Here is a 40,951-nt window from a genome sequence, read left to right on the forward strand (position 1 = left end):
ACCGTGGTGGCCGCTCCTTCGGTGGCGACCGCTCCTTCGGTGACCGTCCGGCCCGTTCCTTCGGTGGCGACCGTGACAACCGTGGCGGCAGCGCCGGCGGCGGCAGCAGCAGCCGTCCGTTCGCCCGCCGCGACGACCACCGCTCGGGTGGCCGTCCGCAGGGTGGCTCGTCCTTCGGTGGCGACCGTGACAACCGTGGCGGCCGTTCGTTCGGTGGCGACCGTGACAACCGTGGCGGCAGCTTCAACGGCGGCGACCGCAAGCCGCGTTGGAAGAACTGACACACCAGCTTGACCGCCCGGCGGGCCCGCTCCACTTCGGTGGGGCGGGCCCGCCGGCGTTTGCACGGCCGGTGCTTGGGCTGAGCGGGTCCGCCGGTAGGGGGCCCTCTCACTCGCTGGCGTGCGGGGCGGGTTCTCCGTACGGTCGGGCGAATGAGCAGCAGACTGCACCAAGTGGCCCGGGAGAACGAAGAGATCGCGGAGCGCGGCGGCTACCAGGGGCCGGGCGGTGCGAGGGTGACGATCGGCGGGCTGCTGGCGGCGGCGCGGGCCGGCACCCTCTCGTACGGCCCGGTGGGGCCTGCCGGGGGCGAGGGGGCGGTGCCCGGGCCCGGGCGGCCGGCGATCGAGGTCACCGCGGAGGGGAGCCTTGAGGCCGCCGCGCGACTGGTCGCGGCGGGCGGACCGCAGGCCCGGGTCGGGGTGCTCAACTTCGCCTCCGCGCGCAATCCGGGCGGCGGTTACCTGCGCGGCGCCAAGGCGCAGGAGGAGGACGTCTGCCGGACCGCGCTGCTCTACCAGTGCCTGCTGGCCGCGCCCGACTACTACGCCGCGCACCGCGCCAGTGACGACCTGCGCTACAGCCACCGGGTGATCTTCTCGCCCCAGGTGCCGGTGATCCGCGACCGGCACGGCGCGCTGCTCGCGCGGCCGTACCCGGTCTCCTTCCTGACCTCGGCGGCGCCCAACGCGGGGGAGCTGGCGGTCCGCGGGCAGGGGGACGACGTGGCCGAGGTGCTGGGGGAGCGGGCCGCCCGGGTGCTCGCGGTGGCGGCCCGGCACGAGGTGCGGCACCTGGTCCTGGGCGCCTGGGGGTGCGGGGTGTTCCGCAACGACCCGGTGCAGGTGGCCGAGGCGTTCGCGGTGGCGCTGGAGTCCTTCGGGGCGGCCTTCGAGCGGGTGGTGTTCGCGGTCTGGGACCGGGCGCGGGTGTCGGCCAACCGGGCGGCGTTCGAGGCGCGGTTCGGGGGCGCCTGACGGGGGGCTGGTGACGGGGGCCGGGGCCGGGGCCGGGCGCGGGGCGCCGGGCGTCAGCGGTGGCCGAGGTTGGCGCCGACCATGATGAGGACGCCGCAGCAGGCGAGGACCGTGACCAGGCCGAGCATCCGGGCCGCGGGGCCGCCGGTGGCGGGCTTGGGGCGCACCGTGGCGTCGAGGGCGAAGAGCAGCGGGTTCTCCGGCAGGTGGCGCACCGGGACCGGGGCGCCGTCCAGCGGGTAGCTCTGGCTGCTCATGCTGTGCAGGTCGGCTCCGATCACCTCCTCGCCGCCGGCCGAGGTGAAGGCCAGCACCGGGTGGTGATGGTGCGCGTTGTCCCCGCCGCCGTCCACCACCAGCGACCCGACGATCCGACCGTAGCTGACAACTCCCTTGTCCCGCAGGGCAGTAGACCGCTCGGAGCGGGTCGCGCGGTGGGTCAGCACGGTGGCCGCGCCGAGCGCCACGCCGGAGGCGCCGAGCACCGCGCTGGTGGCGATCGCGTCGGGGTCGGTCCACCGGGTCAGCACCAGGGCGACCGAGCCGAGCGTCATGACCAGCAGGCTGCTCAGCGCGGCGTCGAAGACGCTGGTCTGCGGTCCGGCCTGGAAGCGGTCCGGGGCGCCCGGCAGGTACCGGACGGTGATCGGCTGCCCCGGCCAGCCGGCCAGCGGCACCCGCCCGCAGGACGGCGAGCCGATCACCTCGCGCTCGGAGGCGGCATCGGTGAACCGCACCACCGGGACCAGCGCGCCGGACCCGTTGGGCCTGCGGAACAGCAGCACCTCGGAGACGGTGCCCTGGACCTCCATGCCGCGCCGCGCGAACCGGGTGAGCCCGAGCGTGATGGCCGGTACGCCCACCACGAGCAGGACCAGACCGGCCCACCAACAGCTCAGCAGCACCTCGTGGCCGTCCCGGCCCATCGTCGTCCCCCTGTCCCCCCGACGCCCGCCCCCGGCTTGCGGTCCGCGGCCGCCGCCTGCTCCACCGCGGTGGCCGGGCCCTCGGGTGACTCCGCGTGACCCGTGCGACCTCCTGGGTAGCCACTCTGATCCTGCCCCGTTCGGGCGCCGCTGTCACCAGGGCCGGGCGACCGCTTGCCGGGTGCCCGCGGTCAGCCCCGCCCGCGCTCCGCGAGGGCCGAGGCGGCGGCCACCACGCCGGTCACCGCGAGGACCGACGGCCAGGCGCCGATCTTCTTCGCCAGCGGGTGCGAACCGCCGAACGCGGCCACATACAGCCCGGTCAGCGCGGCGGCGGTGCCGGTGCCCGCCGTCCGCCGCCACCGGTAGGCCGCCCCGGCACCGGCCACCGCCAGCACGGCCCCGCCGAGTTCCCGCTTGCCGCTCCAACGCGCCGCGCCGTAGCCGCCGATGAGGCCGGTCGCCGCGATCAGGGTGGTCGCCGTCTTCGCCATGGTGCTCTCCTGTCGCTCGAACTCTGCTCGGATGTCTGCCTGATCTTCCTGGTGCCACGCGCGACGAGCCTAACCCGCCCGGTCCGGGCGCCCGGGCGGCTGCGGGGTAAACCGGGTGCGTAGGGCGCGGGGCGGAGGAGAGACTGGGCGGACTGTGGTGCGACCTTGGTGGAAGGGGGTGGCGGTGGTGCGGATACTGCTGTCCGCAGTGGTGGGGTCGACGGCCTACGGGCTGGCGCGGCCGGGCTCGGACCTGGACCGGCTCGGGGTGTTCGCGGTGGCGACGGAGGAGTTGCACGGCCTGCGCCGCCCGGCGGAGTCGGTGGTGAGCACGGCACCGGACCGGACCTGGCACGAGGCGGCGAAGTGGTGCCGGCTGGCGCTGGTGTGCAACCCGACGGCCGGTGAGCTGGTCTGGCTGCCCGAGGACTTGTACGAGGAGCGCACGCCGCTGGGCGCGGAGCTGATCGGGCTGCGGCGCTCGTTCCTGAGCGCCGGCGCGGTGCGCTCGGCCTATCTCGGTTACGCCGGACAGCAGTTGCGCAAACTGCGGACCCGCGACACCACCGTCGCCGAGACCCGCGCCCGGGCGGCCAAGCACGCGCGGCACCTGGTGCGGCTGGTCGAGCAGGCGGTCGGGCTGCACGAGACCGGCGAACTGCGGGTCCGGCTGGCCGACCCCGAGCGGGTGCGGGAGCTCGGCGAGCGGATCGCCGACCGGCCGCAGACCGCCGAACCGCTGCTCGCCGAGGCTGAGCACCGCCTGAACCGCCCGGGCGTGCTGCCCGCGGCTCCCGACGAGCGCCCGGTCGAGGACTGGCTCCGCCGGGTACGCCTGGCGAACCTGACGCCCCTGGCCGCGGCCTGAGCCCCCGACGGCCCGGCCACCGGCCGCTCCCCGGGCCGCGGCCGGTACCATCGCCGCGGCACGGCATGTCCGACCGCGCGCCGGTGGCGTCCTGAGCCCGCGGCAGCAGCCCCGTGGCGCCCTGGCGTCGAATCTTGCGGCGTGCCGCGGCGCGGTCTGGCATGATGTGCACGATGGAGGGGTGCTAGCTCAATGGGTAGAGCAGCGGACTTTTAATCCGTAGGTTCAGGGTTCGAGCCCCTGGCGCCCCACCGGATGCGCAAGCGCCCCACCAACTGCTTCGGCGGCTGGTGGGGCGCTTTTTCGTGTCCGAGGGCGCTGCGGGGGGAGCCCCGCGGGTCGGTGCGGCCTGGCGACTCGCCGCTTCACGCCGGTGGACGAGGGGAAGGACGAAGAGCCGGGGTTACCGGAGGCGGGGCTGGGCAGGCAGCGGGGATGGACCGTGTGGACGTGAACGGACGACAACGCCCGGGGAGCGCGCGTTGCCCGAGCTGATCGACGCCATCCGCGCCGCCGTCCGGTCCGGGGTGGCCCCCGGCCCGGACCTGCGGCTCGCCCTGGCGCGGACCGAGGACCTGGCCACCCTGCTCGACGCCGGCCGGGCGCTGCGGGAGCTGGGCGACACCGGCGACGAACTGACGCCCTGTCGGCTCGGCGTGCTGCCCACCTGCCCGCCCGGTGACCTCGAACCCCTGCTGCGTGCCTGCCTGGTGGGCGCCGGAGTGCGGCCCGGGCTGATCGTCGCGCCGTCCCGGGCCTTCGCCTCCACCCTGGCGGCCGGTGGCCGTCCGCTCGGCGCCGACCTGCTGCTCTGCCTGCTGGACGCGGAGTTCTTCCTGCCGCGCGAGCCCCGTGCCGAGCCCGCGCCCGGGCCCGGGTCCAGGCCCGCTCCCGGGCCGGATGCCGCGGCCGACCCCATCGACCCCATCGACCCCGCCGCGCCCTCCACGCTCTGGCCGCGCCTGGCCGAGCGGCTCGCGGTGCTGCGCACCCTGTTGGGCGCCGCGCTGCGCGCGGGCGGGGCGGTGGTGGTGCTGCACACCGTCCCGCTGCCGCGGGTGCTGCGCGATGCGGTCATCGGCGCCCGGGCGCGGGCCGCGCTCACCGCGCTCTGGCACCGGCTCAACGCGAGCCTGCTCGCCCTCGCCGACGAGTTCCCCCGGGTGCGGGTGATCGACCTGGTCGGCCTGCTGGCGGAGGCACCGGTGCCGGCCCGCGCCGAGCCGGTGCGCGGATCCGCCGATTCCCTCGGGCCGGCCGCTCCGGCGCACTACAGTCCGGGCGCCCTGCTTCTGCTCGCCCAGGAGGTGCGCCGGATCGTGCAGGCGGGCGCGGGTCTGTCCCGTCGGGCGCTGGCGATCGACCTGGCGAGCCCGCTCTGGACGGAGGCCGACGGCGAGCTGTGCCGGACCGTCGGCCGGCTGCGTGACCAGGGCGTTCGGCTGGTCCTGATGGGCGGCGACCCGGCGGGCCCGGTCCGCGAGCTGCCGTCGGCGCCGCTCGGCGCCGCCGAACGGTTGCGCCGGGCCGCCGCCGTGCTCGGCCTGCCGTTGGACGCCTTCGTCTACCTGGACGACACCGCCTTCGAACGCGGCGCGGTGGCCGCCGAGTTGCCCGAGGTCGTGGTGGTCGAGGCCGACGGTCCGGCCGACCGGCTGGCCCGCACCCTGCTCCAGCACGGCTGGTTCGACCAGCCATGAGCCGCCGGGCGGACCGGCCCCCTGCCGGCGGACCCTCCAGGAGTCACAGGTGAACGCTGGACGGCGCGCCGCGCCGAATCGACCCGGACTCGAGCCATCTGGTCCACACTGCAACCATGCTGGGGCTACCCGACCACATCCGTGCCTACCTCTTCGACCTCGACGGCGTGCTGACGCAGACCGCGAAGGTGCACGCCGCCGCCTGGAAGGCGATGTTCGACGACTTCCTGCGCGAGGAAGCCCGCCGCACGGGCGACGAGTTCGTGCCGTTCGACCCGGTCGAGGACTACGACCGCTACGTGGACGGCCGCCCGCGCCTGGACGGTACGCGCACCTTCCTCGCCTCCCGTTCTATCGAAATCCCCGAAGGTGACGAAGCCGACCCGCCGGGCACCCGCAGCGTGTACGGTCTGAGCACCACCAAGAACGACCTGGTGCTGCGCCTGATCCGCGAGCAGGGCGTGCAGCCGTACCCGGGCTCGGTGGAGTACCTGCACCGGCTGCGGGTGCTCGGCCTGCCCAGGGCGGTGGTCTCGTCCAGCGCCAACTGCCGGGACGTGCTCAAGGCGGCCGGCATCGACGGTCTGTTCGACGTCGTGATCGACGGTCAGACGGCCAAGTCCCAGGGCCTGCCCGGCAAACCGGCCCCCGACACCTACCTCGCCGCCGCCAAGGCCCTGGGCATCGGACCCGAGCACGCGGCGGTCTTCGAGGACGCGCTCGCGGGCGTGGCCTCGGGGCGTGCGGGGGGCTTCGGGACGGTGGTCGGGGTCAACCGGACCGGCCAGCGCGAGGCTCTGCTGGAGCACGGCGCGGACCTGGTGGTGGACGATCTCTCCGAACTCATCGAGGGGGCGGCGCAGTGACCGCACAGGAGGGCTTCGCGGTCGATCCGTGGAGCGTCACCGAACACCGTCTGGACCTGTCGGGCCTGGCCCGCAGCGAATCCGTCTTCGCACTCTCCAACGGCCACATCGGCCTGCGGGCCAACCTGGACGAGGGTGAGCCGCACGGCCTGCCCGGCACCTACCTCAACGGCGTCTTCGAGCTGCGCCCGCTGCCCTACCCGGAGGGCGGCTACGGCTACCCCGAGTCCGGCCAGAGCGTCATCAACGTCACCAACGGCAAGCTGATCCGGCTGCTGGTCGACGACGAGCCGTTCGACCTGCGCTACGGCGAACTGCGCGGCCACCGCCGCTCCCTGGACTTCCGCGAAGGGGTGCTGCGGCGCGAGGCCGAGTGGACCTCGCCGGCCGGACGGACCGTCAAGATCACCTCCGCGCGCCTGGTCTCGCTCACCCAGCGGGCGATCGCCGCGGTGGACTACGAGGTGGAGGCGGTCGACGGGCCGGTCCGGATCGTGGTCCAGTCCGAGCTGGTGGCCAACGAGCAGCTGCCGCAGGGCGGCGAGGGCGACCCGCGGGCGGCCGCGGTGCTGGAGGCGCCGCTGGTCGCCGAGGACCACCACGCGCACGGCACGAAGGCCTCGCTGGTGCACCGGACCCGCTACAGCGGGCTGCGGATCGCGGCCGGCATGGACCACGTGATCGAGGGCCCGGAGGGCGTCAGCGTCACCTCCGAGGCCCGCAGCGACCAGGCCAGGATCAGTGCCACCACCGTGCTCCAGCCGGGCCAGCGGCTGCGGCTGACCAAGTTCATCGGCTACGGCTGGTCGGCCACCCGCTCGCTGCCCGCCGTGCGCGACCAGGTCGAGGCCGCGATCACCGCGGCCCGGTACTCCGGCTGGGACGGCCTGGTGGCCGAACAGCGCGAGTACCTGCGCGACTTCTGGGACACCAGCGACATCGAGCTCGACGGCGACGTGGAACTCCAGCAGGCCGTCCGGTTCGCGCTCTTCCACGTCCTGCAGGCCTCCGCTCGCAGCGAGGAACGGGCCATCCCGGCCAAGGGGTTGACCGGTCCGGGCTATGACGGGCACAGCTTCTGGGACACCGAGACCTTCGTCCTGCCGGTGCTCACCTACGCCCTGCCCGGCGCGGTCGCCCAGGCGCTGCGCTGGCGGCACACCACGCTGCCGCTGGCCCGCGAGCGTGCGGCCCAACTCGGCCTGGCCGGAGCGGTGTTCCCGTGGCGCACGATCCGCGGCGAGGAGTGCTCGGGCTACTGGCCGGCCGGTACCGCCGCCTTCCACATCGGCGCGGACATCGCGGTCGCCGTGGTGCGCTACGTCCGGGCCACCGGGGACGTGGAGTTCGAGCGCACCTACGGGCTGGAGCTCCTGGTGGAGACCGCCCGGATGTGGCGCTCGCTGGGGCACCACGATCCCTCGGGCAAGTTCCGGATCGAGGGCGTCACCGGGCCGGACGAGTACAGCGCGATCGCGGACAACAACGTCTTCACCAACCTGATGGCGCAGAGCAATCTGCGCGCCGCCGCCGAGGCCGCCAACCGGCACCAGCTGGAGGCCGGCGCGCTGGGCGTCGACTCCGAGGAGACCGCCGCCTGGCGCGACGCGGCCAAGGCGATGTACATCCCGTACGACGAGAACCTCGGCGTGCACCCGCAGGCGGACGGTTTCACCCTGCACCAGGTCTGGGACTTCGAGAACACCCCGCAGGAGAAGTACCCGCTGCTGCTGCACTTCCCGTACTTCGACCTGTACCGCAAGCAGGTGGTCAAGCAGGCCGACCTGGTGCTCGCCATGCAGATCCGCGGCGACGCCTTCACCCCCGAGCAGAAGGCGCGCAACTTCGCCTACTACGAGCGCCTGACGGTGCGCGACTCCTCGCTCTCGGCCTGCACCCAGGCCGTGATGGCGGCCGAGGTGGGCCAGCTCGACCTGGCCTACGACTACACCGCCGAGGCCGCCCTGATGGACCTGCACGACCTGGGCGGCAACACCCGCGACGGGCTGCACATGGCCTCGCTGGCCGGTGCCTGCATCGCGCTGGTGGCCGGGTTCGGCGGGCTGCGCGACTACGGCGAGGTGGTCTGCTTCCGGCCGCGGCTGCCCGCGGGCCTGACCCGGCTGGCCTTCTCGATGCGGGTGCGCCACCACCTGCTGCGGGTGGAGATCACCCACGAGGAGACCACCTACATGCTGCGCGAGGGGGACAAGCTCCGCCTCCAGCACGACAGCGAGTCGCTCTGGGTCGAGGTCGGCGAGCCGGTGCGACGGCCCACCGCGAAGCCGGTCAGCGGCGAGCGGCCCAGTCAGCCGCCCGGGCGCGAGCCCGCCCGCCGCACCTCCCAGGCCGGCCCGCAGATCGGGGTCGCGCTGGCGAGCTCGGAGCACCTGGCCGCGGAGTAGCCGGGCCCGGCACAGCGGCGCCGCCGTCCCGACCTCGGTCGGGCGGCGGCGTTTCGGCGTTTTTTGCCTCTGAGGCACATTTCTTGCCTCTGCGGCACAGCGGGTGTGGACTGGTCCCATGACCACCGAACCGCCGGCCGAGCCGGCTCCGGACGCGGGCGAACTGCCCGGACTCGGTGCCCGCCTGCGCGAGCACCGGTTGGCCGGTCGCCTCACCCTGGAGGCCGCGGCCGCCCGGGCCGGGCTCTCCCCAGCCTATCTCTCCCGGTTGGAGACCGGTCGCCGCCAGCCCTCGCTGCCGGTGCTGCTCTCCCTGGCCCGGCTCTACGGAGCCACCGTGGCCGGTCTGTTGGGCGAGCAGACCGCCGCGGCCGACCCCGTGGTGCGCGGCGGTGAGATCGCCCCGGGCCGGGCCGGCGGCTGGGGCTACCGGCGGGCCGGCGTGGCCGGTCTGGCGATGCAGGCGCTGCGGGTGCAGATCCCGCCGGGCCTGCAGGACACGGTGGTCCGGGTGCACGCCGGCGAGGAGTGGTTGCACGTGATCCAGGGCCGGCTGCGGCTGACCCTCGGTCAGAGCAACTACCTCCTGGAGCCCGGCGACAGCGCCCAGTTCGACTCGCTCACCCCGCACCAGCTCGCCGCGGACGGTACCGAGGGCGTGGAACTGCTGTTCGTCCACACCCTGTTGCAGAGCCCGGCCGGCGAGCTGTGCCTGCCGACCGCCGCCCGCCCGCACTGAGGCGGCTCCCAACATCCCTGGCACGTTTCGGACAAGGAGTTCGACCGATGGCCATCCAGCAGCCCCGCCCCCACTACGCCCCGACCACCGACGGCGGCAAGCGCACCGACCGCCGGGTGCTGATCCGCGTCTGTATCTACCTGGCGGCCGCGCACGGCTTCGCGGCCTTCCTCTACCTGCTCTTCTGGCTCGGCGCGCACCGCGGCTGAGGGGTACCCGAAGCACCCGTGTCGCGGTTCTGTTCACCGTCCGGGAGTCCCTAGGGTGGTTGGCATGACTAGCGCGCTCCACCAGCAGACCGTTCCGGCTCCCGCCCCACGCCTGGCCTTCTCCCAGGCGGCCGCCGACGTCTACCAGGCCATGCTCCAGCTCACCGGGGCCTCCCAGCGCGGAATCGACCCCGCGCTGGCCGAACTGGTCAAGATCCGCGCCTCGTTGATCAACGGCTGCGCGTTCTGCATCGACATGCACACCACCGACGCCCGCAAGGCCGGCGAGGAGGAGCACCGCATCTACGCGCTGGCCGCCTGGCGGGAGACCCCGTACTACACCGCCCGCGAGCGGGCCGCGCTGGCGCTGACCGAGGCGATCACCCTGCTGACCGAGGGCCACGTGCCGGACGCGGTCTACCAGGAGGCCGCCGACCGGTTCGACGAGGCCGAGCTGGCCCAGCTGATCTCGGTCATCGCCACCATCAACGCGTGGAACCGGATCGCGGTCAGCACCCGGATGAGCCCGGCCCCCAAGGCCTGACCTCGGGCGTGTCCAGGGCGCGGTCCGGTCACCGACTGTTCTTCTCGGCGGCGGTGCGGGATCCCCCACCCGTACCGCCGCGCGCCGTAGAGTGCGGCCGTGGCCGCCACCCTGAGCACCCTGGAGTTCGTCACCCGGCTCGGCGTCGGCGTCGGCTGCGGCGCGCTGATCGGGGTGGAGCGCCAGTGGCGGGCCCGGATGGCGGGTCTGCGCACCAATGCGCTGGTGGCCGCGGGCGCCACCCTCTTCGTGCTGTACAGCGCCTCCGTGCTGGACCCGGGCTCCACCACCCGGGTCGCCTCCTACGTGGTCTCCGGCATCGGCTTCCTCGGCGGCGGGGTGATCCTGCGCGACGGCGCCAGCGTGCGCGGCCTGAACACCGCGGCCACGCTCTGGTGTTCGGCGGCGGTCGGGGTGCTGGCGGCCTCCGGACACCTGCTCTTCGCGCTGCTGGGCACCCTCGGTGTGCTGGCGGTCCATCTGACGCTGCGCCCGGCGGGCCGGCTGCTCGACCGGGTGCCGCAGGACGATCCGGACGTCGAGGGGGTGCGGGCCAGCATCCACCTGCTCTGCGACCGCAAGTCCGAGACCCAGCTGCGCGCCCTGCTGCTGCAGGCCATGACCAGTGCCGGGCTGACCCCCACCGGGCTGCGGGCCCGGCGCGAGGAGGAGCACACCACCAAGCTGCGCGCCACGGTCGCGGTCGCCGGGGACCCGGCCCGCGCGATGGAGCAGCTGATCACCCGCCTGTCGCTGGAGCCGGGTGTGCGCGATCTGTACTGGCACCTCATCGAGGAGCGTCAGGATCCCGAACCCGAGGCGCTCGCCTGAGGGGTGGGCGGGCCGGGCTGCTGCACGGCGGCCCGGGCTCCCGTGCGTACGACTGTGCGCCCGTCCGTACGACTGGGGCTACTGCCCGTCCGACTCCCCGTAGCCGGGCTGCGGCCGGGCCGGGACGGTGCCCATCGAGCGCACGCCCCGCACGATCGACAGGCTTCGGCGCATCGCGGCCCAGCCCGTCAGGGCGGCCGGCCTGACGGCTGCCGGGTGGCCGGCGCGCCGCGGCGGCACGGCGGCGGTGCGCTGGGCGGGCAGCGCCGCGGGGGAGGTCCCGAGGGCCGCACGGTGGGCGGTGGTCGGCTGCGTCATGGGCCCTCGTCCTTCGCGGGTGAGCCGCGAGCGGACTCGCGGGTGGTACGCCTCGGCTAGCTGCTACCCGGGTGGGCCTCAGTCTGACCTTCGTTCGGCGACGAATCGGTCTCGGTTCCTGTCCGAATGCGTACCGGCTGGGACTTTAGTCCCTTTTCCCTAGTGCTATCCGATCAGCCCATGGTCTGACCAGACGTTTGGCGACAGGGTTGACCAGAGTTTGACCAGCCGCTTGCCCGGGGTCTGCTCAGCTCCCCGTCCCGAGGCCGTCCGGCCAGGCCCGCAGTCCGCTGGTCAGCATCCCGATCAGCCGCTGCTGGGTCACCTCCAGGTCCTCACGCAGTTGGAAAGCGCCGCCGATGGTCAGCGAGGCGAAGCCGTGCGCGAGGGCGCGCACGGTGCGGGTCGCGTGCACCGCCTCCGAGTCCGCGATCCCGTAGTCCTCCAGCACCCGGAAGATCGCGCCGACCAGTGCGGTGGCCGCGTCGATCAGCTCCCCGTCGGCGCTGGACGGGCTCTGTGGCAGGGCGGCGTAGCGGTGCGGGTGCTCGATCGCGTACCCGTGGTACGCGCGCAGCAGGGCGTCGACCGCCGCGTCCCCGCGCAGCCCTTCGGTCGCCTGCTGGAGCCGGGCCGCCAGGTCGGTGGTGACCCTGATCGCGACCAGCCGGCGCAGCCCGCCCAGGCCGCCGGGCACGTGCTTGTAGAGCGAGGGCGCGGCGACCTTGGCCCGCAGCGCGACACCGGCCAGGGTCAGGGCGTCGGGGCCCTCGTCGTCGATCAGGCCGAGCGCGTGGTCGACGACGAGGTCGGGGGTCAGTCCGGCGCGGGGCATCAGGCAACCTCGGTGAAGAAGGGGAGCAGGGCGGCGGCGGTGGCCTCGGGGTGGTCCGTCATCGAGTAGTGCCCGGCGCCGTCGATCATCACCTTACGGGCCTTGAGCGCGGCCGCCTGGCGGTCCGCGACCAGCTCCGGGTCGGTGAAGTCGGGGTCCTTGGCGCCCATCACCACCAGCGCCGGGCAGCGCACGCCCTCGGTCCAGCCGACCGGCGCCGAGTTGCCCCGGGCGTAGCCGCGGGTGGCCTGCTTGCGGCCGGGCGTGCGCGCCGCCCGGACCTGGCGGGCGATGTACTCGGCGTGGTCGGCGGGCTTGGTGGTCGGGAACGCGATCCTGTTCAGGTAGAAGCCCCAGAACCTCGGGAAGGCGATCACCGCGCTGCCCATCACCTGGACCATCGCCCGCTTCAGCGCGCCGGCCTCGGGCTGCTCGACGAAGGCGTTCAGCAGGACGATGCCGGCCACCTTCTCGGGGGCGGTGGTGGCGGCCTTGAGCACGGTGGCGCCGGTGTAGGAGTGGCCGACCAGGACGGCCCGCCCGATGCCCAGGTGGTCGAGGAGCGCGATGACGTCCCCGGCGATCGCGGCGGGGGAGTAGTCGTCCCAGGCCAGGGAGGACTCGCCGAGGCCGCGCAGGTCCATGGTGATCACGCGGCGGCCGGCGGCGAGCAGCAGCGGGCGCAGGTAGCGGAAGCTGGCGCGCGGCTCCAGCATGCCGGGCAGCAGCACCACGGGGGTGACGTCCTCGCCGGGGGTACCGGCGCCGGATGCGTCGGCGCCGGACGTGTCGGCGCCGGACGTGTCGTCGAACGCGATGGTGCCGCCGGGGAGCTGGAGGTACTGGGTCTGCGGGGTGGTGGTGGCGTTCACGGCGGCCTCCTGGCCTGACGAACGGTGGGTGCCGGCGGCCTGCCGACACCCACAAAGCTATGGCTAATAGCCGTAGCCGTCAACCCCGCGCGAGACCTCTCTCCGTCAGCCCCCCGCGGCCCCCTACAGCCCTTCGGCCCGGAACGGATCATGCTCGGCGAGCAGCTTCTCCAGCCGGGCCTGGTCGACCCGGGTGACAATCTCGCCGGCCTCCTGCCGGTCCCGGATCACCTTGGCGAGCGTGAAGGCGGAAGTCAGTGCGTAGAGCAGGCCGACCGCGAGGAATGCCCGCATCCAGGAACTGACGGGCAGGTAGGCGATGCCCACGGCGAGGCCGCCGGTGGAGAGCGCGAAGGAGAGGATCGCCTGCAGGTAATAGGCGGACGTGGTCCGCGGTTGAACCGTGGAAGTCATGCCTGAAGGATGGCCAACTTCCGTGCCGCGCACCTGAGTACGACTACTCAGATCGGGCCCGGGCGGCGCTGTGCATGACGGGAACATGACGTCATGGGAATGTGCCCGTTCGATCGGAGCGGCTTGGAATCGCGCGCTCCTGGGATTAACGTTTGATAACGCAGCGCGGTCGGCAACGCCGTACCCGAAACGGCACCGTGCGCCGTCGCCTAATCCACGGACCAGCCTTCGGGTTGGGCCGGGAGCCGGGGAACCACGTTCCTTGGGGTGAATCGGATCGTCTTGGGCCGGATCGGTCCAGGTCGGACCGTAGGAGACCTTCCTGCTCCGAACCCGTCAGCTAACCCGGTAGGCGCGAGGGAAGGAAAGGAGCGCGCCCCCGTGGCGTTGTCGCACTCCCCGGAGAGCCACACCGAATCGGGCACCACCGGCCTGCTCGACCACCCCGGCGCGCCGGCGGACCCCGCCCGGCCGAAGGTGCCCCGGCAGGCCCGCGCCGGCGCTCCCTCCGCGAGCCTGCGGCTGGGCGGCGCCCCGACCATGGTCACCGCGATGGCCGCCGCGCTCGGCGCCACCGGTCTGTCGGCCACCGCCGCGGCCGCCGCCACCCCGGCCCCCGCGCCCGCCCCCGCGCTCACCGTCCCCGACCACGGGGCCCAGGCGCAGTCCGACGGCGCCGCGGACCCCGGCCTCGCGCTCGCCGCCCGGATCCAGCAGCAGGCCGACCAGCGCACCGCCGCCGAGGAGGCCGCCCGGCTGGAAGCCGCCAACGAGGCCGCCGCCAAGCGCGCGGCCCAGGCCGAGGCGGCCGCCCGGGCCGAGGCCGAGCACCTGGCCGGACAGCAGCGGGCCGGACAGCAGCGGGCCGAGCAGGAGCGGGCCGAACAGCAGCAGGCCGCCCGGGCCCAGGCCGCGGCAGCCGCCCAGGCCGAGCAGGAGCACGCGGCCGCGCAGGCCGCAGCCGAGCAGGCCAAGGCCGCGGCCGAGCCGATCGCCGCCCGCCTGCCGCTCGCCAAGTACACGGTGGCCGCGTCCGGTTCGCCGTGGGCCGCGCTGCAGACCGGCCTGGACTTCGTCGCCGCCGTCGGCACCCCGGTCGGCGCGGTCAGCGGCGGCACCGTCAGCTCGGCCGGCTGGTCCGGCGCCTACGGCTACCGGGTCGTCCAGACCCTGCCGGACGGCACCGAGCTCTGGTACTGCCATCTGGCCTCGATCGCCGTGACCGCCGGCCAGGTCGCCCCCGGCACGGTGCTCGGCACGGTCGGCGCGACCGGCGCCGCCCCGAGCCTTCGCCCGGGCGCTGCTCCCATCGGCCCGCACCTGCGCCTGGAGGTCCGCCCGGGCGGCGGCGCCCCGGTCGACCCGGCCGCCTGGCTGGCCGCCCACGGCGCCACCGTCCGAGCCGTCACCGTCTGAGCCGTCGCTGTCCGAGCCGTCACTGTCTGGGCCGTCACTGTCCGACTGGGCCAGGCGCAGTGCCCGGCCGGGTGGGCGCTACGCCTGCGCCTCGTCGTCCGTCCACAGTCCGAGGTCGGGCAGGTCCACCAGCCCGCGCCGCACGATGTAGCCGTCCACCTCCGCCGCGCCCGGCTCCGGCGCCAGGTCCTGGTACTCCGTCAGCAGCAGCTCCGGCAGTGCGGGCACGGTCCACTCGCCGAGCAGTCGCAGCGCCTCGGCCTGCACGGCCACCTCGAAGGCCGGGAAGTCGCCGGAGAGTTCGGCCGGCATCGGCAGGCCCAGCGCGTTGAGCCCGGCCAGGTTGCGGTAGCTGCGCTGCATCAGGCGGTTCTCCACCAGCAGCCGCGCCCCGTCGGTGGCCATCCCGATCGACAGCAGCACGCCCTCGGTCCAGCCCTCCTCGCCCTCGGGCTGCTCCAGCCCCGTGAGCGCCGCGAAGGCGGCGATCCGCTCCGGCTCCGCCAGCGTGCGGAACCCGTCCAGCCAGGCCCGCACCGCCGCCGGGTCGGCGGTGTCGACGCCGGCCTCGCGCAGCAGCAGGGTGTAGAGCCGGGGCCAGGTCAGCAGGTGCGGCTGGCGCAGCAGCCCGGCCAGCAGCTCGCCCTGCCACTCGGCCTCCTCGTGCAGCCGCTGCTGCCGCTTGGCGTTGAGCCGCTTCGCCGCGCGCTGGTGGTCGATCAGCAGCCGCACGGCGTCGCCGTAGGCGTGCTGCGGCTGCTCCGGCAGCGGCTGGACGTACAGGTGCAGCCGTTCGTACAGCAGTTCCTGGAGCAGCGGGGAGGTCAGCTCGGGGAAGCCGTCGTGCAGCTGGGCGTCGCCCAGTTCGAGCAGCGTCAGCACCGCCGCCACCGCCGCCTCGGGTGCCGGCGAGAGCCCCTGCTCCTCGGCCCATCGCAGCAGCTCAGCGGTGTGCGGTCGGGGTGCGAGCCGCAGGTCGTCCTGGTCCATGCGTTGATCTTCGCACTCGTCGGGCTGCCGGGGCCCGTCGTCAGCGCGAGGGTGGGGTTAACCCCACCGCGGGTTCGCCGGTCAGCCGCCTACCGGCCGGGGTGCGCGAGGCGGCACAGTAGTCGGCATGACAACGACCGCCACCCCGTTCGCCGCCTTCGACGCCGCACCCGGCCCGGAGGACGCCGCCGCGCGGGGGCGGGACGAGGGGTTCGAGGTGCCGTACTTCTGGCGCGGCCCGTTCGCCCGGGAGACCTACCGCGAGCTCGGCTACATCCTCACCTCGCTCTTCACCGCGATCATCGGCTTCGCCTGGACCGTCCCGCTCTTCGCCGCCGGCGTGGGCACCGTGATGACCTTCCTGGGCCTGCCGGTCCTCGCGCTGCTGCTGGCCGGCGCCCGCGGCCTGGGCACCCTGGAGCGCGTCCGGGTGGCCGGGCAGCTGGGCCTGCGGCTGCGGGCGCCGCGTGCGGTGCGTCCGGCGTCCGGCGGGCTCTGGAGCCGGATCACCGGGCAGCTGCGCGACCCGGCGGGCTGGAAGGCGGTGGTGTACCACGTGGTGATGTTCCCCTGGCACGTCTTCTGCTTCGTGCTGTCCGTCAACCTGTGGGTGATCGGCCTCGCGATGGCGCTGCTGCCGGCCTACAACTGGGTCTTCCCGACCTACACCGACTGGCCCGGCCTGCGGCTGTTCAACTACACGGCGCACGGTGTGCAGCACGACTACTACCTCGCGCACCTCTGGCAGGTGGCCGGCGTCTCGCTGGTGGGCATCCTGCTGATCTTCCTCACCGCCCGGCTGACCCACCTGCTGACCAACGTCTCGCGCGGCGCCGCCTGGCTGCTGCTGCGCGGCTGACGGGCTGACGGGCCGCTGCTCGCGCCCACCGCTCACCCCCGGGTGCGCGGTGGGCGCGGGCGTGTTCAGGTGAGGTCATGCTGGTCACCTCCCGGCCGCTGGACGAGTACTGCGGCTTCTTCGGCCTGACCCGTGCCGCCCTGCGCGCGCTGCCGGGGCCGGTGCTGGACTGCCCCGGCGGCGCGGCCGGCCTGGTCGCCGAGGCCCGGGCGCTCGGCTGCCGGGTGCTGGCCGTCGACCCCGCCTATGCCGCGCCGGGTGCCGAGCTGCTGGCCGGCGCCGAGGCCGCCCGGTGGACGATGGCCCGCGCGATGCCCGCCGCCCCCGCCCGCTACCTCAGCCCGCGCCACCTGCCGTACCAGAAGTACCTGCGCAGCTGGGACCGGGCCCGCCGGCTCTTCGCCGCCGACCGGGCCGCCCACCCGGGCGACTACGTGGCCGCCGCGCTGCCGGCGCTGCCCTTCGCCGACGGCAGCTTCGCCCTCACGCTCAGCTCCTATCTGCTCTTCGCCTACCCCGAACGCTTCTCCGCGGCAGAGCAGTTGGCCGCGCTGCTGGAGCTGGTGCGGGTCACCGCGCCGGGCGCCGAGGTGCTGGTCCACCCGCTGCACGACGCGCGCAGTCGCCGCAGCCCGAGGCTGCCCCTGCTGCGCGAGGCGCTCGGCCGGCAGGGGGTGCACAGCGAGCTGCGCACCGTGCGGGCCCCGGGGGACGGGCGGCGCCGCTACGTGCTCGCGCTGACCCGGCATCACCGCTACCGTGCGGTGCCATGGATGAACACCTGAGCGGTTCCCGGCTGCTGGCGATACCCGGCCTGCGCAACCTGCGTGACCTCGGCGGGCTCGGTGCGGTCCGTCCCGGGCTGCTCTACCGCTCGGGCTGGCTCGTCGACCTGCCCGAGGAGGGTGCCCGGGTGCTGGCCAAGCTCGGCCTGCGCACCGTGCTGGACCTGCGCGACGCGGACGAGCTGGTCGCACAGCCGGATCGAACGCATGATCTGAACGTCGATCTGGCCAACTTCCCGGTCCTGCCGCAGGACGGCTCCTACCACCCCGGGCTGCCGCCCGAGGAGACATACGCGCTGATCATGGACACCGCGGGCCCGGTGTTCGTCGCCGCGCTGCGCCGGCTGCTGGAACCGCGGGCGCTGCCCGCCCTGGTGCACTGCGCGATCGGCCGGGACCGCACCGGCCTGCTGGTCGCCCTGCTGCTCGAACTGCTGGGCGTGCCGCCGGAGCAGATCCTCGCCGACTACCTGCTCTCCAACGAGGGCCTGGGCGTGCTGGACGGGCCGGTCCCGTACGTGGACCCGCAGGGCGTGACCCGCTACACCAAGCCGGTGATGGGCGAGTTGCTCACCGGTGCGCTGGACCGGATCCGCGAGCGGCACGGCAGCGTCGAGGGGTACCTGCTGGCCCATGGCTTGAAAGAGGCCGAACTCCACGGCCTGCGCGCTACCTTGCGCGAATGACGATCACCATACCCAGCTCCGGCCGCCTGCTCATCGCGCTGGCGGCCGGAGCCGCACTCCTCACCGCCGCCCCGGCCGCCCACGCCGACACCGTCCCCGCCGACACCGCCCACGCCGACCAGTGCTCGGCCGCCTTCGCGAACGGCGACGCCCGGTTCGGCCCCGAGCAGTTGCCCGCCTCGGGGCCGCTCGGGTGGCAGCTGTTCGGCTACCAGCGCACCGGCGGCGCGAGCACCTCGGCCTTCCTCACCCAGTACTACGACAGTGCCGCCGGCAGCTGGCGCTACCCGCCGGACAACGGCTACCTGGTCATCAACGGTCAGCCGCTGGAGCTGACCCAGCCGCTGCTGCCCGGCCAGGACATCGACCGCTACGGCAGCGAGTACGGCAGCTTCCTGGCCCCCGAGGGCTCCTCCTACGCGAGCCGGGCGATCCCGCCGTCGAGCCTGGACGGCAACCCGGCGGCGGGCTGCAACTACCACGACTACCGGGTGGTCAAGTCCTTCTCGGTGCACGGCGGTCCGATCGCCCCGTGGTTCAACCAGCCCGGCCTCGGCTGGCAGTACCAGCTGGACGGCACGCTGATCCCCGGTGCCCCGGCCAGTGTCAACGTCGGCTGGCTGGTCACCAACGGCTATCTCCAGCGCCTGGTCTGATGCTGCGTCAGCCCGCGTAGGGCGAGCAGATCGCGAGGGTGGCCGCGACGGCTTCGCGGACCGCGCCGGCATGGGCGAGGGCCAGTGCCGGCCCGTCCTCCTGCCGGGGCGGCCGCACCCCGCGGTCGGCCAGCAGGTAGAGCACCCGCAGCGTGCGCATGGTGTTCGAGGCGTGCGCGGGGACCGGCCCCGGCTGCCCGGCCGCGAAGTCGGCGGCGATCGGTGCCAGCCACTGCACCGACTCCTGCTCGGTCAGCTCCGTGCGGGTCAGCACCAGCGCGATGGCGCGGCCGAGCCGGTCGTCCTCCATCGCGTCGAAGAGGTGCCCGGTCGGGGTCAGCAGCCGCTCCCGGGCCAGCTCCAGCAGCGGTGCCGGCCCGACCTGCGGGCAGCGGCCGAGCGCGCCCAGCAGGTCGGCCCCGTGCGCGACCGCGTGCAGCCAGCCCAACTCGGGGTGGTGGCCGCGCAGATCGGTCTCGGCCGGGTACCAGCGGGCGAAGGCGGCCTGCCACTCGGGCCGGTACGTGCCGTTGTCGACCAGGACGGCCAGGATCAGCGGCGCGAAGGTCCGGGCCTGGATCTGCGGGTCGGTGAACCGGGCGGCCATCTCCTCGCCGAGCCAGTGGCGCAGCTCCGGCTCCATGATCGGGATGCAGTAGTCCAGCAGCTCGTACGCCTGGGCGTCGCGGACCTCCGGATCCGGTGAGCGCAGTGCCGCGCTCAGCTCGGCGACCAGCTCAGGGGTCGGCTCGACGGTGTCCTGGGCGAGCAGCTTCTGCAGGTCGGTCATGTCGCGTCCGATTCTCTGGGCGGAGCGGGCGGTGGCGGAGCGGGTGGTGGCGGGGAGGCTGGTGGCGGAGCGGGCGACGGGCAGGGGTGGCGATGGCATGACGAAGCCCCCGGGTCCTCGCTTTGAGGGGATCCGGGGGCTCGCCAACTTCTGCGCGTTCCCGTCCGTGGGGCTCGGCTCAGGCCGTGAGCTCCACGGAGGCGCGCCCGAGCTGGTCAGACGCGTGCGAAAGCGCAGTTACGTGGGTACTCAACTCAGGATCACCTCCTTTCGTGTTGCTGCCACGATAGGCAGGCGCCGTGCGGCGGGGCAACGGTTTTTTCTCGGCGGCCCGGGCGAAAGCAGAAGGACCCGGTGGAAATCTCCACCGGGTCCTTCTGTGCTACTGAGTAGCGGGGACAGGATTTGAACCTGCGACCTCTGGGTTATGAGCCCAGCGAGCTACCGAGCTGCTCCACCCCGCGTCGGTGAACCCAACAGTACGGGAAGCTGTCCGATAATGGAAATCGCTTGTCAGACCTTGCGGAAGAGCAGGTCGTGCACCACGTGCCCCTTGGCCAGTCCGGCCCGCTCGAACTTGGTCACCGGGCGCCAGCCGGGCCGCGGCGCGTAGCCGGGCACGGTGCCGTCGGCCCGCCGCTCCTCGTCCGTCCAGGCGCTGCCGTCCCCCTCGGGGTGCAGGTTGACCAGCTCGGGGCGGGCGGAGAGCACGTCCAGCATCTGCTCGGCGTACGGCTCCCAGTCGGTGGCGCAGTGCACCAGCGCGCCCGGGGCCAGCCGCGGCAGCACCAGGTCGAGGAAGTCCGCCTGGACCAGGCGCCGCTTGTGATGCTTGGGCTTGGGCCACGGGTCGGCGAAGTAGACCCGCAGACCCGCCAGGCAGCCGTCCACCAGCATGTCGCGCAGCAGGATGATCGCGTCGCCGGCGGCCAGCCGGACGTTCTGCGCGCCGCTCTGCTCCAGCAGGTTGAGCAGGTTGCCGTGGCCCGGGGTGTGCACGTCCGCGGCCAGGATGCCCATCGCCGGGTCGGCGGCGGCCATCGCGGCGGTGGTCTCGCCCATCCCGAAGCCGATCTCCAGGGTGACCGGCAGCTCGCCGAAGAGCTTCGTGAGGTCGAGCGGGCTGCCGTCGATCGCCAGGCCCCAGTCGTCCCAGTTGCGGTCCAGCGCACCGGCCTGGGCCGGGGTCATCCGGCCGCGGCGCGGCTGGAAGCTGCGGATCCGCCGCTCGCTGTGCTGTTCCTCGGTGGCCCGGTGCGGATACATCGGGGCCGGGTAGCCGGCGGGGGCCGCCGAGAGGCGGGCGGAGGGCCGGGTGGCGGGCGCCTGGGCGGCGGGCTGGGGAGTGGAGGCAGTCGCAGTCACAATGCCGTCGAGTCTACGAGACGGCCCGGCGCGGCCCTGGGGCCTGCCGCCCGCCCACCGGGCCCCGGTGCGCTGCCGCCTGCGCCTCGGGCGGGATGCCGCCCGCGCCCTGTGCCGGTGCCGCCTGCGCCCTACGCCGGTGCCGCGCGCACCCTACGCCGGTGCGGTCAGCACCAGGCGGGCGCGCTCGGTCAGCTCCCGCACCCGGCGTTCGCCCTGGAACGGCTCCAGGTGGCGGAGCATCTCCAGCACGTACTCCCGGCTGCGCTGGGAGGAGATCCGACCCGCCACCTCCACCGCGCGCTCGCCGGCCTCCACGGCAGCGTCCAGGTTGCCGGCCTCGGCCTCGGCCATCGCGGAGACGACCAGGCGCAGGCCGTGCGAGCGGACGAAGCCCTCGGTCGGGCGGGCCAGCGCCTCCCGGGTGAACTGGCGGACCTTGGCGGGCACGCCCAGGTCGCGGAAGCACTCGGCGGCGTCGGCGGCCAGCCGGTCGTAGGCGTAGAAGTCGATCCACGCCGGATCGGGATCCCCGGCGCGCGCACGTTCGAGAGCGCTCTCGGCTGCCGCGAGTGCCGTCGAACACGCTGCCGCGTTGCCCGCGCGGGCCTGGGCGCGGGCCTCCACCAGGTGGAAGAAGCTCATGGTGCGGGCGGTGGCCAGGCCCCGGTTGCGTTCCAGCGCGGCCTGCGCGAGGTCGACCGCCTCCTCGGCGAAGCCGCGGTAGCAGGCCTGCAGGCTCATCGAGGCGAGCACGTAGCCGCCGAGCGGCACGTCGGCGGCGGCCCGGGCCAGCCGCAGCGCCTGGATGTAGTAGCGCTGGGCCGCCTCGTGCTGGCCGGTGTCGAACGCCATCCAGCCCGCCAGCCTGGTCAGTTCGGCGGTCGCGCCGAACAGGGCGCGGCCGACCGCGTCGCTGTAGGAGGCGAGCAGCAGCGGGGCTGCCTCCACCCGCAGGCACTCCGGGACCATGGACGAACGCCAGTCGCCGCCACCGTACTTGGAGTCCCAGCGGCGGGCCTCCTGGGCGGCCTCGCGCAGTTTGGCGGCGTCCGACTGGCCGACCCGGTAGGCGGTCCGGTCGGTGCGGGGCCCGGGCACCTTCTCCAGGGCGGCGGCCGCGGCTGCGCCGGGTGATCCGGCCGCCCCTGGCTCGCGCACCGGCGCGCTCTCCGGGGCCCGGTCCAAGCCCCGGTCCAAGCCCCGCTCCGCGCCGCTCTCCAGGCCGCGCGCCACCGAGCCGTCCGCCGGGGTGATCAGCCAGCGCGAGACCGGCGTCGCGTACGCCGCCACCGAGAAGGTGCCGGCCAGCCCCTCGCTCCACCGCCCGCCGCCCGGGCCGCGCCGCAGCTCCAGGTCGACCCGCCACAGGTCGGTGGCCGAGCGCACCGCCTCCGACACCTCGCGTGGGAAGGCCAGGCCGAGTTCGGGGGTCGGGTCGGTGTCGCCGAGCCCGATCTCCTCCAGCGGCACCGGGCGGCCGAGCTTGCCGCCGATCGCGGTGGCGATCAGGTGCGGGACCGGGCCCTGCGGGACCATGCCCTTGGTCACCCAGCGGGCCACCGAGGTCTTGTCGTAGCGCAGCGTCAGACCGCGCTGGGCGCCGAGGTCGTTGACCCGGCGGGCCAGGCCGGCGTTGCTGATCTGGGCCTGGGTCAGGAGGGAGCCGAGGCGCTCGTTCGGTCCCCGTGGACTGATGCTCATGCGACGGCACCCCCTTGTCGGTGTTCGCTGGTGGGTCGTTCGCGCGACTCCCCCGGCCTTCGGCCGGGAGGCGCCCCCATGGTGCGGCCCGGGGTTCCGGGCCTGCCCTGGCCGGCCCGCGGTGGTACCTAGCGTAGTCGGCCGGGTTCCCAGGGTTAAGGGGCGGCATTCCGGTTGGCCCGATCGCTACGGGGTGCCAGGCGTGACGGGCCAAGGGCGGTGGCCGTCCGGCTGGCTGGTTCGGCGCGGGCGGGCGCCGGGTTGACGGGGGCGTCCGGGACCCGGACGGGGTCCGGGCGGCCCTGCGGCGGCGGGCGGGCCAGGGGGAGCGTCGTGCTCCGGTCGCGTGTTGACGTGCGCCCACCTGTGCCCCCTGGTTGCTGGGGCCTGCCGGCAGTTCGCTAGGGGCTGTGGGTCGGCCCGCCGTCGAGGACCCGGCGGGCCGGGGGATGCCGCCGCCTCAGTTCCCCGCGGGTGGTGGCCGAGGTCCGGGAGGGCATGCGGATGCCCTCCCGGGCTTGAGTCACTTTTTGGCCATGTGGGCATGGCCATGCCGTAACAACGCAAGTGACGGGGACGGTCTGAGGGCAGGCCGTGAGGCGGCGGTGGTCTGTGGTGACTGGGTGGCCGGTGTGCCTGCGGGTCCGGGTGCGGCGGCCGATGCGCCGACGAGGGCGCTGGTGGGCGCGCTCGCCGGGCAGTCCGGCAGGCGGCCCGCGGATACCCAGAGCCCGGCTCGCCGCTGGGAGGCGGGCACCGCGAATCGGACGCGCGGCGCTCGGCCGGGCCGGCTCCGCTCCTGCCGCCCGCCGCTGGGAGGCGGGCGGCAGGAGCGGAGGTGGCCGCCGGGCCTGGCCGGCTGCGGAGCGCCGGGGCCCTCCAGGATCGCCCGGTCAGGGCCGGACACCGCCCTGCCGGTTCTGACTGATTCTGACCGGACCTGATCTGATCCTGATCGGGCCTCAGAGTTCGGGCGGCGAGCGCCGGGTGGATCCCGGCCGGTGCCGTCCGCGCCGCGCGGCCCGGGCCACGGAGGGGGAGGCCCGGCCCGCGCGGCATCCAACTCCCCGCTGCCGAAGGCCCCCGGCGAAGGTCGCCGACCCGCCCGCCCGCACACGGCCCGGCCCGCCCGCGCGCGAGCCGCCCCCGCGCCCCACCCGTCCCGACGCCCTCAGCACCCCTCGCCAGTGCCCGAATTCACCCGCCTCTCACCCAATTCGCCCGCCCCTCCCCAGAATCACCCGACCTCACCCCCGTCCCTCCGGCCCGCCCGCAGTGGCACCATGGCCCAATGGCTCGCGGACGGCGGCCCCACACCTCCGTCGCGCGCCCAGGGACGGTCCACACCCGGTGGAGGCGCGATGCGGTGGTTGACGGGCTGGAGCGGCAGCGTGTCGCACGCCAGGCCCCCGGTCGGCCGGCTGCCCGTCCCGCGCCGGGAGCCGAGCGCCGCAGCCGCCCCCGTCCTGGTCCAGGAGGCGCTGGCCGCGCTGGCCGCCGTCCGCCCGCTGGCCGCCACCCCCCTGTGGACCGGACCCGATCCGCTCTGGGCGGTCGGTGACTGGCGCCCGGAGGAGATCCGCCAGGTCGTGGTGCGGCCCGGCCACGCCCCGCCCGCCGTCACCACCGGGCCGGTCACCGCCGATCTCGGCGAGGACACCGAGGGCGTCACCCGCCTGCTGGTCCTCGGCCACTGCGGCGCCGCCGACGAGGAACTCGCCGCGGGCCTGGCCATCGCCCGCGGCGGCGCGGTGCGCCACCTGACCAACTGGCCCGGCAGCTACACCGTGGTGCTGCGGATCGGCACCCGCAACACCCTGCTGCTCAGCGACCTGGCCGGCCTGCGCCCGGTCTTCCACACCCCGTGGTGCGGCGGCACCGCCTACGCCACCGCGGCCCTGCCGCTGGCCGACCTGGTCGGCGCGCCGGTCGACACCGGCCACCTGGCGGCGACCCTCGCCTGCCCGGAGTCCCCGGAGGCGGTCGGCGACGGCACCCCGTACCAGGGCGTGCGGCGGGTCCCGCCGGGCCACACCCTGGCGATCCGCAGCGGGCAGTCCCACCTGACCGCGTACGACGACGGGGGCGCCACCGGCAGCACGCCACCCGGCGGCTCCGGCGAGGCGCCCGCGGTACGGGAGTTGACCCGCAGCCTGCTGGAGGCCGTCCGGTTCCGGATCCGCAGCGCGCCCACCGCGCCCGGGCCGGGGCCGCGACGGCCGCGGATCGGCGCCGACCTCTCCTACGGCACGGCCTCCACCGCGCTGGCCGTGCTCGCCGCGGCGGTCCCGATCGGCTCCGGATCGGGCCCGGCCGCCGCACCCGCGCGGCTGGACGCCGATGCCGACGAGCTGCTCCCCGTGCCGCCCCGGCGAACCGGCGCCACCAAGGGCTCGTGGGCCCGGCCCGCGCCCCTGGCCGAGCCCCCGGCGGCGGCCGCCGAGCCCGAGCAACTCGCCGCCGTCACGGTCTGCGAACCTTCGCGCACCGCCCCCGAGGCCCCGCGTGAGGTGGGCCGGCCCCGGCTGCGGCACACCGTGCTGGACGCCGGCCCCGACACCCTCCCCTACGCCGACCTGACTGCCGATCCGTCGGCCGCCGATCCGTTGGCCGCCGGCTCATTGGCCTCGGACCCGCTGGCCAGGGCGTTGGCCGGGCCGCTCACCGACGAGCCGGGCCGCGCCCTGGTGATCGCGCACGGCACCGCCGCCCGGCTCAGCGCGGGCGGCGCCGACCACCTCACCGGGCACGGCGCCCGCCAGGTGCTGGACGGTCACCCGGCCCGGCTCGCCGACCTGATCAGGCAGGGGCGGCCGCGCGAACTGCTGCCCCCGGTCGCCGTGCTGGCCGGGGTGGACCGCGCGCTGGCGGGCACCTTGACCGGCGCCGTCCGCACCCCGGTCACCGTGCTGCGGGCGGCCCGCCGACTGGCCCGGGGCGGTTACGCCGAGGCGCTGGAGGACGCCGCCGTGCAGCTGACGGCCCGCCGTGGCCCGATCCGACCGAGCACGCGCCCCGGCGCGCGGTTCACCGCGGGCGCCTCCTCGGTGGCCGACCTGACCTGGTGCGTCCCCGGTCCGGCCGCGCGCTGGCTCTCCGATGACGCGCTCTCCGAGGTGGCCCTGCGGCTGCGCCTGGCGGCCCGTGGCCCGGCGCCCGAGGAGCCCCCCGGCGTCCGGCGCGCCACGCTGGCGCTCCATCACCACGCGCGCGGCTACCGGACCCTGGTGCACGCCGCCGAGCAGCACGGCCAGCGGCTGCACGCGCCGTTCTTCGACAACCGGGTGATCCGCGCGGCCCGTCTGCTCCCCGCCGACCTGCGCCTGCAACCCGGCGCCCGGCACGCCCTGCTGCGCGCGGTGCTGGCCGGCGCGGGCCGCGCCGACCTGCCCGTGGACTGGGGCCGCGCCCAGCGCCCCGACCGGTCCGAGGCCGCCCGCGCGGGCCTGCGCCGGGCAGCCGACCCGCTGGCCGAGCTGTTCCGCGAACCGCTCCTCGCCGAGGCCGGGTTGATCGACCTGCCCGCCGTCCGCGGCGCCCTGCGCCGAGCCGCCGACCCCTACGCGGACCTGCCCCCCGGCGCTCTGGACGGCCTGGCCGACCTCGTCGCCGTCGAGCTCTGGCTGCGCCGCTTCGAGGCCCGCCGCCACGGCTCCTGCTGGACCGGCCTGCCCCTGCCCCAGCGCCGCGCGCTCGCGGTAACGCGCTTCCCGTGAGGCCGCCCACCTGAGGCCTCGCCCAGCTGAGCCCGCGCCCGCGCCCGCGCCCGGCGGTCTCGGCGCGCGGTTCTGCCTGCCGGGTTCTGACGTGCCGTCGGCGGATCATGGCCTCGACGCTCCCACCCCAGGAGGCCCCCGTGACCACCGCCGACGGCCGCGCGCACGCGCTCCCGGTCGACAGCGCGCCGCCCGGACCGCCGCAGGCGCCCGGGATCCTGGCTGCCTGCGATGGCTCGGACGGCGCGCTCTGGGCGCTGGACCGGGCGATGTCCGAGGCGGAGCGCTACGACCTGCCGCTCTACCTGCTCGGCGTGGTCGACCCGGCACCCGGCGGCTACCCGCCGGGGATGGCCGAGCTGGTGCAGGAGAGCGTCGAGCGGCTCAGCGGCAGCATGGCCGACGGCCTGCGCCGCGCGCTGCGCACGGTCGAGCAGGCCCGCGGCCGACCGTTCGACGGGCCGGTGTCGCTGCACGTGGTGCTGGGCCAGGTGGTCGAGGTGCTGCTGGCCGCCAGCGTCGGCCAGCACACCCTGGTGGTCGGTGCCCGGGGCAATGGCGGCTTCACCCGCCTGCTGCTCGGCTCGGTCAGCACGGCCGCCGTGCACCACGCGGCCTGCCCGGTCCTGGTGGTGCCGGCGCCGCCCGCCGCCCACCGATAGACCTCCTCAGCCCACCGGCACCCCCTGCACCGCCGCCGCCCCGAAGGTGTCGGTGAGCGCCCGGTACAGCGTCCCGAGGTCGAGGCCGGTCCTGTCCCCGCGCAGCGCGGTGGTGTGGGTGTCGGGCCGGCCTGCGCATCGTGATCGCCGGTATGAGCGCGCTGCACCTGGGGCAGTGAACACCTGGGGCAGTGAACCTGTGGCGCGCCCAGCCGCGTCCTGTCGAACAGCGTCGAGCGGCGTCGAGCGGCGACGGAGCTCCGAGGGGGACGGCATGACGGCGGCGGACGTGGAGGCACTGACCGAGCAGGCAGGGCTGGGCGGCTTGCGGCGCACGTTCCACCCGGCGCGACCGCGGACCTGGAGCGAGCAGACGGCCGGGGAGCGCGTGATCGTCGTGCTCGCGGTGGTCGCCGCCTTCGGCGTCCTGGGCGTGCTCCTCGTCATGCTCACCTCCGCGGTCCCGCGGTTCGGCCTGTTCATGACCGTGACCGCGGGCGGCCTCTTTGCGGTGAGCCTCGTCCGGTACAAGCTCCAGCAGCGGGCCAACAAGGGCCATGAACTGCGCATCCACGAGGGTGGCGTGGCCGTGGTCGGCACCGGCGGCGCGACGGTCAGGGCCTACCGGTGGCAGGACATGTCGGTCCTGCAGGACGTCACCGAGCAGCACCGCAACGGCGTGCCCGTCCGCACCACCTACACGTACACACTCCAGGGGCCGGACGTCGAGAGCAGCCGGGTCAGGGGCGGAGTGGTCGGTACCTTGCGGAGCCCGGAGGTCTGGGGCACGGAGATCCAGCAGCAGGTGACCGCGGCGCAGCTGCCGCTCGCCCTCGCCGCCGTACGGGCCGGGCGGACCGTGGAGTTCGGCCCCTTCGTGGTGAGCGCCGAGCGGCTGACCGCGGGTGCGAAGTCGGTCGCCTGGTCGGAGGTCCGGGCGGTCAGGACCGAGAAGGGGTACCTCTCGGTGAAGCGGCAGGGCCGCTGGCTGAACCTGACCGCCACGGCGGTGAGCCGGATCCCCAACGTCTTCGTCCTGCGCGCCCTGGCCGACCGCCTGGTCGAGTCCGCGCCAGGGCAGCCCGGCTGAGGCCCTGTCACCTGGCAGCGGTCGCCAGTACGCCCTGCTCCGCCGCGATCCGCTCCAGCGCGGCGCGCAGCACGAGGTTGAACTCCCGGGGCAGTTCCTGGTGCGGCAGGTGTCCCGCGCCCTCGATCGGCTGGACGCTGCCGCGCGGGGCCAGCGAGGCCAGGGTCTCGGAGACGGCGAGCGGGATCTCGCTGTCCAGCAAGCCGTGCACGAAGACGGCGGGGACGGCGAGCCCGGCCATCTCGGCCCGGGGGTCGTAGCCGGCGGCCTCCAGCAGCAGCGCGTCGATGAAGACGCCGGAGTCCAGTGTCTGCCGCACCGTCCAGTCGACCAGCTCCGGGCCCGCCACCGGGCCGAACCAGCTGGGGACCCACCCGGCCAGGGTGCCGGCGCGGTCGCTGACCAGGTTGCCGATCAGCTGGTCGATCAGCTCGGTCATGCCCTGCCCCGGCCAGTAGCCGGGCCCGTTGACCGAGACCACGCCGCCCACCAGCTCCGGTGCGGCCAGCGCCGCCTCCAGCGCGAACGTGGCACCCATCGAACTGCCCACCAGCACCGGCCGGTTCAGCCCGAGCTCGGTGATCAGGGCGAGCGTGTCGGCGACGTTGCCCGCGATGGTGTTGCCGGTCGCCGGGTGGTCGGAGCGCCCGGCGCCGCGCCAGTCGACGGTGATCACCTCGTGGTCGGCGGCCAGGTCGCCGACCTGCGCGCCCCAGACCCGGCCGCTGGTGCCGAAGCCGTGCAGGAACAGCACCGGGTCGCCGGCGCCGGTCCGCTCGTAGAAGAGCTCGATCCCGTTGACCTTGGCGTACGACATGGTGGTCACTCCCTCTGCTGGGTGGTCTCTGTTGGCAGAACCCATCTCATCCCAGGACGGGGCGACGACCAATGAGTGCTCAGCTCTTAGACTCATCATCAAACGTGATGGATGGGGGGCGTGATGGAGCTTCGCCAGGTGCGGTACTTCCTCGCGGTGGCACGGGAACTCCACTTCGGCCGGGCCGCCGAGCGGCTGCACATCGTCCAGCCCACCGTCAGCCAGCAGATCCGGCGACTGGAACGGGAGCTGGGCGTCGACCTGTTCGACCGTACGACGCGCACGGTCGCCCTGACCACAGCGGGCAGCGTCTTCGTGGCCAAGGCGCAGGCGATCCTGGACGCCGAGCGGGCCGCGCTCGCGGCGATGGCCGAGCTGCGCGCCGAGCAGGCCTCGGTGCTGCGGCTCGGGACGAACGTGGGGCTCGGCGGCCGGCTGGAGCGGATCCTCGCGGAGCTGGAGGCCCTCGCCCCCGGCATGAACCTGGAGCTGGTCAGCGCGGCACCGGCCGAGCGGCTCCAGCAGGTGCGGGACGGGCGGCTGGACGCCGCCTTCGTCCGCGGGATCACCCGGAGCCAGGGGCTGGAGCTGATCCCGCTCTGGCAGGACGAGCTGGTGGCGGCCTTCCCGGCGAGCCATCCGGCGGCCGCCCGGGAGAGTGTCGAGCTGGCCGAACTGGCCGACCTCGCCCTGCGGATCGCCCCGCGCGAGGCCAACCCGCACCTGGTCGACCTGGTGACCGACGCCTGCCGGGCGGCGGGCTTCGATCCCCTGATGGGCCCGGCCTTCACCACCGACCAGGACACCCTGGCGGCGATCGGGGCGGGCCGGGCCCAGTGGACGGTCTTCTACGCGGCCAAGGCGGCCGTGCTGCCGAGGTCCCGCGCGGTGTTCCGGCCGTTCGCCGGCGGCGCGCTGCGGCTGCAGAGCTACCTCGCCGTCCACCCGGCGAGCACCGACCGGAACGTCAGCCTGCTGCTCGACGCCTGCCTGGCCGAGCTGTCGCGCGACGGCGAGCCGGGCCGGCCGTCACTCCCTTGACGGGTGACCTGGGCCGAAGGAAGCGTGGCCGGTCCGACAGGACGGGAGAGGACGCTCGTGGGCGAGATGAAGAAGCGCATGCAGGCCGGGGACTGGTTCATCGCGGACGACCCCGAGCTGGGCGAGGAGGTCCGCCGCTGCGCGAGGCTGCTGGCCGCCTTCAACGCGCTGGACGTGCCCGCTCCCGCCGAGCGGCGCGCGATCCTGGAGCAGCTGTTCGGTGCGATCGGCGAGGACGCGATCGTCCGGCCGCCGTTCCGCTGCGACCTCGGCTACAACATCAGCTTCGGCGCCCGCTCGTTCGTCAACTTCGGCGGGATCTTCCTGGACACCGCGCCCATCACCGTCGGGGACGATGTGCAGATCGGCCCGAACGTCCAACTCCTGGCCCCGCACCACGAGCTGGACAGCGAGCGGCGCCGGGCCGGGTGGGAGAAGGCGCTGCCGATCACGATCGGCGACAACGTCTGGCTGGGCGGCGGCGTGATCGTCTGCCCGGGCGTCACCATCGGCGCGAACACGGTGGTGGGCGCGGGCAGCGTGGTCACCAAGGACCTGCCCGCGGGCGTGCTGGCGGTCGGCAACCCCGCTCGGGTCATCCGCGCGCTGGACTGAACTCGCTTGCCGCGACGGCCCGGACGAACGCCTGCCAGGCGGTGGGGTGGAACGTGAGGAACGGGCCGCCCGGGTCCTTGGAGTCGCGGACGTGGCCGGGGGCGGCGTCGTCGACCTCGATGCATTCGCCGCCGTCGGGGTTGCTGTAGGTGCTCTTACGCCAAGTGCTCATTGGTGGTGAACTCCCCGCTTGCGGTGGCATGGACGAAGCTCTGCCAGGAGGACGGACGGAACGTGAGGAACGGGCCGCCCGGGTCCTTGGAGTCGCGGACATGGCCCGGGTTGGCGTCATCGACCTCGATGCACTCGCCACCGTCACCGTTGCTGTAGCTACTCTTCCGCCACCGCGCGAGCTGCATGGTCAAATCCCTTCAGTGCCGCGCTGATCATCGCCAAGGAGTCCTCGGGCGACAGGGCTTGCGCCCTGAGAAGATCGTAGTACGCGCGGCGCTTCGCGACGTCTTCCGATTTCTCGATCAGCGAGCCTGAGCGGCTGCCCTCTTCCCAGGCGACAACCGACCCACCCGCCATGCTCAGGAGAGTGAGTGATCCACCCAGCTCTGAATGCGCGCCAGAGGCGTAAGGCAGGACCTGAATCGTCAGGTATGGAGGCTTCGACGCCTTCAGTAGCCGCTGCATCTGGTCTCGCATGACAAGCGGCCCGCCGATCGGTCGACGCAACGCAAGTTCGTCCAGGATGAACCAGTAGCGCGGCGGATTAGGACCGCTCAGACGTTCCTGTTGCTTGAGACGGGCGGCGAGCCTGTGCTCGATCTCGTCGTCGGTCGCGAAGGGATCTCCAGAGCGGAGGATCGCCTCTGCGTAGGCGGCCGTCTGTAGCAGTCCATGGACAGTCATGGTGAAGCCCTCGCGAACCACGGCTTGGGCAGCGAGATCCATGAACCGCCGGTACCTGTCCGGGAACTGCTCCAACCGCGCCAGCGGGAACAACCTCAGGAACGTCCCCCCGGTCCCGAACGCCGCGTCCAGCTTCTCCGACAGCCCCTCCGGCGGCGGCGACTCCGCCGTCTCGATCCGCGACAGGTGCGCCTTGGAGAACTTCAGCACCTCCGCCAGCCGGGTCAGCGACATCCCGGCCTCCTCACGGAGTCGCCGAATTTCGGCACCGTACAGATCTCTGGCCGAACGCCCGGGGTGGAGCGGACGAGGTTGGAAGCCTGGCATCAGAAGACTCCTCCATGTTTCCGCTTTCGGACCTGGAACGATCCCTGCCTTCCCAGGCTAACCGCGAAGCGCCACGCTTGAGGGACAGAGCGGGAAATTCATCGCTCCCAAAAGCACGCCGGAGTAATACATATGATGGATCATCAGAAAGATCGGCTCCTGCCCGAGTGTCACTGCCCCGCGAACTGCGGTGGCCGTCCCGAGGCGAGCCGTCGCATGGCCCCTGTGTACCCGATCGTCCGCCCCGGCGATGCCCGCCCCCCCATCGAGCCGTACGAGCCCCGCAATGTCGGTGAGTTGGTCTTCGACGCGCTCAACGACCGACACGGTGTGCTGATGGACCGAATGGGTGGCACGATCTACCTGCGCCCGGAGCGCGGGGGAGCGGAATGGGAGGCTGACCCGCGCTGGCTGGTTCGCCCGGCCGCCGTCCGTCCTGTCGAGGAGGCGGCCAAGTGAGCTCCCCTCGCCGCCAAGCCGCCGCCGCGTTCGCGGAGCTGGCCGACGCCCTGGACGCTGCGGATGTCGACCTGCCCGACGCCGCCGGGGGGTGGCTGATCACCCCCGCCGGTGCCGTCCTGCTTCAACTCCGCCCGTTCACCCTCCCCGAGGTGGGTGAACTCATCGACGCCCTCCGACGATTGGCCGACGACACATGACGAACCGGCGAGAAGCCGACCGGGTCGAAATCCCCCTCCGGATGCCCCTGCTGGCGGGCTTTGTGCATCGCGTTCTCGCCTGCGTGCTCCTGCGCAGCGGTGATGACGAGCCCGAGTACCCCGGTCTCGCGGAACGGGTCGCGATCTACGTGGTCTCGATCACCGGAGTCCTGACCTTCGCCGCGATGCTTCTCGCCTTATGGCCGCTCATGTAAATGCGTGAGAAGTCGACCCATCCGACTTCTCGGCCGATTTCTCACGCAAATGCGCCGGAAAGTCATCCAGTCAGACTTTCCGGCGTCGATGCCAAGGCCGTTCCCTGGGCCAACTCCCGCACCACGCTTCCCAGAACTTCGCGCACATCCCGAGCCTGCCCGCCGCCGAGCAGCGCGGGCGGATCACTGTGGGCTGCCACCGGTACCGCTCCGCTCAGTGCAGCCGCCGCCTCCGCACCCCCCGATCGCGACCGCGCCCTCCAGCTCGTAGACGCGCGCGGCAGGCGTCCACGCCCCGCCTCCGCCTCCAGCGCCACACGGGCTGGCGCAGGTCGAGTACGCGATCGTGGACTTCCGCCGGGAGCGGGGCGCGGCCCACCCGGACGCGGAAACCCGGTAATCGGACATATCTGCGCGGATCGGGAATGCCGCCCCGGACATTTCGGTTCACCCTCCACGTTGAACGCCGAACCGCCGTCCCACCCCGCTGAGGAGCCAGCCCCCCATGAAGGTCGAGATCTACTCGGACATCGCCTGCCCCTGGTGCTACATCGGCAAGCGCCGCTTCGACCAGGCCCTGGAGCGCTTCGAGGGCAAGGGTGAGGTCGAGGTGATCTTCCGCCCCTACCAGCTCGTCCCCGACGCGCCCGCCACCGCCAGCCCGCACCGCGCCTGGCTGGCCGAGCGCTACGGGCCGCAGTCGCGTGCGATGGACGACCGGGTGACCGAGCTGGGCCGCGCCGAGGGCATCGCCTACGACTTCGACGCCGCGCTGCACGCCAACACCTTCCTCGGCCACCGCCTGCTGCACCTGGCGGAGACGGAGTACGGCACCGCCGTCCAGGGCGGGCTCAAGGAGGCGCTGCTCAAGGCGCACTTCACCGACGGCGTCGATGTCGGCGACCGCGCCGCGCTCACCGAGGTCGCCGTCGCGGCCGGCCTGGACCGGGCCCGGGTCACCGAGTACCTGGCCGGCGACGAGGGCGCCGACGAGGTGCAGCGGCAGCTGGACGAGGCGCGGCAGCTGGGCATCAGCGCGGTGCCGACCTTCGTCTTCGACGGCCAGTGGGCCGTCCAGGGCGGGCAGGAGGTGGAGACCTTCCTGCAGGTGTTCGAGCAGGTCGCCGGCGAGCAGCAGCACGCCGAACGGCAGGCCGAAACCACCGCTCACGGCCACGGCCACGGCGACGACGCGTGCGCCGACGGCGCCTGCGCGATCTGACGTCCTCCTGGGTCGGCGCCCGGCTCAGCAGTTGAACCGGGCGTCGGCCCAGTCCGCGATGCTCCCGCTGGACCAGAAGCCGTCCACCGGCGTCACCACCAGCCGGATCGACATCCGCCCGGCCAGCGGGACGTGCACCGGCACCGCCCGGTCCCACGCCCCCAGGTCGGGTGAGCGCCACAGGCTGTTGCCGTCCGCGTCGGTCACCGAGAACCGGACGGAGCCCGGCGTGAGCGTCAGATCGTCCACGCCGACCACCGCGTCGAAGGCGGTGCAGCCGCGGTTCAGGTCGATCGCCACCGTGGACGGCGCGGCCACGCTGGCGCCGTTCTTGTAGGCGGTGCCGCCCACCCGGAGCCGGTCGCGCTGCAGCAGCCAGCCGCTGCTGTCCTGGCGGTTGATCGTCGGGCCGTCCGGCGGCACCCGGTTCGAGCTCTTGCTGAAGGGGAGTTGGTCCATCCAGAAGCTGCTCGGCAGCGGCGGGGTGGGCAGCAGCGTCGGCAGCGTGCTCGGCAGGATGCTCGGCACCGGCGCGGGTGCCGGGGCGGACGGCGTGGGGGCGGGCGGTGCCGGCGGGGCCGGGATCGACGGTGTCGGGATCTCGGGGGTGGGGATCGCCGGCAGGGTCGGCGTCGGCACCGGCGGCAGTGTGGGCACCGGCGGCGGTGCCGGGAGCGGCGTCGGCCTGGGCGCCGGGGTGGGGGTGGGCTTCGGGGCCGGCGGGGGCGTCGGTGTCGGCCTGGCGTGCGTCGGCGCGGGCGTGGGGGCCGGCGGGGTCGGCGGCTGCGGGCTCGGCGCGGGCGGCTTCGGCGCGGCGGATCTCGGCACCGGGCCGGCCGAGGCGCTGGGCGCGGGCGGCGCCGGGGCGGCCACGGGCGCGGGGGCCGGCGAGCCGGTCAGCGCGTAGGCGACGGCGGCCGCGGTGGCCACCGCGACGGCGGCGGCGATGCCCGCCTTCGCCGCGGTGCCCAGGCCCTCCCCGGCGGCCGCGGCGCCACCACCGGACGAACCACCGGCACCGGCCCCGGCGGCACCTGCGGCCCCACCAGCAGCACCAGCACCGCTCGTCGCAGCGGCCCCACCGGCGGCCGCGCCGCCCGCGAGCGCTCCGGCGCCCAGCGCCGCCGCGACGGCCGAGAACGCACCGGCCCCGACCCACACCAGCACGCCGCCGGGCAGCAGCAGCCGCAGCGCGTGGTTGATGTCGATCAGCTCCAGCAGCGCGGCCGTGCACGCCTCGCACCCGCGCACGTGCTCGCCGACCTCGGCCGACGCCCGCTTGCGCAGCCCGCCCCGGGCGTACAGGCCGAGCCGGTTGACGTACTCCTCGCAGCCCTGGGCCGGGGTGGGCGAGACATGCGCCTGGAGGAACGCGGCGGCCAGCCGGGCGCGCGCCCGGTGCGCCTGCACGGCGGTGGCGTTCGCGGTCTTGCCCAGCAGGACGGCGACGGCCTTCGGCGACTCCCGCTCGACCTCGGTGTGCCAGAGCAGCACCCGGTCGTCCTCGGGCAGTTCGATGAAGGCCTGCATCACCATGCGCTGGTCGGCCTGGGCGATCGCCCAGGCGTCCGCGCCGGGGTCGGCGAGGTCGTACTCGATGGTGGTGGCGGCCGTGGTCTGACTGAAGGCGCCGAAGTCGTCGACGAGCTGCTCGCGGCGCTCGCCGCGGGTCCAGGTGGCGGCGATGTTGCGCACCGCCGTCAGCAGGTAGGCGCGGACGGCGAACTCCGGGCCCTTGCCCGCCTTCAGCGCCTGGAAGGTGCGGGCGAAGACCTCGCCGGCCAGGTCCTCGGCGGTGAAGCTGTCCCGGCAGCAGCTGCGGGCGTAGCGGCGCACCGCCTCGGCGTGCCGGCGGTAGAGCTCCTCGTAGGCGCTGTCGTCGCCGCCGCGCACCAGGGCCGTCAACTCGGCGTCGGAGGGCGGGCGCTCGCCGTCCACCGGGTCGGCGGGCGGCGGCACGGTGGCCCGCGGCGTGGGCGGTTCGGCCTCGTCGTCGGTGCGGCCGCGGCTGCTGCCCGGGCTCGGCTGGTGGGCCACGAACGCCTCGGGGAGCACGCTGCCCTGTCCGGCGACGGCCTGCCCGGGCACCCGGCCGGTCAGTGGCGCGAGCGGTTCGGGGGCGGCCGGGGATTGCGTGGGCTGCGTGGGCTGCGACTCCGGCGGCGGGTTGAGCGATTCGCGCGAGGGCGCGCCGCCCTGTCCCGGCACCTGGCCGGTCACGGGCTCGGCGCCGGGCTCGGTGCTGCGCTCGCCGCCGCGGTCGTTCTGCTCCTCGGGGGTCATCGGACCGCCTGCCGGACCGGGCCGGACGCCAACGCCCATACTGGGGGCGCACACCGCAGCAGGGCGTGCTGCGATGCGCCATCGCCTGCGCCGGTGTGCGCGGCGGTCAGGGCACCGCGAAGGGTGTGCACCGGGACATTGGCTCCAACCACGGCCAAAGAATGGCATAGCGGGACGTGCACGGGAAGCCACGGACGGGGTGACCCACTCTTCCGGGGAAGCGCCCGAGGTCCGACTTCCCCGCTCCGGCGCAGCCAGTTGACACCGGGTTGACGACTGGCGCCGCCCGGCCCCGGCCCGCACGCCGCCCAGCCCCCGCGGGCATGCCGCCCGGCCGCCGCCCCCGTGCCCGCCGTTCCGCCGCCCGGCGAGCACGTCTCGGTCACCACCGTCACCACTGTCACCACCTCGGGTGCCGCCGGGGAGCGCTCCCGCGGCACCCGCGGGCCGGCCGGCACAGCGGCTCAGACTGCCCGCAGACCGTCCAGCAGGATCCGCAGCAGCCGCTCGGCCGGTTCGGGCACCGGCCCGCCGGGCAGCGGCCCCGCGTCCTGCCGGGCCGCCAGGCTGCGTCCGATCGACGGTGGCACCGCCGCCGTCAGCACCAGCACGACCTCCGAGACGGTGACCCCGGGCCGCAGTTCGCCCGCGGCCGCCGCCCTGGCCACCAGCGCCGCGAGTAACTGGAGCAGCAGCCGCGGATCGGCGTCCGGCACCCCGACCGCGCCCAACGGCTCGCCGGCGGCCGGTTCGGCATCCGGTGGCAGCCGTTGCTCGGGCACCCTGGCCAGCTCCTCGGCGTAGCCGAAGGCCTCCGGCGGCAGCAGCCGCCCGGCCCCGGTGCCCACCGCGGTGGCCAGGTAGCCGGCCAGCGCCTCCCAAGGACCGGCCGGTCCGTAGAGCGCCTCCCGGGCCCGCGCGGTCAGCCAGGCCACCTCCTCGGCGGCGATCCGCTGGACCAGCACCTCCTTGCTGGGAAAGCGCCGGTACACCGTGCCGACACCCACCCCGGCGCGCCGTGCGACCTCCTCCATCGGTGCGTCGTAGCCGAGTTCGCCGAAGACCTCACGGGCCGCGCGCAGCACGCTCTCCAGGTTGCGCCGCGCGTCCACCCGCAACCGCGGGCTGCCCACTCGCCGTTCCTCCAGCGGCTCCGCCGCCGCCGGGCCGGTGCCGGTCCCGACGCGTGAGCCGACTCCCGCTCCCGGGCCGGTGCCGATTCCCGTGCGGGCCCCGATTCCCGTCTCAGGACGGCCGATTCCGGTCCCGCCGGTTCCTGATCCGGCGCCGGACCGGTACGGGCCGGACAGTGGCGCGCGTTGCTCGGGCACGGTGCTCGCACCCGCCCCGACCTGCGGCACAGCCGGTTCGCCCAGCCTGTGATCCTGTTCCTTCAATCCCAACCCTCCCCCGGAGGAGCCCACCTCGGGGCTCTCGTGCGAAGTCGTCGCAGCCGCTGGTGACCTGCCAAGGGTCCAGCCAGCTCCCAGTACCCGGCCCCCGCACCGGCCCCGTCGGACCGCCACCGCGCCGTTCGGCGACGTACGGCCCGTACGGGCGAGGATCATCCGCGGACTACCCTTCCCCGTTTCAAGCTCGGCCAGTCGGGCTGGTCGGCCAACGGTAAATCAGGCCGTAATGGATTCACCACCCGGGGTGACGGCTTTTCGGGCACACCACCCGCGCACGACCCACCCGCGTCGCAGCGGCCGGAGCCGTTCCGGAGCGGCCCCGGACTCGCCCGGACTTGCCCGGACTTGCCCGAACTCCTCGGAACGCGGCCCGAAAACTGCTGACGCGGTGTGGACAAGAGGCCCCTCGACAGGGCGTCATGGAGGCGTGAACCGGATCACATTTCTCACCAGGGCACACCGATTCGAGCGGAGGTGGCACCATCCGGGTTCTGATCGTGGGCGGCGGTTGTGCGGGGTTGGCCACGGCCCAACGGCTCCAGCGGGAACTCCAGTCGGAGCTGCGGGCCGGGCGCGCGGAAGTCACCGTGGTTGAGGCCGCACCCTATCTGACGTACCGTCCGCTGCTCGCCGAGGTGGCCGCCGGAACGATCGATCCACGGCATGTCGTGGTCCCGCTGCGCCAGGCGCTGCCCGACTGCCGGGTGCTCACCGGCCGGGTCGCCCGGATCGACCACGACCGCCGGCTGGCCTGGCTCACCCCGAAGGACGGCGTCGAGAGCGAACTGGCGTACGACGAACTGGTGCTGGCCGCCGGTTCGACGCTGCGCGGCGGCCCGGTCCCCGGCCTCGCCGAGCACGGCCTGCGCTTCGAGACGGTCGGCGAGGCGGTCGCGCTGGGCCAGCACGTGCGTGACCAGCTCGATCTCGCCTCCACCACCCGCGACCCCGAACTGCGCGACGCCGCACTGACCTTCGTCTTCGCCGGGGCCGGCTTCGGCGGCGTCGGCGCGCTCGCCGAGCTGGAGGACATGGCCCGCCGCTCCCTGCGCGGCTATCCCAACATCGGGCCCGCGGACCTGCGCTGGGTGCTGGTCGAACCCGGCGAGCGGATCCTCCCCGAGGCCGAGCCGTCGCTGGCCGCGCAGGCCCTGTCCCACCTGCGCGAGCGGAACGTGGACGTACGCCTGCACACCGCGCTCGACTCCGCGCGCGACCAGGTGATGGCGTTCTCCGACGGCACCCGCCTCGCCGCCCGCACCCTGGTCTGGACGGCCGGTGAGCGCCCCGCACCGGTGCTCGGCGCCACCGACCTCCCCACCGGCGAGGACGGCCGGATCCGATGTCTGGACACCCTCCAGGTGCTCGGGCCCGACGGGCAGGCGCTGCCGGGGGCCTGGGCGGCCGGCGACTGCGCCGCCGTCCCGCTCGGCGCCGACTTCTGCCGCCGCGACGCGCAGCACGCCCTGAGCCAGGGCGCACTGCTGGCCGAGAACCTCCTCGCGGCGGCCGCCGGACGCCCACCGAGCCGCTACCGGCCCGACCCGCGCCACGCCGCCGCCTCGCTCGGCCTGCGGCTGGCCGCCGGGCACACCCGCAAGGGCCTGTCCGGACGCCGCGCCTGGCTGCTGCAGCGCGCCCGCACCCTGCGCGGGCTGCCCAGCACGGAGGGGCGGGTGCGGGTGCTGGCGGACTGGGTGCTGGGCGGTGGCCGGGACAACTGACGCGGGGCCCACTCAGGGCTACAACACGACCAACACACGTACGACTTCCGGAACCGCACCCTCACCTGACAGGATCTGCGTGACACCCCGTCACGGCCTGTGCAAACATCAGTACGAACTGTGACGGCCCGCGATCCGAGGAAAGCGACAGTCGGTTGAACCTCATGCGCTGGAGTGCGCGGCTCACCGTGGCCCCGTGGCGTGTCGCCGCCCCCGCGGACGACCCCGTCGCCCTGCCCGGGCCGCGCGACCCACTCGGCCTCGCGGGGCCCCTGCTCGGCCCCGAGCCGCTGCTCGACCTGCACGAGCTGTACGACCTGCGCGACCTGCTGGGCCGACTGCCCGCCCCCGTCGTGATCACCTACGGACCCCGGCACCGCCTCGGCTACGCCAACGACGCCTACCGTGAACTCTTCGGCACCCGCGCCGCCGGCCTGCCCGCCGAGGAGGCGATGCCCGAGCTCGCCGAGCTCGGCCTGCTCCCGCTGCTCGACCAGGTCCTGCGCAGCGGCCGCGACCGCAGCGTCAAGGCGCGCAGTATCACCGACCCCGCGGCCGGCCCCGGGCGCACCCGCTGCTTCAACGTCTCCTGCGTTCCGCTGCGCTCCACCGAACGCACCGCGCGGACCGCCCGCACCGCGCGCTCGGCCGGCCGCGACGGACAGCCGCCGCCCGCCCTCGGCGTCCTGATCTACGCCGCCGAGGTCACCGACCAGGTGCACGCCGCCGCCCGGCTGCGCGAGGCCGAACGCCGTCAGCGCGAAGCCGCCGTCACCCTGCAGCGCAGCCTGCTGCCGCAGAAGCTCGAACAGCCCGCCGAGCTGCGCGTCGCCGCCACCTACCAGCCCGGCGGCGCGGACGCGGCGGTCGGCGGCGACTGGTACGACGTGATCAGCCTGCGCGGCGGACGCACCGCCCTGGTGATCGGCGACGTCATGGGCCGCGGGCTGCGCGCCGCCGCCGTGATGGGGCAGCTGCGCACCGCCGTGCGGGCCTACGCCCGGCTCGACCTCCCGCCGCACCAGGTGATGGGCCTGCTCGACGGACTGGCCATGGAGATCGACGCCAACCAGATCGCCACCTGTGTCTATGCCGTCTACGACCCTCCCGCCGGCACCCTCACCTATTCCTCCGCCGGACACCTTCCCCTGATGCTGCGCGGCCCCGACGGCACCGTGCTCCAGGGCGAGCAGCAGAACGGCCCGCCGCTGGGCACCGGCGACGGCTCCCACACCTCGCACGTGCTGCGCCTGCTCCCCGGCACCACCGGTGTCCTCTACACGGACGGGCTAGTCGAGCGGCGCGACCAGGACATCGACGAGGGCCTCGGCCTGCTGGCCCGCACCCTGGCCGGCGCGGTCGGCTCGCCCGAGGTGGTCTGCGCCCGGCTGCTGCGGGCCATGGGCGTGACGGCGGAGCACGACGACGACGTGGCGGTGCTGGCCTTCCAGCTGCCGCACGCCGAGGCCGAGCCGGGGGTTGACTCGGTCCAATAAGAGGTCTAGTGTTCTCCGAGCTGCCTGTCAGGGAGCACCGGACGTTCACTCTTGTACGGACGGACCTGAGCGCAGCCACTCTCCTGAAACACCACCCTCGGCAAGATCGTCGGTCGTTGACGCGTTGCTTTTCGCACGTTTCCGCGGCGGGCTTCTTTTGTCGTGCCGGTATTTCGGCGAGTGGGCCCGATTCGCTTTTCGGAGCGGGGCTGGGCTAAAGTTCAACACGTCGGACAGGCCGTCAGGTCGGTTACGGCGAAGGCCTCTTGAGGCCGAGCGGTGC

Annotated in this window: 40 protein-coding genes, 2 tRNA genes, 2 pseudogenes and 1 riboswitch; of the genes and pseudogenes, 27 read left to right on the plus strand and 17 right to left on the minus strand. The window is 74.3% G+C overall.

The annotated features are described in order from the left end of the window. Nucleotides 1-281, plus strand: a pseudogene (locus ACFZB9_RS30130) (RNA helicase); the annotation flags it as partial. Nucleotides 282-434: 153 nt separating this feature from the next. Then, nucleotides 435-1,259: a TIGR02452 family protein gene (locus ACFZB9_RS30135; protein ID WP_391452388.1), complete on the plus strand. Its 825-nt coding sequence runs from the start codon at nt 435-437 to the stop codon at nt 1,257-1,259. A gap of 53 nt (nt 1,260-1,312) precedes the next feature. On the opposite strand, the gene ACFZB9_RS30140 is transcribed toward ACFZB9_RS30135, so the two are convergent. Beyond that, a complete protein-coding gene (locus ACFZB9_RS30140) occupies nt 1,313-2,185 on the minus strand; it encodes a DUF3592 domain-containing protein (RefSeq protein WP_391452389.1) in 873 nt (290 codons plus the stop codon). A gap of 191 nt (nt 2,186-2,376) precedes the next feature. After that, nucleotides 2,377-2,679 (minus strand): hypothetical protein, encoded by a 303-nt coding sequence (locus tag ACFZB9_RS30145; protein WP_391452391.1) that lies wholly within the window; start codon nt 2,677-2,679, stop codon nt 2,377-2,379. A 184-nt stretch (nt 2,680-2,863) separates the two neighbouring features. Between ACFZB9_RS30145 and ACFZB9_RS30150 the strand changes: the two genes are divergently transcribed. The 9 genes from ACFZB9_RS30150 (at nt 2,864) to ACFZB9_RS30190 (ending at nt 10,841) form a co-directional block, all read left to right on the plus strand. After that, complete coding sequence (locus tag ACFZB9_RS30150) at nt 2,864-3,547, plus strand: DNA polymerase beta superfamily protein (RefSeq protein ID WP_391452393.1); 684 nt, start codon at nt 2,864-2,866, stop codon at nt 3,545-3,547. Between the two features lie 178 nt (nt 3,548-3,725). After that, a tRNA-Lys gene (locus ACFZB9_RS30155) sits at nt 3,726-3,798 on the plus strand. A 231-nt stretch (nt 3,799-4,029) separates the two neighbouring features. Next, entirely contained in the window at nt 4,030-5,247 is a 1,218-nt protein-coding gene (locus ACFZB9_RS30160) for a hypothetical protein (protein ID WP_391452394.1), read from the plus strand. A gap of 116 nt (nt 5,248-5,363) precedes the next feature. Then, nucleotides 5,364-6,113 (plus strand): HAD family hydrolase, encoded by a 750-nt coding sequence (locus tag ACFZB9_RS30165; protein WP_391452396.1) that lies wholly within the window; start codon nt 5,364-5,366, stop codon nt 6,111-6,113. Continuing rightward, nucleotides 6,110-8,518 (plus strand): glycoside hydrolase family 65 protein, encoded by a 2,409-nt coding sequence (locus tag ACFZB9_RS30170; RefSeq protein WP_391452398.1) that lies wholly within the window; start codon nt 6,110-6,112, stop codon nt 8,516-8,518. Before ACFZB9_RS30165 ends, ACFZB9_RS30170 begins: the two co-directional genes overlap by 4 nt. Nucleotides 8,519-8,636: 118 nt before the next feature. Then, a complete protein-coding gene (locus tag ACFZB9_RS30175; RefSeq protein WP_391452399.1) occupies nt 8,637-9,257 on the plus strand; it encodes a helix-turn-helix domain-containing protein in 621 nt (206 codons plus the stop codon). A gap of 47 nt (nt 9,258-9,304) precedes the next feature. Further along, nucleotides 9,305-9,466: a DUF6126 family protein gene (locus tag ACFZB9_RS30180; RefSeq protein ID WP_327068240.1), complete on the plus strand. Its 162-nt coding sequence runs from the start codon at nt 9,305-9,307 to the stop codon at nt 9,464-9,466. Between the two features lie 64 nt (nt 9,467-9,530). Further along, nucleotides 9,531-10,010, plus strand: a complete 480-nt coding sequence (locus tag ACFZB9_RS30185; RefSeq protein WP_391452400.1) for a carboxymuconolactone decarboxylase family protein — start codon at nt 9,531-9,533, stop codon at nt 10,008-10,010. A gap of 99 nt (nt 10,011-10,109) precedes the next feature. After that, entirely contained in the window at nt 10,110-10,841 is a 732-nt protein-coding gene (locus tag ACFZB9_RS30190) for an MgtC/SapB family protein (protein ID WP_391452402.1), read from the plus strand. 78 nt (nt 10,842-10,919) lie between these two features. Here ACFZB9_RS30190 and ACFZB9_RS30195 read toward each other — a convergent pair whose 3' ends face one another. From ACFZB9_RS30195 to ACFZB9_RS30210, 4 genes are all read right to left on the minus strand, one after another. Then, on the minus strand, nt 10,920-11,159 hold the full coding sequence (locus ACFZB9_RS30195) for a hypothetical protein (RefSeq protein WP_391452404.1): 240 nt from the start codon (nt 11,157-11,159) through the stop codon (nt 10,920-10,922). A gap of 247 nt (nt 11,160-11,406) precedes the next feature. Further along, on the minus strand, nt 11,407-11,994 hold the full coding sequence (locus ACFZB9_RS30200; RefSeq protein ID WP_391452406.1) for a TetR-like C-terminal domain-containing protein: 588 nt from the start codon (nt 11,992-11,994) through the stop codon (nt 11,407-11,409). Continuing rightward, nucleotides 11,994-12,866 (minus strand): alpha/beta fold hydrolase, encoded by an 873-nt coding sequence (locus ACFZB9_RS30205; RefSeq protein ID WP_391452408.1) that lies wholly within the window; start codon nt 12,864-12,866, stop codon nt 11,994-11,996. The genes ACFZB9_RS30200 and ACFZB9_RS30205 overlap by 1 nt, the downstream gene beginning before the upstream one ends. 123 nt (nt 12,867-12,989) lie before the next feature. Continuing rightward, nucleotides 12,990-13,280, minus strand: coding sequence for a YiaA/YiaB family inner membrane protein (locus tag ACFZB9_RS30210; protein ID WP_391452410.1), 291 nt, complete (start codon nt 13,278-13,280; stop codon nt 12,990-12,992). 196 nt (nt 13,281-13,476) lie between these two features. Then, nucleotides 13,477-13,650: riboswitch (cyclic di-AMP (ydaO/yuaA leader) on the plus strand. 11 nt (nt 13,651-13,661) lie between these two features. Here ACFZB9_RS30210 and ACFZB9_RS30215 point away from each other — a divergent pair. After that, on the plus strand, nt 13,662-14,696 hold the full coding sequence (locus ACFZB9_RS30215) for a M23 family metallopeptidase (RefSeq protein ID WP_391452412.1): 1,035 nt from the start codon (nt 13,662-13,664) through the stop codon (nt 14,694-14,696). 78 nt (nt 14,697-14,774) lie between these two features. Here the strand turns inward: ACFZB9_RS30215 and ACFZB9_RS30220 are convergent, their stop codons facing one another. Beyond that, nucleotides 14,775-15,686: a hypothetical protein gene (locus ACFZB9_RS30220; protein ID WP_391452414.1), complete on the minus strand. Its 912-nt coding sequence runs from the start codon at nt 15,684-15,686 to the stop codon at nt 14,775-14,777. A 127-nt stretch (nt 15,687-15,813) separates the two neighbouring features. On the opposite strand from ACFZB9_RS30220, the gene ACFZB9_RS30225 reads away from it, so the two are divergent. The 4 genes from ACFZB9_RS30225 to ACFZB9_RS30240 all read left to right on the plus strand — a co-directional run bounded on the left by ACFZB9_RS30225 (nt 15,814) and on the right by ACFZB9_RS30240 (nt 18,672). Next, nucleotides 15,814-16,545, plus strand: coding sequence for a sensor domain-containing protein (locus ACFZB9_RS30225; RefSeq protein WP_391452416.1), 732 nt, complete (start codon nt 15,814-15,816; stop codon nt 16,543-16,545). Between the two features lie 77 nt (nt 16,546-16,622). Continuing rightward, the gene (locus ACFZB9_RS30230; protein ID WP_391452418.1) at nt 16,623-17,330 is read left to right on the plus strand and encodes a hypothetical protein; all 708 of its coding nucleotides are present in this window, start codon (nt 16,623-16,625) and stop codon (nt 17,328-17,330) included. Then, nucleotides 17,315-18,016: a tyrosine-protein phosphatase gene (locus ACFZB9_RS30235; protein ID WP_391452420.1), complete on the plus strand. Its 702-nt coding sequence runs from the start codon at nt 17,315-17,317 to the stop codon at nt 18,014-18,016. The genes ACFZB9_RS30230 and ACFZB9_RS30235 overlap by 16 nt, the downstream gene beginning before the upstream one ends. Further along, a complete protein-coding gene (locus ACFZB9_RS30240) occupies nt 18,013-18,672 on the plus strand; it encodes a TNT domain-containing protein (RefSeq protein ID WP_391452422.1) in 660 nt (219 codons plus the stop codon). Before ACFZB9_RS30235 ends, ACFZB9_RS30240 begins: the two co-directional genes overlap by 4 nt. A 7-nt stretch (nt 18,673-18,679) precedes the next feature. Here the strand turns inward: ACFZB9_RS30240 and ACFZB9_RS30245 are convergent, their stop codons facing one another. The 4 genes from ACFZB9_RS30245 to ACFZB9_RS30260 all read right to left on the minus strand — a co-directional run bounded on the left by ACFZB9_RS30245 (nt 18,680) and on the right by ACFZB9_RS30260 (nt 22,531). Beyond that, a complete protein-coding gene (locus ACFZB9_RS30245; RefSeq protein WP_391452424.1) occupies nt 18,680-19,561 on the minus strand; it encodes a DUF2785 domain-containing protein in 882 nt (293 codons plus the stop codon). A 291-nt stretch (nt 19,562-19,852) separates the two neighbouring features. Beyond that, nucleotides 19,853-19,926, minus strand: a tRNA-Met gene (locus ACFZB9_RS30250). Between the two features lie 49 nt (nt 19,927-19,975). Further along, on the minus strand, nt 19,976-20,827 hold the full coding sequence (gene trmB, locus ACFZB9_RS30255) for a tRNA (guanosine(46)-N7)-methyltransferase TrmB (RefSeq protein WP_391452425.1): 852 nt from the start codon (nt 20,825-20,827) through the stop codon (nt 19,976-19,978). A 153-nt stretch (nt 20,828-20,980) separates the two neighbouring features. Beyond that, nucleotides 20,981-22,531 (minus strand): MFS transporter, encoded by a 1,551-nt coding sequence (locus ACFZB9_RS30260; RefSeq protein ID WP_391452427.1) that lies wholly within the window; start codon nt 22,529-22,531, stop codon nt 20,981-20,983. A gap of 1,361 nt (nt 22,532-23,892) precedes the next feature. Between ACFZB9_RS30260 and ACFZB9_RS30265 the strand changes: the two genes are divergently transcribed. The 3 genes from ACFZB9_RS30265 to ACFZB9_RS30275 all read left to right on the plus strand — a co-directional run bounded on the left by ACFZB9_RS30265 (nt 23,893) and on the right by ACFZB9_RS30275 (nt 27,999). After that, nucleotides 23,893-26,247, plus strand: a complete 2,355-nt coding sequence (locus tag ACFZB9_RS30265) for an asparagine synthase-related protein (protein ID WP_391452429.1) — start codon at nt 23,893-23,895, stop codon at nt 26,245-26,247. A gap of 140 nt (nt 26,248-26,387) precedes the next feature. After that, on the plus strand, nt 26,388-26,909 hold the full coding sequence (locus ACFZB9_RS30270) for a universal stress protein (protein ID WP_391452431.1): 522 nt from the start codon (nt 26,388-26,390) through the stop codon (nt 26,907-26,909). 274 nt (nt 26,910-27,183) lie between these two features. After that, nucleotides 27,184-27,999 carry a DUF6585 family protein gene (locus tag ACFZB9_RS30275; protein ID WP_391452432.1) on the plus strand — a complete coding sequence of 272 codons (816 nt, stop codon included), beginning with the start codon at nt 27,184-27,186 and terminating at the stop codon, nt 27,997-27,999. A 7-nt stretch (nt 28,000-28,006) separates the two neighbouring features. Here ACFZB9_RS30275 and ACFZB9_RS30280 read toward each other — a convergent pair whose 3' ends face one another. After that, nucleotides 28,007-28,816, minus strand: a complete 810-nt coding sequence (locus ACFZB9_RS30280; RefSeq protein ID WP_391452434.1) for an alpha/beta fold hydrolase — start codon at nt 28,814-28,816, stop codon at nt 28,007-28,009. Between the two features lie 123 nt (nt 28,817-28,939). Between ACFZB9_RS30280 and ACFZB9_RS30285 the strand changes: the two genes are divergently transcribed. Then, the gene (locus ACFZB9_RS30285) at nt 28,940-29,857 is read left to right on the plus strand and encodes a LysR family transcriptional regulator (protein ID WP_391452467.1); all 918 of its coding nucleotides are present in this window, start codon (nt 28,940-28,942) and stop codon (nt 29,855-29,857) included. Nucleotides 29,858-29,914: 57 nt separating this feature from the next. Then, nucleotides 29,915-30,472: a sugar O-acetyltransferase gene (locus tag ACFZB9_RS30290; protein WP_391452436.1), complete on the plus strand. Its 558-nt coding sequence runs from the start codon at nt 29,915-29,917 to the stop codon at nt 30,470-30,472. On the opposite strand, the gene ACFZB9_RS30295 is transcribed toward ACFZB9_RS30290, so the two are convergent. The 3 genes from ACFZB9_RS30295 to ACFZB9_RS30305 are packed head-to-tail and all read right to left on the minus strand — an operon-like array spanning nt 30,453 to nt 31,657. Continuing rightward, nucleotides 30,453-30,644, minus strand: a complete 192-nt coding sequence (locus ACFZB9_RS30295; RefSeq protein ID WP_391452437.1) for a DUF397 domain-containing protein — start codon at nt 30,642-30,644, stop codon at nt 30,453-30,455. The genes ACFZB9_RS30290 and ACFZB9_RS30295 overlap by 20 nt on opposite strands. Continuing rightward, on the minus strand, nt 30,628-30,831 hold the full coding sequence (locus ACFZB9_RS30300) for a DUF397 domain-containing protein (RefSeq protein WP_391452439.1): 204 nt from the start codon (nt 30,829-30,831) through the stop codon (nt 30,628-30,630). Before ACFZB9_RS30300 ends, ACFZB9_RS30295 begins: the two co-directional genes overlap by 17 nt. Next, nucleotides 30,803-31,657: a Scr1 family TA system antitoxin-like transcriptional regulator gene (locus ACFZB9_RS30305; protein WP_391452440.1), complete on the minus strand. Its 855-nt coding sequence runs from the start codon at nt 31,655-31,657 to the stop codon at nt 30,803-30,805. The genes ACFZB9_RS30300 and ACFZB9_RS30305 overlap by 29 nt, the downstream gene beginning before the upstream one ends. Before the next feature lie 216 nt (nt 31,658-31,873). Here ACFZB9_RS30305 and ACFZB9_RS30310 point away from each other — a divergent pair, with 216 nt between their 5' ends. The 4 genes from ACFZB9_RS30310 to ACFZB9_RS30325 all read left to right on the plus strand — a co-directional run bounded on the left by ACFZB9_RS30310 (nt 31,874) and on the right by ACFZB9_RS30325 (nt 33,753). Beyond that, nucleotides 31,874-32,116, plus strand: coding sequence for a hypothetical protein (locus ACFZB9_RS30310; protein WP_391452442.1), 243 nt, complete (start codon nt 31,874-31,876; stop codon nt 32,114-32,116). Further along, nucleotides 32,113-32,316, plus strand: coding sequence for a hypothetical protein (locus ACFZB9_RS30315; RefSeq protein ID WP_391452444.1), 204 nt, complete (start codon nt 32,113-32,115; stop codon nt 32,314-32,316). Before ACFZB9_RS30310 ends, ACFZB9_RS30315 begins: the two co-directional genes overlap by 4 nt. Next, a complete protein-coding gene (locus ACFZB9_RS30320; RefSeq protein WP_391452445.1) occupies nt 32,313-32,531 on the plus strand; it encodes a hypothetical protein in 219 nt (72 codons plus the stop codon). Before ACFZB9_RS30315 ends, ACFZB9_RS30320 begins: the two co-directional genes overlap by 4 nt. A gap of 505 nt (nt 32,532-33,036) precedes the next feature. Then, on the plus strand, nt 33,037-33,753 hold the full coding sequence (locus tag ACFZB9_RS30325; protein WP_391452447.1) for a DsbA family oxidoreductase: 717 nt from the start codon (nt 33,037-33,039) through the stop codon (nt 33,751-33,753). A gap of 24 nt (nt 33,754-33,777) precedes the next feature. Here ACFZB9_RS30325 and ACFZB9_RS30330 read toward each other — a convergent pair whose 3' ends face one another. Both ACFZB9_RS30330 and ACFZB9_RS30335 read right to left on the minus strand, forming a co-directional pair. Next, nucleotides 33,778-36,036: a sigma-70 family RNA polymerase sigma factor gene (locus tag ACFZB9_RS30330; RefSeq protein WP_391452448.1), complete on the minus strand. Its 2,259-nt coding sequence runs from the start codon at nt 36,034-36,036 to the stop codon at nt 33,778-33,780. A 464-nt stretch (nt 36,037-36,500) separates the two neighbouring features. Then, entirely contained in the window at nt 36,501-37,169 is a 669-nt protein-coding gene (locus ACFZB9_RS30335) for a TetR/AcrR family transcriptional regulator (protein WP_391452450.1), read from the minus strand. Between the two features lie 776 nt (nt 37,170-37,945). On the opposite strand from ACFZB9_RS30335, the gene ACFZB9_RS30340 reads away from it, so the two are divergent. Both ACFZB9_RS30340 and ACFZB9_RS30345 read left to right on the plus strand, forming a co-directional pair. Next, complete coding sequence (locus tag ACFZB9_RS30340) at nt 37,946-39,172, plus strand: NAD(P)/FAD-dependent oxidoreductase (RefSeq protein ID WP_391452452.1); 1,227 nt, start codon at nt 37,946-37,948, stop codon at nt 39,170-39,172. Between the two features lie 155 nt (nt 39,173-39,327). Continuing rightward, nucleotides 39,328-40,629 (plus strand): annotated as a pseudogene (locus ACFZB9_RS30345) (PP2C family protein-serine/threonine phosphatase); the annotation flags it as partial. Nucleotides 40,630-40,951: the final 322 nt, after the last annotated feature.

The organism is Kitasatospora sp. NPDC008050, assembly GCF_042957465.1.
Taxonomy (GTDB): domain Bacteria; phylum Actinomycetota; class Actinomycetes; order Streptomycetales; family Streptomycetaceae; genus Kitasatospora.

Bases quoted from the DNA above. Each gene is read 5' to 3' on its own strand.
- ACFZB9_RS30135 (WP_391452388.1), top strand. From the start codon at position 435: ATGAGCAGCAGACTGCACCAAGTGGCCCGGGAGAACGAAGAGATCGCG.
- ACFZB9_RS30140 (WP_391452389.1), bottom strand. From the start codon at position 2,185: ATGGGCCGGGACGGCCACGAGGTGCTGCTGAGCTGTTGGTGGGCCGGT.
- ACFZB9_RS30145 (WP_391452391.1), bottom strand. From the start codon at position 2,679: ATGGCGAAGACGGCGACCACCCTGATCGCGGCGACCGGCCTCATCGGC.
- ACFZB9_RS30165 (WP_391452396.1), top strand. From the start codon at position 5,364: ATGCTGGGGCTACCCGACCACATCCGTGCCTACCTCTTCGACCTCGAC.
- ACFZB9_RS30175 (WP_391452399.1), top strand. From the start codon at position 8,637: ATGACCACCGAACCGCCGGCCGAGCCGGCTCCGGACGCGGGCGAACTG.
- ACFZB9_RS30180 (WP_327068240.1), top strand. From the start codon at position 9,305: ATGGCCATCCAGCAGCCCCGCCCCCACTACGCCCCGACCACCGACGGC.
- ACFZB9_RS30185 (WP_391452400.1), top strand. From the start codon at position 9,531: ATGACTAGCGCGCTCCACCAGCAGACCGTTCCGGCTCCCGCCCCACGC.
- ACFZB9_RS30195 (WP_391452404.1), bottom strand. From the start codon at position 11,159: ATGACGCAGCCGACCACCGCCCACCGTGCGGCCCTCGGGACCTCCCCC.
- ACFZB9_RS30200 (WP_391452406.1), bottom strand. From the start codon at position 11,994: ATGCCCCGCGCCGGACTGACCCCCGACCTCGTCGTCGACCACGCGCTC.
- ACFZB9_RS30210 (WP_391452410.1), bottom strand. From the start codon at position 13,280: ATGACTTCCACGGTTCAACCGCGGACCACGTCCGCCTATTACCTGCAG.
- ACFZB9_RS30220 (WP_391452414.1), bottom strand. From the start codon at position 15,686: ATGGACCAGGACGACCTGCGGCTCGCACCCCGACCGCACACCGCTGAG.
- ACFZB9_RS30225 (WP_391452416.1), top strand. From the start codon at position 15,814: ATGACAACGACCGCCACCCCGTTCGCCGCCTTCGACGCCGCACCCGGC.
- ACFZB9_RS30230 (WP_391452418.1), top strand. From the start codon at position 16,623: ATGCTGGTCACCTCCCGGCCGCTGGACGAGTACTGCGGCTTCTTCGGC.
- ACFZB9_RS30235 (WP_391452420.1), top strand. From the start codon at position 17,315: ATGGATGAACACCTGAGCGGTTCCCGGCTGCTGGCGATACCCGGCCTG.
- ACFZB9_RS30240 (WP_391452422.1), top strand. From the start codon at position 18,013: ATGACGATCACCATACCCAGCTCCGGCCGCCTGCTCATCGCGCTGGCG.
- ACFZB9_RS30245 (WP_391452424.1), bottom strand. From the start codon at position 19,561: ATGCCATCGCCACCCCTGCCCGTCGCCCGCTCCGCCACCAGCCTCCCC.
- ACFZB9_RS30260 (WP_391452427.1), bottom strand. From the start codon at position 22,531: ATGAGCATCAGTCCACGGGGACCGAACGAGCGCCTCGGCTCCCTCCTG.
- ACFZB9_RS30265 (WP_391452429.1), top strand. From the start codon at position 23,893: ATGCGGTGGTTGACGGGCTGGAGCGGCAGCGTGTCGCACGCCAGGCCC.
- ACFZB9_RS30275 (WP_391452432.1), top strand. From the start codon at position 27,184: ATGACGGCGGCGGACGTGGAGGCACTGACCGAGCAGGCAGGGCTGGGC.
- ACFZB9_RS30280 (WP_391452434.1), bottom strand. From the start codon at position 28,816: ATGTCGTACGCCAAGGTCAACGGGATCGAGCTCTTCTACGAGCGGACC.
- ACFZB9_RS30285 (WP_391452467.1), top strand. From the start codon at position 28,940: ATGGAGCTTCGCCAGGTGCGGTACTTCCTCGCGGTGGCACGGGAACTC.
- ACFZB9_RS30295 (WP_391452437.1), bottom strand. From the start codon at position 30,644: ATGAGCACTTGGCGTAAGAGCACCTACAGCAACCCCGACGGCGGCGAA.
- ACFZB9_RS30300 (WP_391452439.1), bottom strand. From the start codon at position 30,831: ATGCAGCTCGCGCGGTGGCGGAAGAGTAGCTACAGCAACGGTGACGGT.
- ACFZB9_RS30305 (WP_391452440.1), bottom strand. From the start codon at position 31,657: ATGCCAGGCTTCCAACCTCGTCCGCTCCACCCCGGGCGTTCGGCCAGA.
- ACFZB9_RS30310 (WP_391452442.1), top strand. From the start codon at position 31,874: ATGGCCCCTGTGTACCCGATCGTCCGCCCCGGCGATGCCCGCCCCCCC.
- ACFZB9_RS30320 (WP_391452445.1), top strand. From the start codon at position 32,313: ATGACGAACCGGCGAGAAGCCGACCGGGTCGAAATCCCCCTCCGGATG.
- ACFZB9_RS30325 (WP_391452447.1), top strand. From the start codon at position 33,037: ATGAAGGTCGAGATCTACTCGGACATCGCCTGCCCCTGGTGCTACATC.
- ACFZB9_RS30330 (WP_391452448.1), bottom strand. From the start codon at position 36,036: ATGACCCCCGAGGAGCAGAACGACCGCGGCGGCGAGCGCAGCACCGAG.